Genomic DNA, 56,253 nt, shown 5'->3' with positions numbered 1-56,253 from the left:
AACGTAGGTTGACCGTCATGAGACGAGCCAAGGCGGCGGTGGCAGTAATCCTGTTCGCTGTTCTCGCCGGGGCCGGTTGCGGTAGTCCCGCGCCGACGACGACAACTTCGACAAAGTCGACAGCCGCCCTCCCGCAGAACTTCGGCGACGTCCTCACGGCGGAGGTCGTGGCCGATATCGATCCGCTGCTCGCTCCGATCGCTTCCGCCCAGCGCTTCGCGTATGTGTCGCGGTCGGGAATCAACGACGGCACCACTCACGTCGGCGGCATGCTGTTTGTTCCGAACGGCCAACTCCCCGACGGCGGCTGGCCGGTGGTGGCGTTCGGCCACACCGTGACCGGGACCCTTCCCGGCTGCGGCCCTTCGCTGGCACCGACCCAGGTGAACTCGGCTGCGACCGTGCAACAGTTGCTGCAGGCCGGTTACGCGGTGGTCATGTCCGACTACCAGGGGCTGGCGAATGTTGACGAGGCCCGCGACGCCAATTTCCCCAGCTACCACCCCTTTCTGGATTCCACGACGGCCGGCTACAACCTGATCGACTCGGTGCGCGCGGCCCGCACCCTCACCAAGGCGTCGGATCATTGGTTCGCATTCGGAATCGGCCAAGGTGGCCAGGCGGCGTGGGCCGCCAACGAACTCGACGAGAATCACGGCCAGGGGCTTACGTTGCTCGGCACGGTCGCAGTCTCCCCTGCCGCCGACATCAACGGTCTCGCTGACGGCGCGGAGACAGGCACCCTGAACCCCGAGCAGCGACTCGATTTGCAGGCGTTCCTCGCTGCGTTGAAGAGCACCTACGGCACCGATTTCAAGCTCGACGACTTCCGTAGCGGAGCGGCTCAGCAGCAATGGGATGCCCTGCTGCAGTGTCAGGGCCAGACACCCGAACAACGCGTCGCGCTGGGTGATCGAATCGGGCCCGACGATCTTCGCCCCCACAATCCCATAGCTGCCGCTGAGCTTCGCGGTTATCTGCAGAAGGCCAGTCTCCCGCAAGGGCCGACCAGTGCCCCGATGCTGGTGATCTATGGCGCCAACGATCCACTCATTCCGCCGGCCTGGACCGAGCAGGCACTGGACCGCGCCTGCAAGATGGGTGACGTCATCCAAATCCGGCGGTTACCCGACGATGCCACCGACCCACTCGACATGACCGAGGCCCTGGACTGGATGAGCCAACGCGCGAATGCCGTGCCCGCTCCAAATGATTGCCCGGGCGGTACGCCGTGAGCCTGACGCACGGCTGGGTGCCGATCACGGTGCAAATTCTCGCCGCCTGCGTGTTACTGGCGGCGATCGGCTGGCGCACTCGGCGGTGGCGTCTCGTATGGGTGCCAGTCGCCGCGGTGATCGGTGCAGCGCTAACAGCGCTGACCTACTGGTACATCCACGACCAGGGGTGGTCGCAGGATCGCGCGCCGGTCATTGTGTGGTTGTGGATTGCTTTGACGGGCGTGGCGGCTGTCGTCGCGATCGTTGGTTGGCGAGACATCGGCTGGTGGCAGCGCGTCGCATCGCTGCTTGCCGTACCGCTATGCCTTCTCTGCGCGGCTCTGGCGGTGAATATCTGGGTGGCCTACGTCCCCACGGTGCAATCGGCATGGGATCGGGTCCGCGGAGTCGAGCCGGAGCGCTGGGTGGATCAATCGACGCTGGCGGATATGCAACGCCGCGGCGAAAGGCCAACGCAAGGGGTCGTCGTGCGGATAACGACTCCCGACACGGCGTCGGGATTTCTGCACCGGCCGGAGTTGGTATATCTGCCGCCAGTTTGGTTCACGACGAATCCACCGCCGAAGCTGCCCGCGGTGATGATGTTCAACGGTGAGTTCGGATATCCCTTCGACTGGCTTTTGTCGGCCAACGCGCTCGACGTACTTGACAAGTTCACCGCGGCACACAACGGCAATGCTCCGGTGATGGTGTTCCCCGACACCGGCGGCAAGTTCAGCAATGACACCGAATGCGTCAATGGCCCCCGCGGTAATGCCGCCGACCACCTCATCAAAGATGTTGTGCCCTTTGTGATTGCGAACTTCGGTGTGAGTTCCGATCCAGCCAACTGGGGTCTCGGCGGCTGGTCTGCCGGTGGTACCTGCGCAGTGATGCTGGGCGTGCTGCACCCCGAGCTGTTCAGCGCGATCCTCGACATCGACGGCCAGCTCGGCCCGAATGCGGGTTCGCGCAAGCAGACCCTGGCCCGGCTGTTCGGAGGCGACGAGGCCGCCTGGGCGGCGTTTGACCCGAAAACCATCATCACGCGGCACGGTCGCTACTCCGGGATGGCCGCGTGGTTGGCCGTTTCGACGGACACGCCAACGGTGTACCGCGACGGCAACGAAACCCTCGATCCAGCAGTGCTGTCCGGTTGGGACGCGAACTCCGAGGACCATGTGGTCATCGCCAACTCGTTGTGCTCTTTGATGGGCAGCCAGGGTATTGAGTGTGCGGTCGTCGGCACCCCCTCATCACACGATTTCGCCGGCGCGGCCAAGATTTTCGCCGCGGCGCTGCCATGGCTGTCCGGATGGCTCGGCACGCCGGGTGTGCCTGCGATTCCGCTGCCGGGTTCGCCTAACAGCTAGGCATGCCTCCCATCTGGTGAAATGTCGCCCCGATCCGCGAATGCCAGCATGGAGCGCGGCGCGCCTGCGACGATTACCTGGTGACGGTGAAACTTCGCGTCGTGACAGCGAGACCCCACCATGGGCACTGAATCCCTCGTACAGCCCGCTGCCTTTGACCCCTCCAAGCGTGCGTTGCTTTCGGTAGCCGTCATGGCGGCGTTGATCGTCCGTGTCGCCGCTGTGCTCCTCAAGGGTGACGTCTCGATGGGGGCAAATCTTTGGGAATACGGCCAACAGGCCGCTTGCGCTCTACAACACGGCGGCGATCTTTGCCTGTTTTACCCAGGGTCTTCTCAATCGCAAAGTGGCGCTAGTTATCCGTCGGCTTATATGCCGCCTGTGCTGAGTTATCTCTGGCTCGGCTTATTCGAACTCTTCGGAAATGGAACAGTCGCTCGCGCAAGTTGGCTGGTCATCAACATTGCTGCCGCGCTTGGTTGTGTCGCATTGGTATTCCACCTCAGCCTCAAGCTGTGGCCTTCGAAATGGGCGGCATTCGCGGCGGCGATGATCCTTGCGGTTTACCCGACGTTTGTGATGGTGACAGCCACCTATCACCAGACGAACTGGGCGGTGCTGCTCCTTCTGGTCGTGACAGCGGTCGCTGTCAAGCTGACGACGACGCCGCGCCTGTGGTTCTACGGAGCAATTGGCGGATTGGCGTGCGGTCTGGCCGCTCTCAACCGTTCGGAGATGCTTGCAATCGGGCCTCTGCTGCTCGCATTGGGGGCGGCGTGGCGACGAAAGCCGACAATCGTTCTGAAGGTCGGCGTGGCCGGCGCCTTGGCGATGATCTTGTTAGTCATGCCATGGACGGTGCGCAATTATCAGCAGTTCGGGCAGTTCATTCCGACTGCGCAGAGTTCTGGCTACAACCTCTGGAAGGGATACAACACCTACACCAATGGCTCCGGGAACCTGTCGGAAGACATGGACAACCCCGAAGGTCAGCGCCTGAGCGCCAGCCAAGGGTCGGTCCGCCACGATGACCGATACGAGACGCACGTTCAGGACACCTATGCGAAAGCATTCGAGAGCGATCTCAAGAACGCATCGATAGGACGCCTTGCAACGCTGACCGCCAACAAGGTGCTCTTGCTTTGGGCTTTCGACTGGACAGACCGGGAGATCACTCTCCGACCCGCATACCTTCTGCCGTGGCTCGTTGTGAATATTCTCGCTGGTATCGGGTTCGTCATCGCCTTTCGACGACGCCGCTCGATTTGCACGGCAGCAGCCTGCATCTACGCGGCAGCGCTCGGATTGTTAACCATCGCGTACGCCGTCACCGCCGTGCATGCGCGATATCGAATGCACATCGAACCGTTTGTCTTCATTCTGGCCGGCATCGGAGCCGAGGGCCTCTGGATCTGGCTCATGGCAAAGAACCAGGGTCGTCTTCTCGCTAAAACGCCGCCGAACGGACGGGCTCCAGACGATACGCTCGTGTGACTATGACTGCTTATTCGGATCGCGACGACGACAAGCTTTCAGTGGGTGCGGCCCAGATATCGCAGATGGCGCAGGATCTGCAAGATCGAGGCGTTACGACGCTCCGCGGAGCAATCTCACCCGGTTGGATCGCCACCGCCCGCGAAGAGATCGAGGCATACATCGAACGTCACGGGCCCGGGGATCACGATCTGTTTGATCTCGACGCCTGGGAATGCCCGACGGCCCGCAGCCTTGCCGAGAACCCCGACATGGAATCACTGCTCGCAACGCTGGCGAATACGTCCTCATCCGGGCCTGCGGGGCAAGGAACCTATGATCGTCGCGTACTCCGGATACACGATGGTTCCACCGGGGTCATCCCCTACCTTTGGCACTTCGATGCCAACACGATCACGGCATTGATCCCGATAATCGTGCCGGGTGACGACAGCGGGCACTTCGCGGCCCTTCCGCCGATGCGTCCCAATCGCCGCTCCGTGCTTTCGACTGTTCAGGAAAGAATTCAATTCGGTAAGGATCCGTATCCCGCGGCTACCAAACATTTCGAGAAGGCTCGCGATAAATACACATATCCGTTGGTCCCCGGCGAGGCGCTCATCATGTGGGGGCATCGAACGATGCACTGCGCGCTCCCCTGGCCCGTCGGTGTGTGGCGGGCGAACATCGTCCTCCACTACGGACTTCCACCACGCTCAGAAAGCAAGCCGCTTCGTGCTGCGTTCGCGTTGCGAGACGCGTTGAAAGGGCGGGCGTAATCACCTCGCGCCTAGGTCAGCCGGCCCTCCAGGTCCGGCAGGGAATCGCGCGCCTCCCATGTCCGCTGCAGCGTGGAGTCGAGCTCGTTCTGCGGATTCCAACCGAAAGCGTCTCTGATACGGGAGATGTCGGCGCCGAGGAAGGGCCGATCCACTGCCCTCATCCGCTTCGGATCTTGCCGGACTTCGAACTCCAACCCCAGCACGGACCGCATGCGCCCCAGGATGTCGTCTACCGAATACTGTTGTCCGCTAGCGAGATTCACCGTCTCGCAGTCGGCATCCGCGGGGTTCTTGTTCAGCGCGGCGACAGCGAATCCTCTGGCCGCGTCCAGCACATCGATGTAATCTCGCTTCGGCCAGATGTTACCGAGGTCGATCGACGTGGCGCCGCCGCGCAGTTGGGCGACGATTGCGGGTAGCAGGTGAGGGTTGGTCTCACCGGGGCCAATCACGTTGAAGAGCCGAATGATAGCGGCCGATACTCCACGGTCAGCAGCGAAGGCGCGGACGTAGGTTTCACCCTGCAGTTTGGTGATGCCGTAGATATCGGCGGGTTCGAGCGCCGACTCGAGCTCGCGGTGCGGCGCCTCGTCCGGCCTGTATACCGCACCGCTGCTGGCGAAAACAAAACGTGTACCGGGCGCCAGTGCCGCCAGCAGATTCACCGTACCAGTGACGTTCGTGGCAACCGCATTTGCCGGATCGGCGTCGCATTCCGGGATGTAATGGATGGCCGCCAAGTGCACGACGGTGTCGGGCCGGAAATCTTCCATGACCGCACGGACGGCGGCGGCGTCACGGATGTCGACACGACAGAAGCCGGAGCCGTCGGCCTCGCTCAAATCCTCGAGCCAGCTTGGCATGCCGTAGCGCAACATGTCGGCCACCAGGACTTCGTGATTCTCACGGAGTAGCAGCACCAATTCCTTGCCGACAAAACCCGCACCACCGGTTACCACGATGCGCATGTGTATACCTACCTCGATGGCTGGACGGCTATTGCTTGGCGAGAACCTCGTGGGCGTGCTCTTCGAGCGACCTGGCGATATCCCCCCAGTCGAGCGTCTGCGCCGCGGTCAGCCCCGCTCGCGAAAAGGCTTCCCAGCCGGCATCCGCTGCCAGCATTGCTTCGGCGAATTCGGTCGGCTCGGTACCGCAGACCACGCCAACGCCGTACTGAAGCACCACGTCCTTTGCGCCGTTCTCGGCGAAGGTGGGCGTCACAACAGGCAGGCCGCTGGCCATCGCTTCGGTGATCACCCGCGGAAATCCCTCCCGTGTACTCGGCATCCCGAGAATTGCTGCGCGCGAGAGGAGTTCGATCTTAAGTTCCTCGGTGACGAACCCAAGAAACTTGATCCGATCGGCGACAGTGGACCGCATTGCGTACTCTTCGACCTCGACTCTTGCATCGCCGTCGCCAGCGATCACAAGATCGCCTGCAAAGCCCCGCTCGGCGGCGAGCGCGAACCCGTCGATGAGCAGGGGCAGATTCTTGTGCTGCGACAGTCGTCCGACGTAGAGCGCGCCTGACCGGTTCGCCCGCTCACTGGGCTGGTAGCGGGCGACGTCGATACCACTGGGCAGAACCGAGAACTCTCGCCCGGATTCGATCCTCATCGCGTCCGCGACAGCATCGCTGACGGCGAAGTTCGAAGCCACTAGGCGGGGCAGAAAGGCCTGCGCCAGCCGCAGCGGCCGCCCCCGACGCACTTCACACCAATGAATCCCGCCCCGTCTGCGCGCCCGCATGGTCAGCGCCGGAATATGCAGCAGCGGCCATTGATTCATAAGATAGAAGTCATATTCCTGCGTCTTCGCCAACTTTCGAACCCAGGCGCTGAATCGCAGGATATCGGACCAGTTTCGCCGAAGGGCAGGAATCAAGGGCTTCTTGTAGCCGCCGCTACCCCGGCTTCGATGAACGCGTACACCGTTGATCACTTCTTCGGCGACGAGGCCGGGCTGGTGAGCAATGCAATATACGTCCACCGAGTGGCCTCGACGAACCATGGCCGCACCCAGCTCCCCGAAGAAGACTTCCTGGCCTCCGATGTTGGGATAGTAGAGCTCAGTCAGGAACGCGAAACGCAGCGGCGCCGCATCGCCTTCGACGTCTGATTCTGAATCGCCCCCGCCCATCCCGGCGCATGTTATCAGTCACGCGCAGCTAGACCGGATAACTTGCGGTCGGGTCGACCGGTACCTCGATGGTGGTGGCCAGCCCGCGATGATCGGAGCCGGGCAGTTCCACGGTGCCCGCCGATGATGCGGTGCAGTTGTAGACGAGCACGTGGTCGATACCGATCATCGGCCCGAGCCAGGGTTTGTTCGGGTAGGTGCGAGTCAGCCCAGCCCCTGCCAGCTCACCCGCGTCGCGGTAGCCCGCGTCGAGCAGCTTCCGGAACGGCTGCATGTCGATGGTGGAGTTCAGGTCGCCTGCCACGATCACCGCACCCGCGCCGGCGTCGCGGGACACCTCACGCAAGGTGGCCGGGAAGCGGGCCAGGTCGTCGCGGAAGAGGTGTAGCGGCTGCACCCACGGGGCGGCGAGGTGCACCGCCAGCACGGTCGTCGGAAATCTCACCGAAGGGACCTGGATCCGGGTCATCAGCATCGGCATCTGGTAGCCGTCGATGCGCGCGGTCTCGACGATTGGATACCGGCTCCACACCCCGATCCCCGACGCCCCGTCCTCGGCGTTGACCATGTGGTGCGGGAACGTCTCCTCCAGGCCGGCCGAGGACAGCCCGGCGGCGGCGTCCGGCGTCAACTCCTGGATCACCAGCACATCGGCCGTCGTGCGCGCCAATTCGGTGACCGCACCCGAATCTGCCTGTCCGAAGCCGAGATTGGCGGTGACCACCCTGACGGCGACACTCGGCACATCCGTGCCCTCGGGCCCGATGAAGCGGGGCAGCTGGACGGCGATCATCACCACGCACAGCACCGCAGCGACGATCGTCAGCACCCAGCGCTGTGCCAGGCCGAACAGGGCCATCGCTGCCACGCCCGCAACCGTCAGGTACGGCGACGCCGCGGCCGCCACGACGACGAGCTCATTGCTGACCGGCAGATAGCGCGATATCAGTCCGGCTGCGCCGACCGCGAACGCGAGCACGCCGAGGACGGTGACGAACAGTCGAATCATGTTGTGCTGGTTATGCTTCGGTGCGCGACCTCAGCCGAGTCGGCGCAACCGTGGCTCGAGGTCCTTGCCGAACAGCTCGAGGAACCGGCGCTGATCGTGGCGAGGGTCGTGGAACACGAGGTGGTTCAGTCCCCACTTCACGTACTGGCCAACCATTTCGACGGCTTCGTCGGGATCCGAAGCGACGATCCAGCGCTTGGCGACCTGCTCGATGGGCAGCTCGTCGGCAGCCTTCTCCATCTCGATGGGGTCGTTGATGCTGTGCTTCTGCTCCGCGGTCAACGACAGCGGGGCCCAGAACCGGGTGTTCTCCAGCGCCAGCTTCGGGTCGGGATCGTAGGAGATCTTGATCTCGATCATCCGGTCGATGCTGTCGGGGTCGCGGTCGGCGGCCGCTGCGCCCTCCTTCACCGCGGGGATCAGCTTGTCCTTGTACAGCTCCTCACCCTTACCGGACGTACAGATGAAACCGTCGCCCGCGCGACCCGCGTACTTCGCCACCTGCGGTCCGCCCGCGGCGATGTATATCGGAATGCCGCCCTCGGGAACGTCGTATATCGAGGCGCCTTTGGTGTTGTAGTACTCGCCCTCGAAGTCGACGCGGTCGCCGAGCCACAGTTCGCGCATCAGCTTGATGGATTCGCGCAGGCGGGCGTAACGCTCTTTGAACTCGGGCCACTCGCCCTCGTATCCGGTCGCGATCTCGTTGAGTGCCTCGCCGGTGCCTACCCCGAGGAAGATCCGGTCGGGATACAGGCATCCCATGGTCGCGAAGGCCTGGGCGATGACGGCCGGGTTGTAGCGGAAGGTGGGGGTCAGCACCGACGTCCCGAGGACAAGCCGCTTGGTGCGCTCGCCCACCGCAGTCATCCAGGCCAGTGAGAACGGCGCGTGGCCGCCTTCGTGGCGCCACGGCTGGAAGTGGTCGCTGACGGTCGCACTGTCCATGCCGTGCGCTTCAGCGGCGACACCTAGCTCGACGAGTTCTCGTGGGTCGAATTGCTCCGCCGACGCCTTGTATCCGAGTTTCAGTTCAGGCACGTTTCATTTCTACTCTCCTGCTTAGACTCGCGTCATGGCAGTAGCCCTGGACGCCATCACAGACAGCGTGCACTTCGCCTACACCGACCTGGTCAATTGGACTCTGGTCACCGACGGTGACGGGGTGATCCTGATCGACGCCGGCTTCCCGGGAAGCCGTGACGATGTGCTGGAGTCCATGCGCCGGCTCGGGTTCGGCGTCGACGACCTGCGGGCGATCCTGCTGACACATGCGCACATCGACCACTTCGGGTCTGCCATCTGGTTCGCGAAAACCCATGGCACGCCAGTGTATTGCCACGCCCACGAGGTCGGCCACTCCAAACGGGAGTACCTGGAGCAGGCGTCGCCTGTCGACATCGCCAAGCACATCTGGCAGCCGCGCTACCTCGCGTGGACGGTGGCGATCGGCCGCAAGGGTGCGCTGACCCACGAGGGCATCCCGAGCACTCTGGCGCTGACCGAAGACGTCGCCGCCGGCCTTCCCGGCGCACCGGTCGCGATCCCCACCCCGGGACACACCGGCGGCCACTGCTCTTTCGTCGTGGACGGCGTCCTGGTCAGCGGTGACGCCCTGGTCACCGGCCACCCGCTGGCACCGCGTCCCGGGCCGCAGCTGCTGCCGATGTTGTTCAACCACGACGAGGACGGGTGCGTGCGCAGCCTGGGGGCGCTGGCGCTGCTGGACACCGAGGTCCTGCTTCCGGGACACGGCCCGGTGTGGCGGGGTTCGATCCGGGACGCCGCCGAAGAGGCTCAAGCCAAAGTGGCGTAGCCGAGCAGGAACAACGCCGTAAGGCAGAGTCCGCAGGCCACCACGACGGTGGGCATCAGGATCATGGTGTCGAGTTCGTCGTCGTTGAGCACTTCATCCTCGAACCGGCCGAACAGCAGCCGCGCGATACCGGTTCTGGTGAAGGTGCGCACCATCGCCCGCACAGATTTGGTGTGACGCCTGCGGCCGAAGAACACCCGCGATGCCAGCCCGACGACAGCGGTCAGCACAGCGGCAGCGAGGAGCAACCACCCAACCGTCGGCTGTGACAAGGACATTTCCACCCCCGGTGTCGCTACGACACCTGCGGGCCAGCCTATAGGCCGAGATGATCGCGCAGCGTGTGCCCGGAATATCCGGTGCGGAACGTACCGCGCTCCTGAAGCAACGGCACCACGGTCTCGACGAATTCGTCGAGACCGCGCGGCGTGAGGTGGGGCACCAGAATGAACCCGTCGCAGGCGTCCGACTGCACATGCAGGTCGATCTCGTCGGCGATCTGCGCAGCGGTGCCGACGAACTGTTGACGGCTGGTGACGGCGATGACCAGTTCGCGAATGGACAGGTTGTCGGCCTCGGCGCGCTCGCGCCATGCAGCGGCCACCGCCTTGGGATCACCGTGGCGCACCCGGCCCTGGGAGACGGTGGGGTCGTCGGCGGGCTCGACATCGGGGAGCGGGCCGTCGGGGTCGTAGCCGGACAGGTCGCGTTGCCACACCTGCTCGAGCATCGCGATCGCCGTCTGGGGGCTCACCTGCTGTCTCCGGATATGGCGGGCCGCGTCCTTCGCCTCATCGGGTGTGTCACCGAGGACGAACGTGGCCGCCGGAAACACTTTGAGCTCATTGAGATCTCGCCCGTACGACGCTGCGCGCGCCTTGACGTCGGCGTAGTAGGCCTGCCCCGCTTCCAGAGACGAGTGCATGGTGAACGCGGCGTCGGCGTATTTGGCCAGGAACGCACGGCCATCGGCGGAGTCACCCGCCTGCAGCAGAACGGGATGCCCCTGTGGTGCGCGCGGCACGGTACTCACGCCGCGGACGTCGAACTGCGGACCGCGATGCTCGATGACACGAATACGGTTGGGGTCGACGTAGATTCCGTTCTCGTGGTCGGCGACGACGGCGTCGGGTGCCCAGCTGTCCCAGAACTCACGCGCGACGGTGACGAACTCCTCGGCCCGCTTGTAGCGCTCGGAGTGGTCGAGAAACCCGCCCCTGCGGAAGTTCTCACCGGTGAACGCGTCCGACGAAGTGACCATGTTCCAGCCGGCGCGGCCGTCGGACAGGTGGTCCAGGGAGGCGAATTGCCGTGCCACCTCGAATGGTTCGTTGAAGGTGGTGTTGATGGTCCCGGTCAGGCCGAGCCTGTCGGTGACCGCGGCGAGGGCGGCGAGCACGGTGAACGTGTCGGGTCGACCGACCACATCGAGGTCGTGAATGCGTCCGCGGTGTTCCCGCAGCCGCAGACCCTCGGCGAGGAAGAAGAAATCGAAAAAGCCCCGCTCTGCGGTGCGGGCCAGGTGCACGAAGGAGTCGAAGTCGATCTGGCTGCCGGATTCCGGACTCGACCAGACCGTGGTGTTGTTGACGCCCGGAAAGTGTGCGGCCAGGTGGATCTGCTTGCGATCCCTACCCTCTCGCCTGGTCACAGTCCCCACCTCTTCGCGAGTAATTCGTGGCTGCGCAGCCGATCGGAGTGGTCGTGCGTGACGGAGGTGACGACCAGTTCGTCGGCCCCTGTGACGCGTTGCAACGTCTCGAGTTTGTCGGCGACCTCGTCGGCATCCCCGACGAATTGGGTTGCGGTGCGGTCCTTCACGACCTCCAACTGTTCGTCGGTCAGCGGTTCCACCGCGTCGGGATCCGGATACGGAACAGCGCCGTCGCCCGCACGAATCGAGTGCACCCAGTGTCCGTAACTCGACGCCAGATGATGTGCCGAGTCGGTGTCATCGGCGACCACGACGTCGGCCGACACCACCACATACGGCTCGGACAACGCCGCCGACGGCTGGAATGCGTCGCGGTAGGCGTCGACCGCGTCCAGCGCCGTGGCCGGGGTGATGTGGTAGCTCGCGACGAACGGAAGCCCCTGCGCGCCTGCGACTTGTGCGCTCTGCCCCTTGCTGCTGCCGAACACCCACGGGATCAGTGCTGCCCCCTCACCGGGTGTGACGTGTGCGTCCACATCCCCGATGCGATATCTGCCGTCGATCATCGCCAGGATGTCCCCGACCTGGTCGCCGAAATCCGGTGCGACGGCCTCGGGCTGCTGCAGCACGGACTGCTTCGCGCGCAACCGCGGGTTGCGCATCAGCGCGCTGATGTCGAATGGCGGTGGTATGACGACACCGCCGACGTCGCGCCATTCTTGCGGGGGCTTGGGTTTGTTGGCGGACTCCCGTTGCGACTCCCTGCGCCGCTGCCCGGACCGGCCGACACCGAGGTCGATGCGACGAGGGTGAAACGCATCGAGGATGCCGAAGCTCTCGACGACCGCGACGGCGGTCGTCTGGCCCAGTTGCACCGCAGCGGCTCCGACTCGAATTGTGTCGGTGGCGGCGGCGATCTGACCGATGAGAACGGCGGGCTGTGCGGATGTGACCGCGACGAAGTGATGTTCGGCGACCCAATAGCGCTTGTAGCCCCACAGCTCGGCGTGCTGGGCCAGGTCGACAGAATTGCGCAATGCCGTTGCGGCATCGGCACCTTCGCTGATCGGCGCCAGGTCGAGGATCGACAACGGGACCGTCATGGCTCCTCCGCCTTCACATATCGGTTCTCGGCTACCGGCAGACCGAGCCGCTCGCGCAGTGTGTCACCGTCGTCGTATGCGCTGCGGAATCGTCCGGCGCGCTGCAGAATCGGCACCACCTCGTCGACGATGACGGGAAGGTCCAGGGCGTTGACGGAGGGGCGCAGCCGGATGCCGTCGACACCCGCCTGCCACCACCTGACGATCACATCCGCCAGTTCGGCGGGTGTTCCATCGAAGACCAGCGCGTCCGATCGAGGGTCGGTGATTCCAGAGAACGAGACGAACAGGTCGGCATAGACCTTGAGCTTGCTACCGCCGGCTTGCGTGGCCTCTTCGGTGATGGATCGGAGCGAACTGTCGTCCTTCGGGGTGATGAAGACCAGATCGGCGCTGCGCGCGGCGAATTCGTAGGCGGGTTGTGCGTGCGCGAGCGCGGCCACGACAGGCTGGCCCTGCGGCGGGCGCGGGGTTATCGACGGGCCCTTGACCGAGAAGTACTTGCCGACGAAGTCGATGTAGTGCAGTTTGTCGCGGTCGATGAACCGTCCGGACTCGACGTCGCGGATGACTGCGTCGTCCTCCCAGCTGTCCCACAATCGCCGCGCGACCTCGACGGCATCGGACGCTTCGTCGAACAGGTCGACACTGCCGACGTCGCGGCGGCCGAACAGCTCTGCCTCGTGCGCTGTACTGCTGACCCGTACCTGCCAGCCCGCCCGTCCGTGGGAGACGAAGTCAAGTGTGGCAATGGCTTTGGAGACGTGGAATGGTTCGGTGTGGGTTACGGTCGCGACTGGTATTAGTCCGATGTGCTCAGTCACCGGCGCCACCCTTGACGCGATGAGGACGGCGTCGGGTCGCCCCGCAAGCCAGCGCGGCTCGATCTCGGCGCGGCGGCGCCGCTGCGGGGTGAGGGCGTCGTCCAACGTCACGAAGTCGAGCAGGCCGCGCTCGGCGGTGGCGGCCAGGCCGGACCAGTAGCGGCCACTGGTGACAGGCTCGCCGCCCGAGGTGTGACGCCAGGCCTCCGGGTGCCATCCGTAGCCGTCCAGTGCGACGCCGAGATGAAGATGTCCCGTCATCGCAATTCCTTCTCGAAGGCGACCGGATAGGCCTCGCCGACGGTGGGCAGCGGCCCGTCGAGCCGTGTGTACCCGGATGACAGATAGAGCGCCTCGGCTTCGGGCTGACGGTTTCCGGTAGTCAGGTAGACGCGGCGATACCCCCGAGACGCGATCTCGCGCTCGAGTTCGGCCACCACGGCCTTGGCGTAGCCCCGCTGCCGGTAGCGGCTGTCGGTCCACACGCGCTTGAGCTCGGCCCTGGTGTCGTCGAACCGCCGGAACGCACCTCCGGTGACGGGTTGACCGTCGAGAAGTCCGATCAGCAGTGCACCGTCCGGCGGTGTGAAGTCCTCGGCGGGATACTCCTCGAGCAGCCATTGCATGACCCGCTGCTCGGTGCCGCCGTACCGGCCGGAGTACTCGACAGCCAACTCGGCCAGCAGCGGTGCGGCCAGCGGGTCATGCTGCCTCACCGCCACGAAGCGGAGTTCATCGAGCGTCGACACGGTCATCACTTAACTGTCTAACGCTGTGCGCGTGTGTGCATTCCGGACCAGGGGATTCGCTCACGCTGATCTGAACTGAGCGCATGTCGGCCTATTCTTTCGCCATGCCATCGAGCGTGTCGGGGAAGGTCGCATCGTCACTGGCGGCGCATCCGGAATCGGCGCCGCGCTCACCGGCGAGCTGGTGCGTGGGGGCGCGGTGGTCTGGATCGCCGACCGCCAGATCGGCCGGGCACAGGAGTTGGCACAGCGACTGAGCGGCGGCGGCGCCAAGGTGCATGCGATCGAACTCGACGTCCGCGACCATCCGTCGTTCGAGCGCGCCGTGGCCGAGGCGGTGCAGGAATCCGGGCGGATCGACTACCTGTTCAACAACGCAGGCATCGGGGTCTCCGGCGAGATCGACTCGTACAGCCTCGACGACTGGAACGACGTCTTCGACGTGAACCTGCGCGGCGTGGTGCACGGAATTCAGGCGGTCTACCCGATCATGATCCGTCAGGGCTCCGGACACATCGTGAACACGGCCTCGATGGCCGGGCTGACCACCACCGTCGGCCAGGCGAGCTACACGGCCACCAAGCACGCCGTCGTCGCGATCTCGCGGACATTGCGGGTGGAGGCCGAGCGGCACGGAGTACGCGCGTCGGCGCTGTGCCCCGGCGTGATCCGGACGCCGATCCTTTCCGGAGGCGAGTACAGACGGATCAACCAGCCGGGAATCAGCGATGAGGACTTTCTCAAGTCCTGGGAGCGGTTGCGGCCGATGGATGCCGACAAATTCGCCGAACGTGTCCTTCGGGCTGTGCTGCGCAATGACGCGATGATTGTGGTGCCCGGCTGGTGGAAGGTGTGGTGGTACATGGAACGGCTGTCGCCCGCCTTGTCGCTGCGCATGTCAAAGCGATTGCTCAAGGAACTGCGGGCGATGCTGTCGCCCTCTTCCAATTAGAAGGGCGGTGGCGAGTTGTTTTGTTCGCGTTCGGCTTTGATGTGTGCGGCGCGGTCTTGTGCGCGGGTGCGTTTGCGTTGGGGCATCATCAGGCCCCGGTCGGTGCTGAACGTCCCCGGCTGCGCTGGTGGTGGTAGTTCCCCGGTGTCGGTATCCCAGTCGGGGAAGTAACTTCGACACCCCGGATGCGTCGTATACGTGCGACCGGTCGGCGAGGTCCACACCGCCGCACCATCAGACCGCAGTTTCAGCTCCCAGTCCCCGGCCCAGAATGTCTTGAGCAGATGGTGTTTTCGGCACAGACATGCCAGGTTCGATGGATGCGTGGCCCCGAGCGGATAGGGGATCACATGGTCGATATCGCAGACCTCCGCAGGAGCCGTGCACCCAGGGAAGCGGCACGTCAGATCCCGCGCCCGCACAAAGCGAACCAGCTTCGCCGACGGCCGGTACCGCGACTCCGCCTCGCAGTCCTGCCCCGGCGCGCTGAGCGGTTGAAGCTTTGCGCCGTCGCGGAGCAACTCGGCCAGCAATGGCGTGGGCATTGCCTCAGTACCCGACAGGATCGCCGTGCCAAAGGAGGGAGCAACGCCCTGCAGCCCCTCGAGAGTGGCTTGGTCGGTGTACACCGTGACGACCACCGAGGACTTCGGCGCCGGCTGCTCAGCCCGGGCCCGGCAGTTCGGTGACTCACACGTACACGGCACATGATCGTTACCGTTGGCCAACGCCCCCAACGCATCCGCGCGTCGCTCGTTGGCCGAGCGGGGATCGTTCTCGCACACCGTGGCCACCATCGCGGCCACCTTCTTCTTCAGCACCGCGGCGTCGGCGGCATTGAGCCGGCCCCACACCGCCGTCGTACCGGCCTCATCCTCGATGTCGCCGACAACGAAGTCGCGGGTACGCGCCACGGCCTTGCTCGCCATGACCGCAGCCGCGTCGAATTCCAACACCAATGCATCCACCGCAGATGTCAGTTTGTCCTCCGCGAGCGGACCCCACCTCGTAGCCCGCTTGGCAACCTCGCAATTAACGCGGGCCCACACCGCCTCGTCAGTGATCAGCTGCGTACGCCAGGTAATCGCACCCACCACCCGCGTACTCACCTCACCGCGCCAGAACAATTCAGCCACCGCAGGAAGGTGATCGCGCAATGCCACCGCGATACGCATCTGACCCGAGGCCTTACGCCCACTGATGTTCATCGCCGCGGCCACCTCCGCGGCCGCGCAATCCCACCAATCGCACGCCCACCGCGCACATTCGTCGTCATCGAGGACGCGCCGGCGCTTGAGTTCAGCGATCGCAGCCAACCGACGCGCCCCGGCCACAGCCTCGGCCCGCGCACCCTCCTCGATCGCCGCGACAACCGCGGCGGTGTCGACCTCCGCGAACTCCGAATCGAACATACGTTCGACACTACATTCGCCCACCGACAAGAAACCTGCGTCCGACAACGCAGCTTCACGCCCAAACTTGACAGGTGTAAAGTTCGGCCGCATGGACAACATCCGGGGTAAGACCATCGCCATCACCGGCGCTGCCCGCGGGATCGGGTACGCCACCGCCAAGGCACTCCTGGCGCGCGGGGCACGAGTGGTCATCGGTGACCGCGACGTGGCCCTGCAGGAGTCGGCCGTCGTGCAACTGACCAAGCTCGGCCAGGTCTCGGGTTATCCGCTCGACGTCACCGACCGCGAATCGTTCGCGACGTTCCTCGACAAGGCACGCACCGACGGCGGCGGCCACATCGACGTGCTGATCAACAACGCAGGCGTGATGCCGATCGGCCCGTTCCTCGACCAGTCCGAACAGTCGATCCGCAGCTCGATCGAGGTGAACCTGTACGGCGTGATCGCGGGATGCCAGCTGGTGTTGCCCGACATGATCGCCCGCAGAAGCGGCCACATCATCAACATCGCCTCGTTGTCCGGGTTGATCCCCGTGCCGGGGCAGGTCGTCTACGTCGGCGCCAAGTTCGGCGTCGTCGGCTTGTCGGCCGCACTGGCCGACGAGGTCGCGCCGAACGGCGTCGACGTCTCGGTGATCATGCCGCCGTTCACCAACACAGAGCTCATCTCCGGCACCGCGGGCAGCGGAGCGATCAAGCCCGTCGAGCCCGAGGACATCGCCAAAGCTGTCATCAAGACGCTGGAGAAGCCGAAAACCCATGTGGCCGTGCCTCCGCCGCTGCGGTTCACCGCGCAGGCCGCGCAGATGCTCGGACCCCGCGGCCGTCGCTGGCTAAACCGCAAGCTCGGGCTGGACCGCGTGTTCCTGGACTTCGACACCACCGCGCGGCAGACCTACGAACAGCGCGCGCAAGCCGCGCAGGGTGTCGTCGAGGGCCCGGGGAAGAGCTAGCCGAACGCCGGGATCTGGTCACCTATGCGGTAACCCTCGATCACGTCGATGTTCTCGAACAGCTCCTCGAGACCGAACTGGTAATCGTCGGAGGTCCCCACGAACACGACGTGGACCACATCGGCGTCCTCGGAGGTCATCGCGATCGTCGTCACCGGCACCACTTCACCGTCGTCGGGCACCTCGGCGGTCGACGGGATGAAGTACCACAGCGCGGACTCGTCGTCGGAGAGTTCTTCATCGAACGCCCAGCCGCGCTTGGTGATTCGCTCATCGAGTCCCTCGAGCACCGCGGCCATCTCGATGTCTTCCGACATGCCATCGAGCACCGCGTCCGGAATCCAGCGCGAATTCTGGACCGACTGCCGCTTCTTGCGGCGGGCCTGCTTCGCCTGGGACTTGCGCGACACCGTACGAGGTACCTAAGCCAGCGCCTGGTCGAGATCGCCGATCAGATCCTCGGTTCCCTCCAGCCCCACCGAGATTCGCACCACACCGTCACCGAGCCCGATCGCGGCGCGACCCTCCGGACCCATCGCGCGGTGCGTTGTGGTGGCCGGATGGGTGATCAACGACTTGGAGTCGCCGAGGTTGTTGGAGATGTCGACGATGCGCAGCTTGTCGAGCATCTCGAATGCGCGTTCCTTCGTGCCACCCTTGAGTTCGAAGGTGACAACCGTTCCGCCCCCGGTCATCTGGCGCTTCGCCAGGTCGTACTGCGGATGCGATTCCAGGAACGGATAGCGCACCCAACTCACGGAGGGATGGTTCTCGAGAAACTCGGCGACGCGGTGCGCCGACGCGTTCTGGTACTCCACTCGAACAGCCAGCGTCTCCAGACCCTTGAGCAGCGTCCACGCATTGAACGGGCTCAGCGCGGGACCCGTGTGCCGCATCAGCTTCTGCACCGGCTCGTCGATGTACTGCTTGTCACCGAGGATCGCTCCGCCGAGCACCCGGCCCTGCCCGTCGATGTGCTTGGTGCCTGAATACACCACGACGTCGGCGCCGAGCGGCATGCCCTGCTGCAGGATCGGTGTGGCGAATACGTTGTCCAGCACCACTTTCGCGCCGGCGGCGTGGGAGAGCTCGCATACCGCGGCGATGTCCACCAACTGCTGCATCGGATTCGACGGCGTCTCGAAGAACACCGCCTGAGTCGGCACGGACAACGCCTGCTCCCACTGCGACAGATCGTCACCGTCGACGAACACCGTCTCCACACCCCAGCGCGGCAGGATCTCGTTGCACACCACGAAGCACGACCCGAAAAGGCTACGGGCCGCGACCAATCGGTCACCTGCACCGAGTAGCGCGCCCAGCGAGGTGAACACCGCCGCCATCCCCGTCGCCGTCGCGAAACATGCAGGCGCGCCCTCGATCAGGCGGAGTCGCTCCTCGAACATGGAGATGGTCGGGTTTCCGTAGCGCGAGTACACGTAGCGGTCGATCTCGCCGGTGAACGCCTTTTCCGCCTCGGACGCCGAGGAGTAGACGTACCCCGACGTGAGGTACATCGCCTCCGCGGTCTCCTCGAACCCCGACCGCAACAGGCCCCCGCGCACACCGATGGTCGCCTGGCTCACGCCCTCGGGAAGTTCGGCTGGCTTGCGGACGGACGGCACGTCAGAGCTCATGACTGCCTCCACGGCAGGCCGACGGCCTTCCAGCCGGTGCCGCCACGGTGTTTGTGCTCGTCAAGATTGCCTTCGAACCCGTCGAGCACGTTGTACGACGGTGCGATACCGGCCTCGGTCGCGGCCTCGGCCGCACCGATGGAGCGGTTGCCGGAGCGGCACAGGAACACCACCGGCCGGTCACCCGGCGTGACACCCGCAGACTTGAGATCATCGACGAAATCGTCGTTGTGCTTGCCGTCCGAACTGTTCCACTCGACGTAGACGACCTCGCGATCGAGGCTCGACAGATCGGCCACACCGACGAACCGCCATTCGGCGTCGGTGCGACAGTCGACCAGCACGGCCTCGGGGTCATCGGTCAGCAGCTTCCATGCCTCCTCAGGCGTGATGTCTCCGGCATAGCTCACGGACGTGAGTCTCCCACAGCTAGCTGGGGCTAGATGAACAGACCTTCCAGGCTCCGTCCTCGAGAACGAAGGCCGTTTCGACATCGGTTTTGACATCCGGCGTCTTGTCGAATTGGTAGGTCACCTTCGCCGTGGCGCGATTGCCGTCGACCACGACATCGTTCACGTCGTCGATGAGTCGCCGCCCCTGCTTTTCCTTCGACTCGCGTTGACCGGCAAGGACTTCGGCCTCGGTCCCCTGCTCCGCGTGACAGGTGTTGCTTCGGAAGTCGGCGTAGTTCTCCTTCTGCAGCGCATCGTTCTGCGCCACTGCGGCCCGCACGACCTGCTGCTGAGGGGTCAGCTCGTCATCGGAGAAATAGTTCACCAACGCAATTGCGATCACCACAAGCGAAATGATTGCCAGGGCGGCCACAAACGGCGCCGCGGTGGGCCGGTCGCGGCTTGATTCGGATTCGGTCACGGCTGCCAGAGTTTGCGCAGCGCCGTCGAAACGCGACGGGCCCGGTCCCTGGCGATGATCGGATCGGGGGCCGTCGCGATCGCCACTCCGAGCCGGCGGTGGCCCTCGGTCTCGTCCGGCCTGCCGAACAGGCGGACGTCGCTTTCCGCGACGGCGAGCGCCTCGGCGAGCACCGCATGCAGGTCGGCGCCGTCACTGTCGGTGGCATCGGCACCGGCGTAGCTGACTTCGGCGGCGGCCGGCGACACCATGATCGTGTCCACCGACAGCCCGAGGATCGCGCGGGCGTGCAGCTCGAACTGCGAGAGTCGTTGCGAGCGCAGCGTCACAAGACCGCTGTCGTACGGCCGCGGTCGCACGTTGTCGAAGTAGACCTCGTCACCGCGCACCAGCACTTCGACGCCGAATACTCCTCGCCCGCCCAGCGAGTTGACGATCCGCGCGCCGATGGACTTCGCGGCGTCCAGGGCTGCGGGCGACAACTGCTGGGGCTGCCAGGATTCGAGTGCGTCGCCGCCAAGCTGCCGGTGGCCGATCGGCTCGCAGAAGTGCACGACGGGCCCGGTTGGTCCGACCGTGCGGATGGTGAGCAGCGTCACCTCGAAGTCGACCTCGACGACCGCCTCGGCCATCACCCGGTTGTTCGGAATGCGGCCCGCGGCGATCGCTCGGTGCCAGGCCGGCTCCACGTCTTCGGCTCGCACCAGCACCGACTCACCCTCACCGGGCGCCGCCGCGATCGGCTTCACCACCAGTGGGAAGCCGGCGTGCAACGCGACGGCGGAGAGCTCCTCGGCAGAGCCCGCGAACCAGAACGGCGCGGTGGGCAGGCCCAGCTCGTCGGCGGCCAGCCGCCGCAGGCCTTCGCGATCGAGCGACAGCCGGGTGCTGCGCGGGGTCGGGAACACCTCGACGTCGCCGCGCTCTGCGACCGCGATCAGCGCATCCGCGGCGATCAGGTTTGCCTCGGCCACTACGTACCGGGGATGTTCCTTCTCGATGACGGCGGCCAATGCCTCGCCGTCGTTCATCTTGACCACGGCGGACCGGTCAGCGACACCGTGCGCCGGGGCGTCGGCGTAGCGGTCCACCGCGATCACCGCGGCGCCGAGCCGCTGGAACGCCAGCGTCAGCTCTCGGCTCAACTCGCCGGAACCGAGCAGCATCACCGTGGGGTGGGTACTGACTTCGGGCCGCGCTTGCGGTCCCGTCTCGGGCTCGTCTGCGTCGGTCTGCGGTTCGTCGGTCGTTTCACTCATCGAGCGTCCAGCCTGCCAGATGTCAGCCCACGCGGGCGTCGATGTAACACCAGCGCCAGCTCTCGCCCGGTTCGATGGACCGCATCACCGGATGGCCGGTCTGCGCGAAGTGCGCGTTGGCGTGCTGGTGCGGGCTTGAATCGCAGCATCCGACGTACCCACATGTGAGGCACATGCGCAGATGCGCCCAGGCATCCTTACCGTCCTCTTTGCAGTCCTCGCAGTGTCCCGGCGTGTGCGGATCCGGCTCGCGGGCATCGACCGCGGCTTCCAGGTGTTCGCACGTACTGGGGACCGTCGAGGATTGCGCAACGCGCTCGCGTGATCTCCTCAGCATGTTGATCAACGATACGGATCACGACAAAGGAGGCCTGGCGACGTGACTGCATCTCTGCTGGCGGTTCTGGTGCTGTCGATCCTGTTGGCCGCTGTGGCCCGCCGCTTCGACGTCTCCGCACCGCTGGCTCTCGTCATCGCCGGCCTGGCCGCGAGCACCCTTCCCGGGCTGCACGACGTCGTCCTCGAGCCTGAACTCGTCCTGTACGTGATCTTGCCGCCCCTGCTGTGGTCTGCGGGCACCGAGAGCAGCTACGTCGCGCTGCGCAAGAACCTTCGTCCCATCAGCCTGCTGGCCGTCGGCCTTCCGCTCGCCACGACGTTCGCGGTCGGGTTCGTCGCGTACAAGACGGTTCCCGAGCTCACCGCGGCGGCCGCGCTGACCCTCGGAGCGATCGTGGCTCCGCCCGATGCGGTCTCCGCGACCGCGATCGGCAGGAGACTGGGTCTGCCGCGGCGCACGATGACCCTGCTCGGCGGCGAGAGCCTGCTGAACGATGCGACGGCGCTGACCGCGTACAAGGTGGCGCTCGGCCTTGCGATCGGCACCGCGGCGTCGTGGGGCACGGCTATCGGCACCTTCGCGCTGGCCGCGGCCGGGGGTGTGGCCGTCGGCATCGGGTTCGGCGCCCTGATCTCATACATCCGGTCCCGCCTCGACGATCCGGTGGTCGAGAGCGCAATCGGATTGATCGCCCCGTTCGTCATCTACTTCGTCGCGGAACTGATCCACGGCTCCGGAGTGATCGCGGTGGTGGTCGCGGCGCTGATCCTGGGCCAGCGCTCGGCACACGCCGGCTACGCGACCCGCCTTCAGGACTTCGCGCTGTGGCAAGCCGTCGTGCTGATCCTGGAGTCGTTCGCGTTCCTGCTGATCGGGCTGCAACTTCCGGAGGTGATCAGCGAGCTGGAGGGAATCCGGGCGTCGGTGCTGATCTGGTCGTCGGTCGCGGTGTTCGCCACCGTGATCTTCGTCCGGATCGGGTGGGTGTTCATGTTCGCCTACCTGCCGCCCCTGTTCTCCCGGCGCATCCGCGAACGCGAACCGACGCCGCCGCCGTCGCAGGTGTTCGTCGTGGCATGGGCGGGGATGCGCGGGGTGGTGTCGCTGGCCGCGGCGGCGGGCGTCCCGCTCGTGACGCTGTCCGGCGATCCGTTCCCGGGACGGCCGCACATCGTGTTCCTCACGTTCGTGGTCGTGGTCGGCACACTGCTGCTGCACGGGCTGACACTGCCGTGGGTCATCCGGCTGCTGGGCGTGCAAGGCGACGACCCCCAACAGGATCAGCTCGCGGCGGTGCAGGCCCAGGACCGCGCGGCGCGCGCCGCCGCCGACCGCCTTGACGAACTCCTCGCCGACTCGGAGGCCACCAACGACGTACCGGAGCGCGCGGCCGAAATACTGCGGCACTGGAACACGCGGCGCCTCAACAGCGCATGGGAGCGCCTCGGGCGCGGTGACGAGGAGCTCGGCGAGAGCCCGACGACCGCATTTCGTCGGCTACGGCTGGAAATGCTTGCCGCCGAACGTAAGACGTTCATCGAAGAGCGCGATGCGGGACGCATCAACGACGAAGTGTTGCGCTCGATGCTGCACGGGCTCGACCTCGAGGAGGCGACGCTCAACCGGTCGTAGCGTCGAGTTGAGCGCGAAACGCGTGCATCGCGTCGATGAGCGCGGTGAAGGTTCGGTGCGCGGCGCGCAGTTCGGATTCCGACAGCCCCGCGAGCGCGATGCGGGTCTGTTCGGCCAGCGGCGTGAAAAAGCCGCGTGCGACGTCCATTCCGTTGTCGGCGACGCGCAGGATGACCTTGCGCCGGTCGGCGGGATCCGACTCCCGAAGCAGGTGGTCGGACGCGATCATCCGCTCGACGAGGTAGGTGATCGCCGCGCCCGACATGCCCATCCGTCTGCGCAGTTCGCCCGCGGTCAACGGCGTTCCGGCGGACTCGGCCACCATGATGTGCAACAAGGCACGAAAGTCGTTGGCGGAGACATCGTGTCGACCCGCGAAGTGCCTGCCGATCTGATCGGACTCCGCGTTCATCGCCCGCACGTCGGCCGCGATCATCGACTCCAGCGCGTCGCGGTCGTCGGTCACGGGGAGAAGCATATGCCGCGAACATTCATTTGATTAAAAGTTAAGTATCTGAAATATTGGATGGATGTCGCGCCGCTTGTCATGGGTCCTGGCATTGGTGGTGGTCGCCGTTTCCGGTGCGCTGATGGTGCTCCTCGGCGGCGACGACTCGAGCCAGCGATCCCCCGTTCCGGTGCCCGACACCGCCGAATCCGCGCGCGCCGACGCGATGCGCGCCCAGTTCCCCGGCGGTGACCAGGTCCCGGCGATCATCGTCATCACCCGCGACGACGGCGCACGTCTGGATCCCGCCGATCTCGCCGCCGTCGAGCAGAAATGGCGCGCCCAGGTCTCGGAAGACGGTGAAGCCGCGCTGACCGTCGTGCCGTTGAACGCCGACCTCACCGGGTTCGCCCTCGGCGACGCGGTCGAGGCTGTTCGGCACACGGCTGCCGACGGGTTGCCCGACGATCTGCGGACCGAGGTCACCGGAGGGCCGGCATTCGGCGCCGACATCGCAAACTCGTTCTCGGGAGCCAACTTCACGCTGCTCGCCGTCACGGCGGCCGTCGTGGCGCTGTTGCTGATCGTCACCTATCGGTCGCCGGTGCTCTGGCTGGTACCGCTGCTGGTGATCGGCTTCGCCGACCGTGTTGCCGCCGTTGTGGGTACCGCCGTGGCCGGTGCGCTCGGGATGAATCCCGACGGTTCGACGTCGGGTATCACCAGTGTCCTGGTGTTCGGCGCGGGAACCAATTACGCGTTGCTGCTCATCTCTCGATACCGGGAGGAGTTGGGCCGCAACGAGGATCACCATGCTGCGCTGGACGTCGCGGTGCGGCGGGCGAGACCCGCGATCCTCGCGAGCAACGCGACGGTGGTGCTGGCCCTGTTGACGCTGCTCTTCGCATCGTCGCCGAGCGTGCGCAGTCTTGGCGTGCAGGCCGCTGCGGGCCTGGCGGTGGCGGCGGTGTTCGTCCTGCTGGTGTTGCCACCGTTGCTCGCCGTGTTCGGAAAGCGCTTGTTCTGGCCGTTCATCCCGCAGATCGGCGCGAAACCCCTTACCGACACCGGTGTTTGGCACCGCATCGCCGAGGGGGTGGCACGACGGCCGGGCCGCGTCGCGATCGTGGCCATCGCCGGTCTGGCGCTGCTGTGCACGGGCCTGCTGACCACACCCATCGGCCTGTCGCAGACCGAGCAGTTCCGGGTGCAGGCCGAATCCGTCAGCGGCTATGAGACCTTGGCTGCGCATTTCCCCAGCGGCCTGACGGATCCCACCCGCGTGATCGGAGTGACGGACCGCGCCGCCGACATTCAGCAGGCGATCACCGACACCAGGGGTGTGCTGTCGGCTACACCGTCGGGTGAAAGCCCCGGCGGCCTGTCGCAATGGTCGGTCGTCTTGGACGCCGCCCCCGCCTCGGAGGGGGCGTTCGAAACCATTGACGCCCTGCGGGTTTCGGTCCATTCGGTCGACCCTGACGCACTGGTCGGCGGGTCCGACGCGACGGCGCGCGACGCGAGCGCGGCCGCCGAACACGACCGGCTCGTCGTGATCCCCGCGATTCTGGTCGTGGTGCTCGCGGTCCTCTACGTGCTGCTGCGCTCAGCGCTCGCGCCGCTGATCCTGGTGGCGGTGACGGTGCTCAGCGCACTCGCGGCACTGGGGTTGGGCGGCTGGGCCAGCGTGCACCTGTTCGGCTTCCCGGCGTTGGACAACACCGCACCGCTTTTCGCGATCCTGTTCCTGGTCGCGCTCGGGGTGGACTACACGATCTTCCTGGTCACCCGCGCACGCGAGGAGACATCTAGCCACGGCACCCGTGACGGCATCGTCCGCGCGGTGTCGGCCACCGGCGCCGTCATCACCAGTGCGGGCATCGTGCTGGCCGCGGTGTTCTGCGTACTCGGCGTGCTTCCGCTGATCGTCCTCACGCAGGTGGGCATCATCGTCGGCCTCGGCATCCTGCTCGACACCTTCGTGGTGCGGACGGTGATCATCCCCGCGCTGTTCACCTTGATCGGATCGGTGATCTGGTGGCCCGCCCTCAGAAACGGTGACTACCGTTCGGAGGGTGAGCGAACAGCAGGTCGACACCGTGCTCGGGAAGGTGCGGATCCGCACTGAGGGCTCCGGCGAGGCCATGATGTTCTGGCCGAGCCTGTTGATGACCGGCGATATGTGGGACGCCGCGGCGCGGCACTTCAGTGCGCAGCGGCATGTCATCGTCGTCGATCCCCCGGGCCACGGCGGTAGCGAAAAGCTCACGGCGCCCTTCACGTTCGACGACTGCACACGGGTGATCGTCGGCATCCTCGACAGCCTCGGCCTGCAGCGCACTCATTTCATCGGCAACTCGTGGGGCGGAATGATCGGCGGCACGTTCGCCGCGACCTATCCCGACCGCATCGGGCATGCCGTGCTGATGAACTGCACCGGATCGGCCGCCGGCGCTCGCCAGAAGCTGGAGTACGGGTTCCTGCTGCGCATCGCGAAGCTCCTCGGCGGGGTGCGGCCCCCGCTTACCCGGTCGGTGCTGAATGCGTTCCTCGGCCCGACGACGTTTGCGAACCGCCCCGACGTCGTCGCCTTCGTGCGCGACACCGTGCAGGCGGTCGACATCAGGTCCGGATCCTGGGCGGTGCGCAGTGTGGTGCCTGCCCGGCCCGACCAGCGTTCGCTGCTCGCGAAAATCTCGACACCGGTGCTGGTCGTCGCCGGCGCCGAGGATGCGACGTTTCCGCTGCAGGAAACGTCCGCGATGGCCGAGGCCATCCCGAATGCGCAGCTGGCCGTGCTGGACGGGGTTGCACACCTTGCCGGGCTGGAGAACCCGCCTCTGGTCAACAAGCTGATCGAAGAGTTCGTTTTTCGCGAGTAGCGTCGAACGATGACCGGCACCTCCGGAACCCAGGCCCCGCAGCTGCCGCTGCACATGCGGCGCAATGCGTTCGACCCGACCCCGGAGCTACGTGAGATCCGTGAGACCGCCGGGGTCCGCACCGCCACCAACTCCTTCGGTATGACCGTCTATCTCGTGACCCGATACGAGGACGTCAAAGCCGTGCTGTCCGATCACGAACGGTTCTCCAACGCACGCCCGCCGGGGTTCGTCATGCCCGGGGCGCCGACGCTGTCCGACGAAGAGCTGGCGAGTTCGCGGGCGGGCAATCTGCTCGGACTCGATCCGCCGGAGCATCAGCGGTTGCGCCGGATGCTCACACCCGAATTCACGATCCGGCGGATGAAACGGCTGGAACCGCGCATCGTCGAGATCGTCGATCAGCACCTCGATGCGATGGAAAGTGCCGGGCCGCCTGTCGATTTGGTGGAGAGCTTCGCGCTGCCGATCCCGTCGCTGGTGATCTGCGAGTTGCTCGGGGTGCCCTACGACGACCGCGACGACTTCCAGAAGCGCAGCGCTCGCCAGCTCGATCTGTCCATCCCGATCGCCGACCGCCTGGACCTCCAGCGGCAGGGCCGTGCCTACATGCAGACGCTGGTCGAACGTGCGCGCAGACAGCCGGGTGAGGACATTCTCGGGATGCTGGTCCGCGAGCACGGCGCCGAGTGCACCGACGACGAACTCATCGGCGTCGCCGGCCTGCTGCTGCTCGCCGGGCACGAGACCACGTCGAACATGCTGGGCCTCGGCACCCTGGCCCTCCTGCGGCACCCCGACCAACTGGCTGCGGTCCGCGACGATCCGGACGCCGCGGCTCCGGCCATCGAGGAGCTGCTGCGCTGGCTCTCGATCGTGCACAGCGCCATCCCGCGGGTCACCACCACCGAGGTAGAAGTCGCAGGCGTACCGATTCCGGCGGGTCAACTCGTGTTCGTGTCGCTGCCGTCGGGCAATCGGGATCCGGGCTTCATCGACTCGCCCGAACTGCTCGATATCCGCCGCGGCGCGCCGGGGCATCTGGCGTTCGGCCACGGAGTGCACCACTGCCTAGGCGCACCGCTGGCGCGGATGGAGATGCGGATCGCGTTCCCCGCACTGCTGCGACGCTTCCCCACCCTGGCGCTGGCCGAGGACTTCGACGATGTGCAGTTCAGGTCCTTCCACTTCATCTACGGTCTGCGTTCACTGGCGGTGACCTGGTGAAGGCGGAAGCGGATCGCGAGGTCTGTATTCAGGCGGGCAACTGTGTGATGGCGGCCGACGCCGTCTTCGATCAGGACGACGACGGCATCGTGGTGGTTCTCGTCGACGAGATTCCCGCCGAGGAGTTGGACCATGCGCGTGAGGCCGTGAAGCTTTGTCCCTCACAGGCTTTGCGGTTGGCTGACTAGCGGCGACCGCGGTCCAGATCGATGACCCCCGCCCGCGTCAGCAACAGCAAACTGACCACAAGAACCCACACGGGGAAGGCGATCGTCAACCACATGCTGATGTCGGCAGACAAGATAAGTCCAACGGCGACAAAGTAAGTCACGCCGACCAGCCACTTCGGCATCAGGCCGGTTTTCAGCCAGATGGTGGCCAACGAGATCATGAAGACCGCCGCCATTCGCAGGGCGTACGTCTTGCTCAATGCCATCAGCAGCGCCTGCCCGAACACGGCGCCGTCGGGTCCGCTATGGGTGAGCGCCACACCCACCGCTGACGATACGAAAATCATTGCCAGGAAAAGCAATCCGCTTCCGATGAACACCGACGAGAAGAACTTGTCCTCGAAACCGCCGAAGCCGTCGCGGACGACGCCGATGAACCACAGGAAGGCGATGCCCGCGAAGGGCATCAGAACGGCTGATGTCCTGATGCCGTGGCCGCCGTCGGCCCACTGCGAGCCGGGTTCGGCACCCTCGGGTAGGGACATGCGGATCATCACGAGTGCGGTGCCGAACAGCAGCGCGAACAACACGCCCGCGAACGCTGCCGCCCGCGGAGTCGACAAACTGTGCACGCGGTCAATCGGTTGGGAGGTCACGCCGTCATCGTGACACTTCTAGGGCTGGCCGGGGAGCAATCGGATCATCAGGCCGTGCGCCTCCGCCAGGAGCTTCTCGTCCTGGTCGCGTAACTCGGCATTGACGAAGGCCTTGCGTCCCTCGACATCCCGCACCCATCCGCGCATCTTCAGCGGTGTGTCGATCGGCGTCACGTTGCGGTAGTCGACGTGCAGAAAGCCGGTGCGGCTGATCGGCCTGCCGGACGCGTGGATCACCATGCCGAACATCGAATCGAACATCAACGGCAGCACTCCGCCGTGGACGGCGTAGTTGCCGCCAACGTGATAGCGGCTGAAGTGGACGGTCAGTTCGACACCGTCGGATTCAAATTTGGTGACGCGGTAGGGCGGCATCAGCAGGCTGCCCGAGCCGGGCAGCGTCGGGACACGGTTGGCCGGGCCGACCCCCTCCGGCGCTTCGAACGGGTCGAGCAGCTTCACCAGTTCCTCGGCACGGTCGGCAGCCTGTTCCCAGGTGCCGGTGTCCGGGTCGGCCGATACCGCCAGGTCCTGTGCGCGCCGCATCGCGGCGAGAAACCGGCCGAATCCCGGCCCGGGCTCGGCTGCCTCGAAGTTGGGGAAACCGCCATGCTTGTCGTAGTCGGGGTCGACCAACCTGGGATCGTCGGTGCTCATGGGCGTCGGTTCTTCGCGCAGGCGCTCATCACGTGGCCAGGATGTCCCGCCGCACGATGGTCTGCTCGCGTCCCGGGCCCACGCCGATGCACGAAACATGTGCGCCGGCAAGATCTTCAAGCCGCAACACGTAATCGCGGGCCTTGGCGGGCAGGTCGTCGAATTCACGCGCCTCGGAGATGTCCTCCCACCAGCCGGGCAGTTCCTCGTAGACCGGCTCGGCGCGGTGCAGGTCGGACTGGGTCATCGGCATGTCATCGATGCGCTTGCCGTCGATGGTATAGCCGACGCAGACCGGAACGGTCTCCAGACTGGACAGCACATCGAGTTTGGTGAGGAAGTAGTCGGTGATGCCGTTGACGCGGGTCGCGTAGCGCGCGATGACGGCATCGAACCATCCGCAGCGACGCCGCCTGCCCGTCGTGACGCCAACCTCGCCGCCCGTCTTGGACAGGTACTCCCCGAATTCGTCGAACAACTCGGTGGGGAACGGGCCCGAACCGACACGGGTGGTGTACGCCTTGAGGATGCCGAGCACCGTGGTGATCCGGGTGGGCCCGATACCCGAACCGACCGCAGCACCACCGGCCGTCGGATTCGACGACGTCACAAAGGGATACGTGCCGTGGTCAACGTCGAGAAGTGTGCCCTGAGAACCTTCCAGCAGGACCGTCTCGCCCCTCTCTAGCGCGGTGTTGAGAAGGTAACGGGCGTCGGCGATGCGGTGCTTGAACCCCTCGGCTTGCGCCAGGAGATTCTCCACGATCTCGGCCTGATCGAGGGCCTTGCGATTGTAGATCTTGACCAATACCTGGTTCTTCAATTCCAGTGCGGCCTCGACCTTTTGGGCCAGCAGACCCTCGTCGAGCACGTCGGCGACGCGGATTCCCACGCGGGCGATCTTGTCCTGGTAACACGGACCGATGCCGCGTCCGGTGGTGCCGATCTTCTTGCTGCCCGCGTATCGCTCGACGACCTTGTCCATCGCCACGTGATACGGCATCAGCAGATGCGCGTCGGCGGAGATCAGCAGCCGCTCGGTGTCCACCCCACGGTCCTCGAGACCTTTGAGCTCGGTGAGCAACACCCCCGGATCCACGACCACGCCATTGCCGATGACGTTCGTGACGCCGGGCGTGAGGATGCCCGACGGGATCAGGTGAAGGGCGAAGTTCTCGCCCGAGGGAAGCACCACGGTATGGCCGGCGTTGTTGCCGCCCTGGTAGCGCACGACCCACTGCACTCGGCCACCGAGTAGATCGGTGGCCTTTCCTTTGCCCTCGTCACCCCATTGAGCACCGATCAGCACGATTGCCGGCATGGCATATTCTCCCGCTTTATCTGGCCCAAAGTTCAGCCCAGCCGGTGACACACCCTATCCCAGCCGACCCCGAGGAGCCGCTTTGACCGCAGCTGACGTTGTGGTGTTGCTGAGCGAAGGCAGGAAGATGCCGCGATCACTGCGGGGACTCACCGTGATCACCGCGGACTCGGTCACCGAATGCCGGCGCGTTGCGGTGGTGGGTTCGCACGCCGATCTGGCCGCCGTGCTGACCAGATTGCTGCGCGCCGACCGGCTGGACGTGGAGGTCGCCCACGTGCGGTGGCCGTGGCACGCGCGGCGCGCCCGCACCGGCGTCGCGACCCGGATTCCGCTGATCAGGGACGACACCGGGGCCGTGATCACGAGCGCCGCGTACTGGGTGGGCGAGGCCGGGCTGGAGAAGGGCTCCCCGCCGGCCAAACTGGCCGGCGAAGCCACCGTCGACGACACCGTGCTGTTCCACGGCGAGGTGACCGCCGTGCGGATAGAGCCCATACCGACGCAGCCTGGTCTGCGCGCCAGCGTGCAGACCAGGCATATGCGGCCGGGCCGGTGGGTGACAGGGCGGGCTGCGCAACTCGGTACGCCGGGGGCGTTCGTGGTGCGTGACGGGGTCCTCGCTGCGCGCCCAGTCCGCCGGTCGACGTTCTATCGGCACACGGAGGGTTGGCTGTCGGTTCGGTAGCGTCAAACCGTGAACGTCCGTCCGCTGCACCCGCAGGCCTCGGTGCGCCCCAGCCCAGTCTTCCTGGCGATCGTCGCGCTGACCGCCGCAGGCGGCGCGCTGGCCTGGATATCGGCCAACGAGTTCCGCGCGCCACTGTCGTACGCGGGCGTGTTCATCTTCGTCATCGCGGGCTGGATCGTGTCCCTGAGCCTGCACGAGTTCGGGCACGCGTTCACCGCCTGGAGGTATGGCGACCACGACGTCGCGGTGCGCGGCTATCTGACGCTCAACCCGTTCAAGTACGCCAGCCCGCTGATGTCGATCGGACTGCCGGTTCTGATCACGCTGTTCGGCGGCATCGGCCTGCCGGGCGGCGCGGTGTGGGTGCGCACCTCGTTCATGACCGTGCGGCAGAAGTCGGTCGTCAGCCTCGCAGGACCCCTGATGAACGTGCTGCTCGCGGTGCTTCTGCTGGTGCTGGCCCGGCTGTTCTTCGACCCGGCGCACCTGGTGTTCTGGGCCGCGGTCGCGTTCCTCGGATTCCTGCAGATCACCGGCGCGGTGCTCAACCTGCTGCCGATTCCGGGCCTCGACGGCTACGGCGCACTGGAACCGCACCTGAGCCCCGAAACCCAGCGCGCACTCGAGCCGGCCAAACCGTGGGCCTTCTTCGTCTTCCTGCTGTTGTTGATCGCGACGCCGCTGAACCAGTACTTCTTTGCGATGGTCGGCTGGTTCTTCGACCTGTCAGGGGTGAACAGCGAGTTGATCAGCATCGGCTTCAGCCTCACGCGCTTCTGGTCAGCCTGGTTCTGAGCGAGCCTCTTGCAACATATGCGTGTTTACGCATAGATTGCCCGTATGGGTGCTGGGCACGACCACGGCTCCGGGGACACCCGTGTCAGCCGGATGCTGATCGCCGCGGCGATCCTGACGACGTTCTTCGTCATCGAGCTGGTCACCGCGCTGTGGATCAACTCGATCGCGCTGCTCGCCGACGCGGGCCACATGCTGACCGACCTCGTCGCGATGTTCATGGGGCTGACGGCGGTTCTGCTCGCCAAACACGGCAGCTCGTCACCGGCGCGCACCTACGGCTGGCATCGGGCCGAGGTGTTCACCGCCGTCGCCAATGCGGTGCTGCTGCTCGGGGTGGCGGTCTTCATCCTCTACGAGGCCTTCGAGCGGCTCGGCGACGCGCCCGAGATTCCCGGCGTGCCGATGATCGTCGTGGCGCTGGCCGGCCTGGTCGCCAACGCCGTCGTCGTGCTGCTGTTGCGGTCGCACTCCGAGAGCAGCCTCGCCGTCAAGGGTGCGTACATGGAGGTCGTCGCCGACACGGTCGGCAGCATCGGGGTGCTGATCGCGGGCATCGTGACCGTGACGACGCGGTGGCCCTATGCCGACGTGGTGGTCGCCGTGTTCGTCGCGCTGTGGGTGTTGCCACGTGCCGTCGCGCTGGCCCGTGCGGCGTTGCGGATCCTGTCCGAGACGTCACCCGCTCATATCGACGTCGACGAACTGCGCAAGGCGCTGTGCGCCGTGGACGGCGTGACCGAAGTCCACGACCTGCACGTGTGGACGTTGGTGCCGGGCAAGGACATGGTGACGGCGCACCTGACCAGCGCACGGGACGCGGCACTGGTGCTCGACGACGCGCGCGCCGTGCTCACGTCGCGCGGGCTCGACCACGCCACCGTCCAGGTGGAACCTCCGGAAGGCGCCGCCGACTGCAAATGCGAGGCCGAGTCGTGAAGCGCAGTCAGGCCAGCCCGAGCGCCGGGCGGGCCGCGGGGTCGCAGTCGTCGAGCAGATCCACGCAGCGCTGATATTCGTCCGTTTCGCCGATCTGATCCGCGGCCCGCGCCAAGACGGCGACGCAGCGCAGAAACCCGCGGTTGGGTTCGTGCGCGTAGGGGACCGGACCGAAGCCCTTCCAACCGTTGCGGCGCAGCTGATCGAGTCCGCGGTGGTAGCCCGTCCGTGCATACGCATAAGCCGTGATGGCCTTGTCCTCGGCCAGTGCCTCTTCGGCGAGCGTGGCCCACGCGACCGATGCCGACGGATGCGCTGCGGCCACGATGGCTGGGTTTTCGCCGGCGGCCAGTTCGCCCTCCGCCACGGGGTCGCCGGGAAGCAGTACCGGATCCGGTCCGAGAAGATCACCCATCCGCGTCATGGCCCCATTGTGCCGTGCGGCTCTCGGCGTTAGTCGCGCCGGATGGTTAAGCTTTGCGGCCGAAGCGTTGTAACGGAGGACCCCAACAGCCATGTCGAATCAAGAAGAGCCTGATCAGCCGGATGAGGTCGCCGCTGAGGCGACCGAAGCCGCAGACGGCGCGGCGGCTACTGAGGTGATGGCGTCTTCGGATCCGGAGCACGAGCCGGCGACAGAGATCATGTCGACAGAGTCGGTGGAAGAACCCGAACGCCGGTACACCGCCCCCTCCGCGTACGACGCGGGGGTGACGACGAGGATCGACACGCCGTCCGAGCCGGCGACCGAGGTCATGGCCACGGCGGCCGCCCCGGCTGTCAAACCTGTTTCGCCACAGGTCATCCCGCCGCGCGGTGATGCACCTAAACCCCCGTCGAAACGACGCAGCTGGGGTTGGGTGATCGCGTTGCTGCTGGTGATCGCGGCGCTGGTCGCGGTCGCGGTGCTTGGCACCCTGCTACTGACCCGCGACTCGGAGCCGACGGTGTCGCAGGAGGACCGTGTCCGCTCGACCATCGAGAACTACGACGCCGCGATCGCCAAAGGCGACCTGGCCACATTGCGTGGCATCACCTGCGGCAAGGCGCGAGACGACTACGTCACGTACAACGATCGCGTGTGGACCGATACGCATGCGCGGATCGCGGCGGCCAAGCGCTACCCGGTGATCGCCAGCATCGACCAGGTGGTCGTCAACGGGGACCACGCCGAGGCCAACGTGACGACCTTCATGGCATATGCGCCGCAGACCCGATCGACGCGCAGCCTTGACCTCGAATTCCGCGACGAACAGTGGAAGATCTGTCAGGCACCGACCAGCTAGCCGGCAGTCACCGATCGCCCGGCGCAGTGCAGGTCCCGGCACGCCTCGATGACGCGTTCGGTCATCGACGCCTCGGCCTTCTTCAGATAGCTGCGCGGGTCGTAGACCTTCTTGTTGCCGACCTCGCCGTCGATCTTGAGCACGCCGTCGTAGTTGGCGAACATATGCCCCGCGAGCGGGCGGGTGAACGCGTACTGCGTGTCGGTGTCGACGTTCATCTTCACCACGCCGTAACGCAGCGAGTCCTCGATCTCGGACTTCAGCGAGCCGGAACCACCGTGGAAGACGAAGTCGAAAGGCTTTGCATCACTGGATAATCCGAGCTTGGCGGCCGCGACTTTCTGCCCCTCGTCCAGCACTTCGGGCCGCAACTTGACGTTGCCCGGCTTGTAGACGCCGTGCACGTTGCCGAACGTCGCGGCCAGCAGGTACTTACCGTGCTCCCCCGCCCCGAGCGCCTCGATCGTCTTCTCGAAATCCTCGGAGGTGGTGTAGAGCTTGTCGTTGATCTCGTGGGCCACCCCGTCTTCCTCACCGCCGACCACACCGATCTCGATCTCGAGGATGATCTTGGCGGCCGCTGCCTCCTTGAGGAGCTCGCGGGCGATTTCGAGGTTCTCGTCGATCGGCACCGCGGAGCCGTCCCACATATGCGACTGGAACAGCGGGTTGCGCCCGTCGGCGACCCGCTGCTGCGAGATTGCGAGCAGCGGCCTGACGTAGGTGTCCAGCTTGTCCTTGGGACAGTGGTCGGTGTGCAGGGCAACGGTGATCGGGTACTTCTCGGCGATGACGTGGGTGAACTCGGCGAGCGCCACCGCTCCGGTCACCATCTCCTTGATTCCGAGACCGGAGGCGAACTCGGCGCCACCCGTGGAGAACTGGATGATGCCGTCGCTACCTGCGTCGGCGAAACCCTTGATGGCCGCGTTGACGGACTCCGACCCCACGCAGTTGATGGCGGGAAACGCGAATGAATGTTCCTTGGCCCGGCTCAGCATCTCCGCGTAAACCTCAGGCGTTGCGACGGGCATAGGAGTTCCTCTCAGCGGTGCGGGTGTTCTGCGATTGTCTCAGGTACGCCGCGGCATCACACGGTCAAGACGCCGCGGTAACGCGCCCGTCCCTGCTCCATGGAGGCATACGCCTCGGCGGCCTCGGCCAGTGGGCGCTCCTCGAGCCAGGCGCGCACTCCGGTCTGCACGGCGAAATGCATCGTCTCCTCGACGTCGCGCGACGTGCCCGACGGGTGTCCGGTGACCCGGCGTCCGGGGGTGATGAGGTCGAGCGGGCTGATCGGCAGCGGGTCGGATGTCACCCCGACGACCAGAAGCTCGCCCTCGGGACCGAGACCGCCAATGGTCTGACCGATCGCCGCGGAGTTCGCAGCGGTGGCGAGCACGACGGTCGCCCCGCCGAGATCCTGTAGCGCGTCTGCGACGTCATCGGCCGTCGAGTCGATGTAGTGGTGCGCGCCAAGCGTTTTCGCATCCTCGGCCTTGGCCGCGCCGCGGGCGATCGCCACCGTCTCGAAGCCCATCGCCTTGGCCCATTGGACGCCGAGATGGCCGAGTCCACCGATGCCGAGAACAGCGACGAGATCACCGGCAACGGCGTCCGACCGCCGAAGCGCGTTGTAGGTGGTCACACCCGCACATCCCATCGGTGCCGCCTCGGCGAACGAGAGGGCGTCCGGGATTCGGGCCAGCGCGGTCGTCGGCGCGACGAGCGATTCCGCGTAGCCGCCGGGGTACGCCAGGCTGGGCACCTGGAAGTTGACGCACTGCATGAACTTGGCCTTGCGACAGGGCACGCACTTGTTGCAGTTGCCGCCGAACCAACCCACCGCGACCCGGTCGCCGACCGCGAAGCCGTCGACACCCTCGCCCAATTCGACGATGGTGCCCGCCGCTTCGTGACCCGGCGTCAGCGGCCACGTCATGCCGGGAAAGCCGCCGTTCACGATTCCCTGGTCGGTTCCGCACACACCGCAGGCCGAGACGGCGATGCGGACGTGATCGCGCGGCGGTGAGGTCGTCTCGACCTCGGTGACGGTGAGCGCTGCGCCTGCGGAGGCGACCTGAACAGCCTTGTGGGTAGCCATACGCAGACCCTATCGACAGCAAATGGGGTCCGCCGGATATCGACCGGTATCTTGGGGCCTTGTGACGACCTCGGCCCTGGCCACTGCCAATCAGCTGGCGCTCATGCCGGACTTCCTCGATCCGATGACGTTGCTCGGGTACTTCGGCACCTGGGCCCTGGTCGGCCTTCTCGTGGTGATCTTCATCGAATCGGGCGTGCTGTTCCCGGTCTTACCGGGCGACTCGCTGCTGTTCGTGGCGGGCATGCTCGCCGCGGGCACCCATGCGCTGGCAGCCGAAGGTGGCGAGACGGTCAACTTCGCGCTCTGGCAGCTGCTGTTGTTCATCCCGATCGCCGCGATACTCGGCGGACAGGTCGGCTACTGGATCGGGCGCAATGTCGGGACGGCGATGTTCAAACCGGACGCCAAGCTCCTCAAGCAGCGTTACCTCGACGAGGCGCACGCCTTCTTCGATCAGCGCGGACCGTTCGCGATCGTCGTTGCGCGGTTCGTGCCGATCGTGCGGACGCTGGCGCCGCTCACCGCCGGCGCCGCGCGGATGAGCTACCCGGTGTTCACGTTCTTCAACGTCCTCGGCGCCGTTGTGTGGGGTGTCGGACTGACGCTGCTGGGATATTGGCTCGGCCAGTTCGAGGTCATCCAGAAGCTGCTCGAACCGATTTTCGTCGCGATCGTCGTGGTGTCCGTGCTGCCGATGGTGATCGAGTGGTACCGGCGCCGGAAGGCCGCCAAGCGGGAGGCAGGCGAAAACGCCTGACCAATCACCCGTGACGAGTGTGCGACTGTTCATCGACCCTCCTCGAGGGCGCGGATGAGGCTGGCCGAATCCCACGGGCCCTTGTGCCGTTTGCCGTTGATGAAGAACGTGGGTGTCGAGTTCAGGTCCATCGCCTCGGCGTCCTGGGCGTCGTCCTGCACGCGATGCAGCACCTTCGTCGGATGTACCCGGACGTCCTCGTCGAACCTTTCGAGATCCAGCCCGACCGTGTTGGCGTAGCGGTAGATGTCGGACCATTCCAGATCGTCCTGGTGCGCGAACAACTCCGCACCCATCTCGAAGTACTTGCCCTGAAGGCCGGCCGCTTCGGCGGCACGCGCCGCGTCGAAGGCGCGCGGATGCACCCGCTCCAGCGGCAGGTGGCGCCATACATAGCAGAGGTTGTCGTCGCCGAAATGCGCACGCACTTCGTCGATTCCACCGGTGGCGCGGCTGCAGAAGGGACACTCGTAGTCCCCGTACTCGATGAGCGTGAGTGCAGCGTCGGGATTTCCCCTGATGTGGTCGCGTCCGCGGTCGATGGGCCGGATGAGTTTGAGACCGATCGGTTCGGGCGGGCTGACCAGATCGGTGATGTGAAAGATCGCCCAGCCTGCGACGAAGGCGATGATCGACGCAGCGATCACACCGATGCGTGCCTGATCCTGCCGGGCCGGTTCGCTGATCGCGATGTCGACGATGAAAAGCGATATGGTGAAGCCGATTCCGGACAGCGCGGCACCACCCGCGACCCGTCTCAGCCGAAGCCCCGGCGCCAGCTGTCCGATTCCGGTGCGATTCATGAACCATGTGGCACCGGTGATCCCGATGAACTTGCCGACCACGAGCCCGGCGACGATGCCCCATGTCAACGGTGAGCGCGCCGCGGCGGCCAGGCTCGTGGCGTCGAGCCGCACCCCTGCGTTGACCAATGCGAACAACGGCAGCACCAGGAACGACACGTACGGCCCGACATCGGTCTGCAGACGCTCATTGATGGAAATGGATTGGCGCAGACGGCGGGTGGCCGTGCGCGCATACTCTGAGTTCGGTGACTGCCGGAACGCCCTCATCACCTCGACGGCGTCTTCGACCTGCCTACGCTCGGGCGCGAACACCGGGATCAGCAGCGCGAGCGTGACACCGGCGAGCGTTGGATGGATGCCGGCCAGATAGAGCGCGATCCACAGCGCGAAGCCCAGCGCCGCGTACGCGGGCCCGCGGGCGAGCGGCAGGAATCGCACAAGTGCGATCGCGACGAGCAGCAGCGCCGACACCGCCAGCGGCACCAACTGGATCGCGTCGGAGTAGAAAGCCGCGATCACGATCAGCGCGCCGACATCGTCGACGACGGCCAGCGTGAGCAGGAAGATCCGCAGGCGCCCAGGGAATTTCGGCTTGATGATGGCGAGCGCACCGACCAGAAACGCGGTGTCGGTGGAGATCACCACACCCCATGCCTGGACGTTCTCGCCCGACGGGTTGAGCAACAGGAAGATGACGGCGGGCAGCGCCAGTCCCGCGATCGCCGCGACGACGGGTACCGCAGCTCTGGACCGATCCGTGAGTTCCCCGATCTTGAACTCGCGGGTCACCTCGAGCCCGACGATGAAGAAGAAGAACGTCATCAAGCCGTCGTTGATCAGGTGCTTGACGGACATCTCGAAATGTCGGTCGCCGAACCCGACACCCACGTGGGTGTTCAGCAGGCTCCAATAAGCTTCCGCCCAGGGCGAATTCGCCCAGGCGATGGCGATGAGCGTGAACAACAGCAGCAACGCCGCCGCCGCATTTTCCCCAGGCTTGAACCGGGGCGGACCCGAGCGAACGATTCGGGGTGTCGCCGCGGATGTCACGTGTCGGATACCGCGTGCGCTGCTTCCATCAGCATCCAGCCCGACAGCTGAACGGACAGGTCGCGTTCGGGAATTTCGGAAGCATTGACCGCGCCCTCGACGAACTCGGCTTCCTTGCCTGCCAAGCTGGGGATCTCGGCGGTGCGGTCCCAGAACGCGGCGAACAGAGGCAGGTCCTCCACGGTCTGCCGGTTCTCCCACGCCGCCTCCGCGGAGGACAGCACCAGCTTGCGGGCGGTGTCTCGAGCCGTGTCGTCGTCGGCGTGGTCGCCCGGCAACGATGTCGCCACCAACGCGAGATAGCGCGCCAGGATCCCGTTGAACAGACCGCCGTCGCCGCCGCCCGCGCCCTTGATGATGCCGTCGTCGGCCATGTTGTCGCGCACCGCGGCGACGAGTCGATGCACCCGCTTCGCGTGGTTATCATCGTCGGTGCGTACGGCGAGTTCGGTTTCCAGGCCGAGAACCACGCCCTGACAGTAGGTGTACTGCGCGCGCACCATCGAGCCGGCCTTGACCCCGTCGAACACGAGGTGAGTCTCGGGGTCGATCAGCGTTTCATCGAGCCAGTCGGACATCTGCTGGGCCCGCCGCAGTCGGTCGTGGCGTGCCAGGAAGATCGCCGCCGGACCATTGGCGGGGGCGTTGAAGAACTGATCCTGCTTACGCCACGGGATCCCGCCGCCGTCCTCGGGCACCCACGCGTTGAGGAACTGTTCGGACAATTTGTCCAGCGCCTTGGGCCGCCCGATGCCCGTCAGTCGGCCTGCGCGTTCCAGCGCGATCGCCAGCCAGGCCATGTCGTCGTAATAGTCGTTGGTCCAACGGAGGTTGTTGCGCAGCCGGTGGCCGCGAATCTGCCGGGCGATCTTCTGCTCCCGGTCAGGCTTCGGGTCCCGGACCTGAGCATCGACGAGGCAGTCCAGCAGGTGCGCCTGCCACCAGTAGTGCCAGGTGCCGAACATCCGGTACTTGCGTGCCGCAGGCCAGGCGACGACGCCCAATTGTGTTCCCGGCACGGCCCAGAGCTTTTTCAGATGCCGCTTGGTGATCGCGGCCTCGGCACTGCCGGCGCGATTGGCCCATAGCTGATCCATGCCTAGATCCTGCCCTACCAGGCCGCCGAGATGTCCGCATGTCGAGCGATCCAGGCATGCATCGCGATGCCCGCGGCGACACTGGCATTGATGCTTCGGGTCGAGCCGAACTGGGCGATCGACACCGTGACAGCGGCACCGGCCCTTGCCTCCTCGGTGATGCCCGGCCCCTCCTGGCCGAAGATCAAGAGGCACTCCCGCGGCAGAGCGGTCGATTCCAGGCGCGCGGCACCCGGCACGTTGTCGACGGCGACGACGCTCAGCCCCGCGGCCGCCGCGAAGGCGAGCAGTTCGGCGGTGGTGTCGTGATGGCGCAGTCGTTGATACCGGTCGGTCACCATCGCCCCGCGACGGTTCCAGCGGCGCCGCCCAACGATGTGGACGGTGTCCACGGCGAACGCGTTGGCTGTGCGGACCACCGCGCCGATGTTCGCGTCGTTGCCGAAATTCTCGATCGCGATGTGCAGCGGATGTCTGCGCTCGTCGATATCGGCGACGATGGCCTCGCGCGTCCAATAGCGGTATGCGTCAACGACATTGCGGGTGTCACCGTCGCGCAGCAGCGCCGGATCGTAGCGTGGGTCCTCGGGCGGCGAGCCGGGCCAGGGACCGACGCCGGGACTTTCGCCCCATTCGGTGGGTCCCACATCACTCATGTGTGGTCCACAACGCCGCGTGCGTCCCGACCAGCGACAGCGTCGGATAGAGCAGCGCGGTGTTGATATCGCCCTGGGTACACAGCGTCACGGCAATCTGGACCGCCTCGCGCGAGCGCTCGGGCAGCACGAGCACCGACGCACCGTAGACATCGCAGGCATGGCTCAGCCCGGGTACGGGCAGCGTCGGAGCCATCAACACCATGGTCGGTCCGCCGCGCTTGCGCGATATGTCACGGTATTGCGTTGCCAGACCGTCGATCTGGAGCCCGAGGAGCATGTATCCACCGCCGGTGAACGCATCGGGATCGCCCAGCGCGGTGGGGTCGAGCATGGAGCCGTCCTCGCGGAACGCGTCGACGCTGGTGGTCTTGAGCGTGAGGCTGCTGCCGTCGTCCTTGGTCGATGGCAGTCCGACGGGGAACGCCGCGGGATAGGCGGTGGTGGTGCCCGCCATCCGGTCTCCGGTCGAATAGACGTAGACCCCGCGCACCTGGGATTGGTCACGCTGCGGTCCGAGACACACCGTGCCGGTCATCCTGTCGGGTTTCGACGTCGACAGCGGCTGCACGTCCAGGGCGCTCACATCACGGCAACTGCCGATCGCGGGCGCCTCGAGCGGATGCGCCAACGCACCGTAGAGCCCGAAGCGCAGGTCCTTCGGGTCGGCATGTGGACCGTCGCCCGAGGGCGCCGCGTCGACATCGATCAGCACGTTGTCGCCCTCGAAGCGCATGTTCGACACGGACATGTTCCAGCCCAGAAACGCCAGTGATTCGCCGACCGCGGCGGTCTGAGCGTCGTAGGCGTCGACGGTGGCCTCGTCGCCGGAACAGGACGAGACCACCAGGATGACCGCGGTCAGGGCCGCGAAGACCGAACGGACGGACACGGAGCGGGGGCTAAGTTCTGTCTCGGCCGCGGCCCACGACTTTCGTCACGGCCCGCACCAGGTTTCGTGGCACCATGCGGCCGCCGGTGGTGAGCGCCTTGTACTGCAGACCGGGCACGATCACCACCTTGCCCTTCGCGACATCGGCCATCGTCTCGCGAACCACGTCGTCCACCTCCAGCCACAGGAACGACGGGGTGTTCGCCATGTCGATGCCTGCCCTTTCGTGAAACTCGGTATGCACGAAGCCGGGGCACAACGCGTGCACGCCGACCCCGGTACCGCCGAGGCCGTTGGCCAGGCCTTCTGAGAACGCGACCACCCACGCCTTGGACGCCGAGTACGTCGACCCTCGCCCAGGCAGCAGCCCGGCGACGCTGGCGACGTTGAGCACCGTGCCTTCACCGGCCGCAAGCATCGCCGGCATCGCCGCATGCGTCAGCTGCATGACCGCCGTGACGTTGATGTCGAGCTGGGACTGCAGCATCGCGAGGTCTGCCGTCCAGAACTCGCCGGATGTGCCGATGCCGGCGTTGTTGACCAGCACCCGCACACCGGCGGCGAGCCGGTCGGCGACTTTCGCGCGGTCGGATGCCTCTGCGAGATCCGCGACCAGCACCTCGACGTTCGCGCCTACCTCGTCGTGCAACTCGGCGGCGAGGCGCTCCAGCCGCTGGACATCGCGCGCCACGAGCACGAGGTCGTAGCCGTCGACGGCGTATCTACGGGCGAAACCCGCCCCCAGCCCTGAGGTCGGTCCGGTGATCAATGCGACAGGGCGTGACATGCCCTAGAGCCTAGAGACTGCTCACCGCTGATAGTGCGGAGACTGCCGTCCATTTCGCGACTGCGGTGGCTGCGGCGGCGCCGCGGGACGGCGAACCGACTCGGCGGGACGCGCGGAGGCCTGGGTATACCGGGCCTGCGGTGCCTCGGCCCTGCCTGCAGGCACCTCGGAACGTGACGGCCCCGGCTTGATCGGACGGCTCGGCGATCCGCTGCGACGGGCGACGGACGGGGCGGCGTCGGTGGTCTGCGAGGTGGGTGGCAGCACACGCAGCAGGTCGTTGAACTGACGCACGGTGCGCAGGCCCTCGTCCCATTGCGCCCGCGTACTGGTGACCGGCATCGACACCAGCGTCCAGTGCTGCTCGTTCCACATGATCTCGGCGCAGTCCGGCGCGGTATGGGCGAACGTCACCATCCGGCGGTCGCAGGCGCGACGCGCCGCGTCGAGGTTGGTGGAGTAGACCATGCGCGGTCCGATCGCACCGAGCAGCCAGATGTCGTTCTCCCGCGGCTCTTTGATTCCCTTGAGCCGCAGATCGACCACGACGTTGGTGCCGACCTTGCGATGCAGGGCGATGACGGTGGCCACATCCTCGAGATCGAAGATGAACACCGCCTCGCCGCGAATCTGTCCGAGCACGACATTCTTGGCGTTGATGTCGCCGACCGTCGACATCACGCCGCGCTTCCAGCGCTTGAGGATGTCGCTCGACTCGTGCTCGTAGTCGAAGCCGTGCGACTTCGCCCAGGACTTGCGGCGGCGACCCAGTCCGCGTCGACGGTCGACGTCGACATATAGAAGTACCGCCGCACCCACGAAACAGAGCGCGGACAGCGTGAACCAGAGCGGGACCATTACGCCTAGCCTACTTCCAGGTGGTGCCCAATTCCGAACTCGAGCAGATCACAGCACCGTCACATACCGTCTAGCCAGCGAGAAAGGCCGCGGCGGCCAGCTCGAGGATTTCCGCACGGTCCGCGGCCACGATGAAGCCGGCCCCGATCGCGCGATCCAGCGCCGCGGTGAAGTGTTCGAGGTAGTCGGCCTCGCCGCCCGGGTAGAGCCTGTTCACGGTGTCCTTGTCGAACACCTCCCCCGAGCCGAACAGGAACGACATGGGGCTCTCGTCGGGCGCGGAGCCCGATGTCCGCGCGATCGGGACGTCGACCCAGGGGGTGCGCACTCCTCCGCCGGCGAGTCCGTGCTCGTCGAGCACCAGCGCAGGGGCGTCCCCTTCGGTCAGCGTGATGGGGCGCGCGGTGGGTGCTGGTTCGCCGGTGCGGACCCAGCTGTTCAGGCCCGCGACGGCGCTCTGCAGCACGTAATGATGCTGGGGGGCGAAGTTGATGCAGTACGAAAGGCTCGTTCCCATGAGGTCGCTGGTCGGCGCGTACGCCGCCACGATGTCATCGAGCGATGCGGCTCCGTTGTCGATGAAGCCGACACGAATCGTGTAGTTGTCGGCGTGGGCCGTCCCGGGAATCTCCCACACCCGCAGCCGGTCGTTGTCCGGCCTGCGGGCGTGGTGATAGCCGATTAGATGTCCGTCGAGCAGGTCGGTTTCGGTGATGACCGACAGCACCGGTACCCGCGGGGCGTCCAGGAACGGTGCTGGACGCGACTCTTCGAGTGCGCTGGTGCCCGCGAGGGGCGCACCGGCACCGAACCGCGAGTGCACGAGGAAGCCGTCGAAGACCGCGGCGTCGGCATCCACCTCGTTGACATAGGTGGTCAGGAACATCGCGGACTGCGACTCTCCGACCGCGAGAATGTGTTTCGGATTCAGACCGTCGACCGCACCGTCTCGGATCAGCCGACCGACCTGTGAGTAGATGTCGTAGGAGAACTGGTCTCCGGGATGGCTCAATGACGAATAGCGTTCGGGATTCTGGGCTTTCAGTGACATGTTGGCGCCGACCAGGCTGTCCCCGCCCTCGATGCCGACCTGTTGCGCCGACACCGCGACGTACACGTAGCCCGCTCGGGCGATCTCGCGATGTGCCATGAACCAGACTGCCGGAGCATCGATGCCCCCGCTGACGTTGAGCCATTCGACGATGACGGTGCCGTTGAACTCACCGGTCGGGCAGCACACCACGATGCGGGTCGTGTAGTCCGCATGGTCGTCGGTGGCGTAGGACCTGGCAGTGCCCGAGACGAAGAACTCCTCGGCGCCGTAACCCAGCGTGGCCAGGTCGTAGGCGCCGAGGAGCAGATTCGGATTACCGGCAACGGGTGATATCACGTCACCATCTTGCCGAAATCACATCAGCCGAGCACCAGTGCGTCGCCGTTGGCGCTCACGTTGACCGGCACGACGTCGCCGTCGTGCACCTCGCCGGCCAGCAGCAGCTTGGCGAGCTGGTCGCCGATGGCCTGCTGGATCAGCCTCCGCAGCGGGCGGGCGCCGTAGAGCGGGTCGAACCCGCGCTCGGCCAGCCACTGCTTGGCGGGCAGCGACACCTCGAGGGTGAGCCTGCGCTGCTGCAGTCGCTTGGCCAGCTGTTGCAGTTGGATGTCGACGATCTGAACGAGCTCACTCTCGTCGAGCGGATCGAAGACGATGACGTCGTCGAGCCGGTTGATGAACTCGGGTTTGAACGCCGAGCGCACCGCCGCCATCACCTGCTCCTCGGTGCCACCGGCGCCGAGGTTGCTCGTCAGGATCAGGATCGTGTTGCGGAAGTCGACCGTACGGCCCTGGCCGTCGGTCAGCCTGCCCTCGTCGAGGACAGCAAGCAACACGTCGAACACATCCGGGTGCGCCTTCTCGATCTCGTCGAACAGGATCACCGAGTACGGGCGCCTGCGGACCGCTTCGGTCAACTGACCGCCTTGGTCGTAACCGACGTAGCCGGGAGGCGCACCGACGAGGCGGGCCACCGAGTGCTTCTCGCCGTACTCGCTCATGTCGATGCGGATCATTGCCCGTTCGTCGTCGAAGAGAAACTCCGCCAACGCCTTTGCGAGCTCGGTCTTACCCACACCGGTGGGTCCGAGGAACATGAACGACCCCGTCGGCCGGTTCGGGTCGGCGACGCCTGCACGGCTTCTGCGAACCGCATCAGACACTGCCTGCACGGCCTTGCGCTGGCCGACGACGCGCTTGCCGAGTTCGTCTTCCATGCGAAGCAGCTTGGCCGTCTCGCCCTCGAGCATCCGGCCCGCCGGAATGCCGGTCCACGCCGACACGACATCAGCGATGTCGTCGGGCCCTACCTCCTCCTTGAGCATCACGTCTTCATGCGCCTGTGCGCTCGGGATGGCCGCGTCGAGCTTCTTCTCGAGCTCCGGGATGCGTCCGTAACGGAGCTCAGAAGCCTTGGCGAGGTCGCCGTCGCGTTCGGCTCGGTCGGCCTCGCCACGGAGCGTATCGAGCTGCTCCTTGAGCTCACGAACGATGTCGATCGCGTTCTTCTCGTTCTGCCACCGGGTGGTCAGCTCCGCCAGCTTCTCTTTGTGGTCGGCGAGTTCGGCGCGCAGCTTGACCAACCGGTCCTTGCTGGCGTCGTCCTCCTCTTTGGTCAGCGCCATCTCTTCGATCTCGAGGCGACGCACGAGTCGCTCGACCTCATCGATCTCGACGGGCCGCGAGTCGATCTCCATCCGCAGCCGGGACGCGGCCTCATCGACCAGGTCGATGGCCTTATCCGGCAGGAAGCGGGCGGTGATGTAGCGGTCCGACAGCGTGGCCGCGGATACCAGCGCGGAGTCGGTGATCCGCACACCGTGGTGCACCTCGTAGCGGTCCTTCAATCCGCGCAGGATGCCGACGGTGTCCTCCACCGACGGCTCGCCGACCAGCACCTGCTGGAATCGCCGCTCGAGCGCGGCGTCCTTCTCGATGTACTTGCGGTACTCGTCGAGGGTGGTGGCGCCGACCAGACGCAGCTCACCGCGGGCCAGCATCGGCTTGATCATGTTGCCCGCGTCCATCGCGCCCTCGCCGGACGCGCCTGCGCCGACGATGGTGTGCAACTCGTCGATGAACGTGATGATCTGTCCGGCCGAGTTCTTGATGTCGTCGAGCACGGCCTTGAGCCGCTCCTCGAACTCACCGCGATACTTCGCGCCCGCGACCATCGAGCCCAGGTCGAGCGAGACGACGGTCTTGTCGCGCAGGCTCTCCGGAACGTCGCCGGCGATGATGCGCTGGGCCAGGCCCTCGACGATCGCCGTCTTACCGACGCCGGGCTCGCCGATCAGCACCGGGTTGTTCTTGGTGCGACGGCTCAGGACCTGGATGACGCGACGAATCTCGTTGTCGCGCCCGATAACCGGGTCGAGCTTGCCTTCCCTGGCGCGGGCGGTCAGATCGGTGGAGTACTTCTCCAACGCCTGATAGGTGGCCTCGGGATCGGCGCTGGTGACCCGCGCGCTGCCGCGCACGTTGGTGAACGCTTCGCGCAGCGCCTGCGGTGAGGCGCCGTGGTTCGTGAGCAGCTTGGCGGTGTCCGAGTCACCGGTGGCCAGGCCGACGAGCAGGTGCTCGGTGGAGACGTATTCGTCGTCCATCTCCGTCGCCAGGTGGGTGGCCGTGGTGATCGCAGCGATGGACTGGGGAGCCAGTTGTGGCTGCGAGGCCGAGCCGGATGCGCTGGGCAACCGGTCGAGCAGGCGCTGCGTCTCGGCGCGGATTGTCGCGGGTTCGACGCCGACGGCCTCCAGCAAGGGGGCGGCAATGCCATCGTTCTGAGTGAGCAGCGCCATCAACAAATGGGCGGGCGTGATCTGAGGGTTGCCCGCGGCGGTAGCCGCTTGCAGCGCCGAAGTCAGGGCCGCCTGGGTTTTGGTCGTCGGATTAAACGAGTCCACGACACCTCCCTTTCTTGTACAGAGGGCCGCGCGAACGGCCCTTGAGATGCTTGTCCTGTTGTTCAACGCCGTCAATGTTGAGTCTGTTCCGCTCAACTTTAACTATTTTCGGCAACACGCCGTCGGGGCGTACCCGTCGGCACGCCCGGCATCGGCCACGCTGGACAAATGCGTCTGATCCTCGGTCTCATCGTTGCGCTGTGCTGATGGTCCTCTCAGCCGGGATGCGCCGCGCGGACGGTTTCGAAGCGGGGTGGTACGCGAGCAGGAAGACCGACGGACCGACAACCATCACCGTCATGTCGGTGGCCGTCGCAGGCAATCCCCCGTCTCGAGCAATTGCCAACGTCAGATTCGCCGCGGCCAATCACGCCGACCCCAAGGTTCTGGACGTCGACTTCGTCCGCGAGAGCGCCCAGTGGAAAGCCTGCCGCTATAGCGCGAGCCCGACCGCTTAGCCCTACGCTCAGGTAGCCGTCGTCGCTCGTCCCCGAGGGGGAACAGATTTGGACCTGAACACCGTCACGGAGGTGGTCCGGCAGCCGCTCGATCCGCCAGGGGCCCAATGGCGCACCGGTGACGCCTTTCTCGCGGGTGGCACGTGGCTGTTCTCCGACCCACAAGTTGCGTTGCGACGGCTCATCGACCTGATGCCGCTTGGCTGGGACGCGCTGACGGCCAGTGATGCCGGGCTCGAGATCGGGGCGATGAGCACGATCCGCGACCTCTATGCATTCCGGGCGCCCGGCGACTGGTCGGCCGCTCCGCTGTTCACCACCAGCTGCGAAGCGTTCCTCGCCTCGTTCAAGGTGTGGAACAGCGCGACGGTCGGGGGCAACATCTGCATGTCCCTGCCCGCCGGTCCGATGATCACGATGACCGTCGCACTCGAGGCCAGCTACACCCTGCGCGCACCCGATGGGTCCGAGCGCATCGTCGACGCCGCCAACTTCGTCACCGGTAACAACGCCAACATCCTTGCGCCGGGTGAAGTGCTGAGGAAGATCGACGTTCCCGCGAGCGCACTGCGCAAGCGGCATACGCACAGGCGCTTCACGCTGACCCACCTCGGCCGGTCGACGATCTTCATCATCGCGACTCAACAACAGGAGGCCGATGACCTGCTGCTGACGATCACCGCCGCCACCACCCACCCTGTCCGCCTGGCGTTCGATTCGATGCCGGACGCCGACGCTCTGGCACGCCGTATCGACGAACTGCCAGAAGCACTCTGGTTCGACGACCCCAACGGAAGTCCGGACCATCGGCACCACCTCGCCAGGCACTTCGCCGAGGAGATTCGCGCCGAGTTCTGCTCAGGTGGTCGGTCATGACCTACACCGTCAACGGCACGGCATTCGACGAGGAGCCCAGGCCGGGGCAGTGTCTGCGCACGTTCGTCCGCTCCCTGGGTTGCCACGGTGTCAAAAAGGGTTGCGACGCAGGCGATTGCGGGGCATGCACCGTCTGGCTCGACGGCAACCCGGTGCACAGCTGCATCACCCCGGCGTTCCGCGCCGAGGGGCGCGACGTCACCACCATCGAGGGACTCGGCACCCCGGACAACCTGCATCCGATACAGCAGCAGTTCCTGGACGCCCCCGGATTCCAATGCGGTTTCTGCACAGCGGGAATGATCATGACGTCGGCCACCTTCACCGACACCCAGAAGCTGGATCTGCCGCGCGCTCTGAAAGGAAACCTCTGCCGCTGCACCGGCTATCGCGCCATCGAAGACGCGGTCAACGGCGTGAAAAGCGTCCAGGACGCACCACCCGGTCAGGCCGTGGGCGCCAGCGTCGTGGCACCGTCGGCCGCCGGAGTGGTGACTGGCACGGCGGAGTTCACCATGGACACCGAGATGCCGGGGATGCTGCATCTCAAGGTGCTGCATTCCCCGCATGCCCACGCACGGGTCATCTCCATAGACACGTCCGCCGCCCTCGACGTCCCGGGCGTGCACCGCGTCTACACATGGCAGGACGTGCCCCGGAAGCGTTACAGCACAGCGATTCACACCGACCATCTGGTGGATCCCGACGACACCTACATGCTCGACAACGTCATGCGGTTCGTGGGCCAGCGAGTCGTGGCCGTTGTCGCCGACTCGGTCGGCGCCGCCGAAGAGGGTTGCCGCAGGGTCGCCGTGGAATACGAGACGCTGCCCGCGGTCTTCGACCCGGAGGAGGCGATGGCCGACGGCGCACCTCAGTTGCACAGCTACGACGACCCGTTCGCCCACGACAAGGCGCGCAACATCCTGCTCGAACTACACGGCGAGGTCGGCGACGTCGCCGCCGGATTCGTCGAAGCCGACGTGATCCACGAGGCCACCTACTTCACGCCACGCGTCCAGCACGCGCACCTCGAAACACACGGTTCGATCGCGTGGGTAGAGGACGGCCGGCTGCACGTGCGGACCAGCTCGCAGTCGCCGTCGGTCGCGAAACTCAAACTCTCCCACCTGTTCGACCTTCGGCCCGACCAGCTCCGCGTGTTCTGCATGAGGGTCGGCGGCGGGTTCGGCGGTAAGCAGGAGGTGATCTCCGAGGATCTGGTGTCCCTGGCGGCGCTGGACACCGGTCAGCCCGTCTGCTGGGAGTACACCCGCGAGGAGGAGTTCACGACGGCGTCACCGCGCCATCCGATGAAGATCACCGTGAAGCTCGGCGCGAAGGCCGACGGAACACTGACCGCATTCCAGTTCCGCAACGTGTCCAACACCGGCGCATACGGCAACCACGGCGGCGAGACGTTGTTCGCGGGCGGCGCCGCTCTCATGCAATACCGTTGCCCCAACAAAAAGTTCGACGGCTACTCCGTCTACACGAACACCGTGCCCAGCGGTGCGCTGCGCGGCTACGGCATGACCCAGCCGTCGTTCGCGGTGGAGTCTGCGATGACCGAGTTGGCGCTCGCACTCGATATCGATCCGCTGGAGTTGCGTCGCCGCAACGTCGTTCAGCCCGGTGACGCACTGGTGGCCATCGGCGAGCACCCCGAGGATGTGTCATTCACCGAGGACGGCCTGGCCGCATGCATCGACCTCGTCGACGATGCGATGCGCGGCAGGCCCGCCGACCCGGACCTGGGCCCGGAGTGGCTTTTCGGCACCGGGACCGCCAGTTCCATTCACGAAACCGCCCCGCCGACCGACCACGTCTCGGAGGCGTGGGCCACCCTGCGCGACGACGGCGTCTACGAGATCGCAGTGGGCACCGTCGAATTCGGCGAGGGCACCTCGACAGCACATGTGCAGATCGCGGCGAGCGTGCTCGGCACCACTCCGTCGCGGGTGCACCTCGTGCAATCCGACACGGACAGGAACGGTTTCGACACCGGAGCGTTCGCGAGCGCGGGTCTGTTCGTCTCAGGTAACGCCGTGCAGTACGCCTCGACCGCGCTCCGGGACAGCATTCTGCACTTCGCCGCGCGTCACTCCGGTGTCGACGTCAGCGAGTGTTCGATGGACGACGACGGGGTGACGTGTGCTGATGTCCGGTTGACGCTGGCGCAGCTGCTCGAGGCCGCCAGAGAACGCGGCACGCGGCTCACCGTGTCGCGCAAGGCTTACGGTTCGCCGCGCAGCGTCACGTCCAACGTCCACGGCTTCCGCATCGCGGTGCACCGGATCACCGGCGAGTTCCGCATTCTGTACAGCGTGCACGCGGCCGATCCCGGTGTCGTGATCAACCCTCAGCAAGTCCGCGGCCAGATCGAGGGCGGTGTGGCGCAGGCCATCGGCTTTGCGCTGACCGAAAACTTCCATGTCGACGACGACGGGGTGATGATCAACCCCAACCTGCGGAACTATCGCATCCCCACCTATGCAGACATCCCGCGCACCGAGGTCCTGCTCGTCGAAACCCACGACTCGGTGGGCCCGATGAAGTCGAAGGGTATCGGCGAATCCAACGTCAACCCGGTGGCGCCTGCGCTCGCCAACGCGCTGCAGGACGCCACGGGGGTCCGGTATCGAGATCTGCCGTTCACCCCCGAGCGAATCTATCGCCGCCTCAACGAGCACAATCTCACTCCCGCAACCTGATTGGCAGGACATGGATACGACAGGCGTCACCGGTACCGGGGTAACGGTCATCATCGGCCAGCGCATCCGGCCGGGCCAAGACCACGCGTTCGCGGTGTGGGAGTCGACCGTGAACCGGGAAGCCGCCAAGTATCCAGGCTTCATCGCAGTCGAGGTCAGTCCGCCCACCGCTGTGCAACCCGAGTGGATAATCGTCTACCGGTTCGACTCGATCGCGAACGTGCAGGCGTGGCTCAACAGCGCCACCCGTCAGCAGCTGCTGGTCGAGGCCGAGCAATACTTCGACGGACCCGGCACTCAGCAGGTCATCGGCGGCGGCCGGCAGTCGGACTCGTTGGTCACCGTCGTGGTCACCCATCGAGTCGATCCGGCTTCCATCGACGAGTTTCTCTCCTGGCAAGACCGGCTTCGACTGGCGGAGAGCTCTTTCCCCGGGTTCCGCGGGACCGAGCTGTTCCGTCCAGTCGAGGGCATCCAGGAAGAATGGACCGCGCTGTATCGCTACAACACCGCCGACGATCTCGATCGCTGGCTGCTTTCGGAAGAACGCAAGAAGCTTCTCGCCGAAGGGGAGAAGTTCAAGGACTACCAATCCAGGACGATCGACAACTCGTTCGGCAGCTGGTTCGCCTTCGATGACAAGGGCGCCGAAGTCCCGCCTCCGTCGAACTTCAAGAGCTCGCTTGCGGTGTGGGTCGGCGTCTATCCCACTGTCGTGTTGATCTCTCTCGCGCTGTGGCCGTTGAAGTTGCCGCTGTGGCTCAACCTGATGATCGGAAACCTGTTGTCCAGCTTGGCGCTCGGCTACTTCGTGATGCCGCACTTCGTCAACCCGCTGCTGAAGAACTGGCTGCGGCCGCCCGCCGATGTCTCCGTGACCAAGACCAACTGGCGTGGATTCGGCCTCATCCTCGTCGTGATGGCGATCTTGGGTACGTTCTTCTACATCGTGACGAAGGTGCTCTTGCACATGCCCTAGCGGCCGCCGAGCGGTATCGGGCCTGCCGGCATCTTGGGGAGCGTCGCCGTCAGCTTGGGCGCCACCGTCTTCGCGTCCGGCGTGGAGCGTTCGAAGGTGTACTTGCGGACCTCCTGGCCATTGGGAGTGGTCCCCGCCACGAGTAGATCGGCTCCGTAGACGGTGCTGGTCGTCGCAATGGTTGCGCCAGGGGTCGCCCCACCGAACGGTACGAACGAAGCGATCTCGCCGTACTCGACGTTCTCGGCATGGTGGTTGGGACTCTCCAGGTACATCTTGGGCTGTCCTTCGAGCTTTGAGCCCGATGACCAGACGCGCACCGTGCCCTTGCCACCGAGCTGGCTGGTGACGATGCTCATCGCGCCGCCCTCACCACCTGCGACCCAACCCGTGGACAATGCGACGCCGTCCTTGTAGTTCTCGTCGTACGCCATGAACTGCGAGGTCATTCTCGGGTCGCTCGGCTTACCCGAATGTTCTTGCGTCGCGGTGCCATTGGCCTGTGCCCGCGCCGTCGGCGTGTAGAGGTCCCACCGGAACGACTTGACCAGTGGCGGGTCACCGGGACCGGGCGCTGTCACAATGCTCTGTCGTCCCGATCCGAATTCGACCATCCCCGTGGTCATGGTGACCCCCGTTTGAGATCCGGGGTAGGGCGTGAACGTGGAGAACACGTCGGGCGCCTTGCCCGCCTCGGACGGCAGAGTCGAGGAGTACACCTTCACCTCAGATTCCGTTCCCGGACCCGTCCCGACGATGATGTTGTCGGCCATCGCATTTCCGTCGATGTCAGCGCCCGCGACTGTCACGCCGCCGGTGAAGCCGGAGTCGAACGGCTCGAAGCGAATGATCTCCGATTTGAACAGCCCGAGGTTGGTGTCGTTACCGTCGTATGCGACGACCTCTGGAGCCACCCCCTTGCCGGTGCCGACGAGCAGATCGAGAATCATGTCACCGTTCACGTCAGCCATCGCGACTGACGGTGTGCCCTCGTAGTCCGGGAATGGGATAACGGTCTGTAATACCTTGTCGCCGTTGCCATCCCGGATCTCGACCGAGGCCGGCTTCCCATTGGATCCCGGTATCGCCACGGCGTACGTCGACACTTCGGGAATGACGTTGATGGTGGCCATCAGCCCGTTGTCCTCGTGGTTGAGGCGGTGGCAGTGGATCACGTAGGTGCCCGCGAACTCGAGGAACTCCTGGCGAAGGGTCAGAGTCGCCGGTGTGCTCACGACGTGCATGTCGTTGAATATCGGTGCGGGCACATTGACGTTGTCGAGTCCCCACGGTTCCACACCCGTCTTACCGCGGTGCGGATCGTCGATCGACATCACCTGAAAGTCGTTGACGTGGATGTGCATCGGATGCGCATCGTTGTTCATGTTGATGATCTTCCACTCCTCAACGGAGTTGAGCCGTGGCTGGATCAGCGTGGTGTTCGGGAACCCGCTGGGCTCGAACATGTAGATGACGGCCTTGGGGTCGTCATTGCTGGCGAGGCCACCGCCGATGGTGTCGGTGATCGTCATCTCCCGGGTGACGGCTGGCGTCATCACCGACGTGTCGACGAACGACGTGTACGCGTCGAGGTTCTGGCCAGGTTCGAAGGCCGTGGTCTGACCCTGTCCGCTGGTGTCCTGCGTGGCACGGATCAGCGTCTGCGTGGGGAACACAAAGAACCCGTCGGCGAAGCTGAGGAACTTCGGATCCACCGTGAGAGTGCCGAGCACAGCGGGCGTATTCTTGGTGCCGTTGTTCGTATACAGCACACCGGGATTCACGATCGGCTTGGCGTTTGGATCCGGCGGGAACTCCAGGACCAGGTCGCCTTCCTTCGGCATCGTCACCGCGATCGCGTAGCGCGATCCTGGTGGGACGCTCAGCGTCGTTCCGTCACCGAAGACCGGGCGACCGACCTGAGTGTAGGGATTGCCGTCCTGCCCGACGATGGCGAATTTCGGATGGTTACCGGTAGCAGTCTCCGTCAATCTCACTGTCATGTAGGCGATGTCGCTGATGTTGGCCACCACCCAGATCTCCGTCTGGCCCGGTTTCAGTTTCAGCTCCGGCTGGAACTGGCCGTTCACCGTGAACTGCACATCGCGCTGATTCTCCGGCAGTGACGCGTTCTCGGCGATCTTCGTCGTCGGGCTGTCGAAGCTCATCAGGTTCGACGGGATGAACTGTGTCTGACCGCGGTTGTTCTTCGGCGACAGCGGTCCAGACCACCACGGCGTCAGATACTGCGACCCCATGGCGGTATCGGCGATGTTCACCGGGGCCAGGCTTGGCTGATATGTGCCGTCGGCCAGCTCCGATCCCTCGGGCGGCTTCAGCGTGCTCGCCCACTGCGGCCAGCTGTAGTTGTTGAGCTGATGTCCCTTGCCGTTGCGGTCGAACACGTAATTGTACTGAATTGCCATGTCGCGGACGGGAATATTGTTCTGTGTGACGAGCGGAAGATTGCCGTCGGGGCGGCCGATCTCCAGCAGCCCGGCCAGCCCGGCGTAGGTCTGCTGCGACGTCATCGTGTGGCGGTGACTGTGGTACCAGTACAGGCCGTTGGGCATGTTCTTGGGCACGTCGTAGGTGTAGGTGTTGCCCATCCCTGCGGGAATCGACAACAACACATTGTCGGCATTGCCCGTCGGGCTGACGTGTAGTCCATGGGTATGCAAATTCAGCGGCGCCTCGGTGAGAGGCGGCGGGTATATCGGTACATCACCCCCCTTGGGCGTCATGGCAGGGTCGTAGAAATCCGCAATGGTCAGATTCTGAAGGTCGTTGTCGTAGTGGACGATCAGCTTCTCGCCGGGGTCCACACGCAGCGTGGGCGCGGGGTAGAGGTTGTCACCCTTCGTCGATCCGTCCGACGCGGTTCCCTTGATGAGGTCGTAGCCGAAGATGAGGAAGTTGGTGACCGGCTCCTTGACGGTGTCGAGGTTGACCGTGGCCTGGTGTGCCGACAGCCGCACCTCGAGCACCCCGTCCTTGCTGGAGAGCCGCACCGGTTCCTTGAACGGCGCGGGCTTACCGTCGGGGCCGGCATTCACACCTGCCTGCGGCGGAGGCGCCTCCTTTTCACGCGAGCAGGCCACCATCGCGGCGATCATGGAGACGACCAGAATCAGCGCCAGGATTACGCGTGACTTCCCTCGACTGAGACGCATGGCGTCCCCATTTCCCCACAATGTGGCTAAGAACCGGCGCTGGACATGCGTCACAGTACGTCGGGGGACTTGGCTGTCGTGGCACTTCTCGCCGTGTCAGATGGCGGTCTCCTGCGCGGACAGCGCCATCCACTGTCCGCTCTGCAATTCAAAGACGTCGGTGAATCGCTCGACGCCGATCACCGTCTCGCCCTGGATCAACGTGTTGAGGCCGTGGATCACCGCGGTGTTGCCTGCGATGTCGACGATCTGGTCGGACGGATTCATCGTGAAGGGCAGTGGCGCCATGCTCGCGATCTCCTCGGCACGGCTGATCAGATGGCCTTCCGAGTTGACGTGTTTGAAGGTCGGGCCCAGGATCGCCTCGACGGTCGGGCCATCGCCGTAGGTGATCGCCTTCAGCCACCGCATCTCCTGGGCGAGCACGTCGGCACACGGTCCCACCGCGAACGGCAGCGGTGCACCGGTCGCCGCATCGGAGCAGGTGTCGGCACTCGCCGACGCGGGTGCGTAGATCGCGATGGCCGATAGAGCGGACGCAAGAGCCAGCCCCGTCGTGAACGTCCGGCTTCTCCGGTGTGTCCATCGGTTCATACGATCCGTCCTCCCGGTCAATGATTGCTAGGTTGCTTGTCGAATGATGCGACGAAAGGGCGACCATTGTCGGGTAATTGGGGATCGGTGCTGATCGAGCTCATTCCGCTCGCACTGGTTGTCGCGCTGTCTCCGTTGTCGATCATCCCCGCGGTACTCGTATTGCACACCCCCCGGCCGCGACCGACCGGGCTGTCCTTCCTGGCCGGCTGGTT

55 protein-coding genes (1 of these 55 cut by a window edge) are annotated in these 56,253 nt (G+C 65.6%); 22 read left to right on the top strand and 33 right to left on the bottom strand.

Features of this window, described 5'->3' with window-relative positions:
- Positions 1 to 17: 17 nt before the first annotated feature.
- The 4 genes from AB4Z42_RS00540 (at position 18) to AB4Z42_RS00525 (ending at position 4,842) form a co-directional block, all read left to right on the top strand.
- Positions 18 to 1,235 (top strand): lipase family protein, encoded by a 1,218-nt coding sequence (locus AB4Z42_RS00540; protein WP_442007179.1) that lies wholly within the window; start codon positions 18 to 20, stop codon positions 1,233 to 1,235.
- Complete coding sequence (locus tag AB4Z42_RS00535; RefSeq protein ID WP_442007178.1) at positions 1,232 to 2,590, top strand: alpha/beta hydrolase; 1,359 nt, start codon at positions 1,232 to 1,234, stop codon at positions 2,588 to 2,590. The genes AB4Z42_RS00540 and AB4Z42_RS00535 overlap by 4 nt, the downstream gene beginning before the upstream one ends.
- A 120-nt stretch (positions 2,591 to 2,710) precedes the next feature.
- A complete protein-coding gene (locus tag AB4Z42_RS00530) occupies positions 2,711 to 4,084 on the top strand; it encodes a glycosyltransferase family 39 protein (protein ID WP_442007177.1) in 1,374 nt (457 codons plus the stop codon).
- 2 nt (positions 4,085 to 4,086) lie between these two features.
- Positions 4,087 to 4,842 (top strand): hypothetical protein, encoded by a 756-nt coding sequence (locus tag AB4Z42_RS00525; protein WP_442007176.1) that lies wholly within the window; start codon positions 4,087 to 4,089, stop codon positions 4,840 to 4,842.
- Between the two features lie 11 nt (positions 4,843 to 4,853).
- On the opposite strand, the gene AB4Z42_RS00520 is transcribed toward AB4Z42_RS00525, so the two are convergent.
- The 4 genes from AB4Z42_RS00520 to fgd are packed head-to-tail and all read right to left on the bottom strand — an operon-like array spanning position 4,854 to position 9,037.
- Positions 4,854 to 5,813 (bottom strand): NAD-dependent epimerase/dehydratase family protein, encoded by a 960-nt coding sequence (locus AB4Z42_RS00520; RefSeq protein ID WP_442007175.1) that lies wholly within the window; start codon positions 5,811 to 5,813, stop codon positions 4,854 to 4,856.
- Between the two features lie 28 nt (positions 5,814 to 5,841).
- On the bottom strand, positions 5,842 to 6,987 hold the full coding sequence (locus AB4Z42_RS00515) for a glycosyltransferase family 4 protein (RefSeq protein WP_442007174.1): 1,146 nt from the start codon (positions 6,985 to 6,987) through the stop codon (positions 5,842 to 5,844).
- 28 nt (positions 6,988 to 7,015) lie between these two features.
- Positions 7,016 to 7,996, bottom strand: a complete 981-nt coding sequence (locus tag AB4Z42_RS00510; RefSeq protein ID WP_442007173.1) for an endonuclease/exonuclease/phosphatase family protein — start codon at positions 7,994 to 7,996, stop codon at positions 7,016 to 7,018.
- A 30-nt stretch (positions 7,997 to 8,026) separates the two neighbouring features.
- Positions 8,027 to 9,037 (bottom strand): glucose-6-phosphate dehydrogenase (coenzyme-F420), encoded by a 1,011-nt coding sequence (gene fgd, locus AB4Z42_RS00505; protein WP_442007172.1) that lies wholly within the window; start codon positions 9,035 to 9,037, stop codon positions 8,027 to 8,029.
- Between the two features lie 34 nt (positions 9,038 to 9,071).
- On the opposite strand from fgd, the gene AB4Z42_RS00500 reads away from it, so the two are divergent.
- Positions 9,072 to 9,812 (top strand): MBL fold metallo-hydrolase, encoded by a 741-nt coding sequence (locus AB4Z42_RS00500; protein ID WP_442007171.1) that lies wholly within the window; start codon positions 9,072 to 9,074, stop codon positions 9,810 to 9,812.
- Here the strand turns inward: AB4Z42_RS00500 and AB4Z42_RS00495 are convergent.
- Genes AB4Z42_RS00495 through AB4Z42_RS00475 form a run of 5 tightly spaced genes read right to left on the bottom strand, consistent with a single transcriptional unit; the run spans position 9,794 to position 14,148 of the window.
- Positions 9,794 to 10,090 (bottom strand): hypothetical protein, encoded by a 297-nt coding sequence (locus tag AB4Z42_RS00495; RefSeq protein WP_442007170.1) that lies wholly within the window; start codon positions 10,088 to 10,090, stop codon positions 9,794 to 9,796. The genes AB4Z42_RS00500 and AB4Z42_RS00495 overlap by 19 nt on opposite strands.
- Positions 10,091 to 10,128: 38 nt before the next feature.
- Positions 10,129 to 11,463: an NtaA/DmoA family FMN-dependent monooxygenase gene (locus AB4Z42_RS00490; RefSeq protein WP_442007169.1), complete on the bottom strand. Its 1,335-nt coding sequence runs from the start codon at positions 11,461 to 11,463 to the stop codon at positions 10,129 to 10,131.
- Positions 11,460 to 12,569 carry an LLM class flavin-dependent oxidoreductase gene (locus tag AB4Z42_RS00485; RefSeq protein WP_442007168.1) on the bottom strand — a complete coding sequence of 370 codons (1,110 nt, stop codon included), beginning with the start codon at positions 12,567 to 12,569 and terminating at the stop codon, positions 11,460 to 11,462. The genes AB4Z42_RS00490 and AB4Z42_RS00485 overlap by 4 nt, the downstream gene beginning before the upstream one ends.
- Complete coding sequence (locus tag AB4Z42_RS00480; protein WP_442007167.1) at positions 12,566 to 13,654, bottom strand: LLM class flavin-dependent oxidoreductase; 1,089 nt, start codon at positions 13,652 to 13,654, stop codon at positions 12,566 to 12,568. Before AB4Z42_RS00480 ends, AB4Z42_RS00485 begins: the two co-directional genes overlap by 4 nt.
- Complete coding sequence (locus tag AB4Z42_RS00475; RefSeq protein ID WP_442007166.1) at positions 13,651 to 14,148, bottom strand: GNAT family N-acetyltransferase; 498 nt, start codon at positions 14,146 to 14,148, stop codon at positions 13,651 to 13,653. Before AB4Z42_RS00475 ends, AB4Z42_RS00480 begins: the two co-directional genes overlap by 4 nt.
- Before the next feature lie 103 nt (positions 14,149 to 14,251).
- Here AB4Z42_RS00475 and AB4Z42_RS00470 point away from each other — a divergent pair, with 103 nt between their 5' ends.
- On the top strand, positions 14,252 to 15,094 hold the full coding sequence (locus tag AB4Z42_RS00470) for an SDR family NAD(P)-dependent oxidoreductase (RefSeq protein ID WP_442008061.1): 843 nt from the start codon (positions 14,252 to 14,254) through the stop codon (positions 15,092 to 15,094).
- Here AB4Z42_RS00470 and AB4Z42_RS00465 read toward each other — a convergent pair.
- Entirely contained in the window at positions 15,091 to 16,506 is a 1,416-nt protein-coding gene (locus AB4Z42_RS00465) for a DUF222 domain-containing protein (protein WP_442007165.1), read from the bottom strand. The two genes, AB4Z42_RS00470 and AB4Z42_RS00465, sit on opposite strands and share 4 nt — an antisense overlap.
- 91 nt (positions 16,507 to 16,597) lie before the next feature.
- Here AB4Z42_RS00465 and AB4Z42_RS00460 point away from each other — a divergent pair, with 91 nt between their 5' ends.
- Positions 16,598 to 17,461, top strand: a complete 864-nt coding sequence (locus AB4Z42_RS00460; protein WP_442007164.1) for an SDR family oxidoreductase — start codon at positions 16,598 to 16,600, stop codon at positions 17,459 to 17,461.
- Here the strand turns inward: AB4Z42_RS00460 and AB4Z42_RS00455 are convergent.
- Genes AB4Z42_RS00455 through AB4Z42_RS00430 form a run of 6 tightly spaced genes read right to left on the bottom strand, consistent with a single transcriptional unit; the run spans position 17,458 to position 21,567 of the window.
- Positions 17,458 to 17,871 (bottom strand): hypothetical protein, encoded by a 414-nt coding sequence (locus tag AB4Z42_RS00455; RefSeq protein ID WP_442007163.1) that lies wholly within the window; start codon positions 17,869 to 17,871, stop codon positions 17,458 to 17,460. The two genes, AB4Z42_RS00460 and AB4Z42_RS00455, sit on opposite strands and share 4 nt — an antisense overlap.
- 12 nt (positions 17,872 to 17,883) lie before the next feature.
- Positions 17,884 to 19,098, bottom strand: coding sequence for an O-succinylhomoserine sulfhydrylase (locus tag AB4Z42_RS00450; RefSeq protein WP_442007162.1), 1,215 nt, complete (start codon positions 19,096 to 19,098; stop codon positions 17,884 to 17,886).
- On the bottom strand, positions 19,095 to 19,508 hold the full coding sequence (locus tag AB4Z42_RS00445; protein ID WP_442007161.1) for a rhodanese-like domain-containing protein: 414 nt from the start codon (positions 19,506 to 19,508) through the stop codon (positions 19,095 to 19,097). The genes AB4Z42_RS00450 and AB4Z42_RS00445 overlap by 4 nt, the downstream gene beginning before the upstream one ends.
- 19 nt (positions 19,509 to 19,527) lie before the next feature.
- A complete protein-coding gene (locus AB4Z42_RS00440; RefSeq protein WP_442008060.1) occupies positions 19,528 to 19,980 on the bottom strand; it encodes an Rv0361 family membrane protein in 453 nt (150 codons plus the stop codon).
- Entirely contained in the window at positions 19,968 to 21,230 is a 1,263-nt protein-coding gene (gene purT, locus AB4Z42_RS00435; protein ID WP_442007160.1) for a formate-dependent phosphoribosylglycinamide formyltransferase, read from the bottom strand. Before purT ends, AB4Z42_RS00440 begins: the two co-directional genes overlap by 13 nt.
- Before the next feature lie 22 nt (positions 21,231 to 21,252).
- Positions 21,253 to 21,567 (bottom strand): UBP-type zinc finger domain-containing protein, encoded by a 315-nt coding sequence (locus AB4Z42_RS00430; RefSeq protein WP_442007159.1) that lies wholly within the window; start codon positions 21,565 to 21,567, stop codon positions 21,253 to 21,255.
- A 42-nt stretch (positions 21,568 to 21,609) separates the two neighbouring features.
- On the opposite strand from AB4Z42_RS00430, the gene AB4Z42_RS00425 reads away from it, so the two are divergent.
- Entirely contained in the window at positions 21,610 to 23,202 is a 1,593-nt protein-coding gene (locus AB4Z42_RS00425; protein ID WP_442007158.1) for a Na+/H+ antiporter, read from the top strand.
- Here the strand turns inward: AB4Z42_RS00425 and AB4Z42_RS00420 are convergent.
- Positions 23,189 to 23,680, bottom strand: coding sequence for a MarR family winged helix-turn-helix transcriptional regulator (locus tag AB4Z42_RS00420; RefSeq protein ID WP_442007157.1), 492 nt, complete (start codon positions 23,678 to 23,680; stop codon positions 23,189 to 23,191). The genes AB4Z42_RS00425 and AB4Z42_RS00420 overlap by 14 nt on opposite strands.
- 52 nt (positions 23,681 to 23,732) lie before the next feature.
- On the opposite strand from AB4Z42_RS00420, the gene AB4Z42_RS00415 reads away from it, so the two are divergent.
- The 4 genes from AB4Z42_RS00415 to AB4Z42_RS00400 are packed head-to-tail and all read left to right on the top strand — an operon-like array spanning position 23,733 to position 27,947.
- Entirely contained in the window at positions 23,733 to 25,778 is a 2,046-nt protein-coding gene (locus AB4Z42_RS00415) for an MMPL family transporter (RefSeq protein ID WP_442007156.1), read from the top strand.
- A complete protein-coding gene (locus AB4Z42_RS00410; RefSeq protein WP_442007155.1) occupies positions 25,726 to 26,532 on the top strand; it encodes an alpha/beta fold hydrolase in 807 nt (268 codons plus the stop codon). Before AB4Z42_RS00415 ends, AB4Z42_RS00410 begins: the two co-directional genes overlap by 53 nt.
- Before the next feature lie 9 nt (positions 26,533 to 26,541).
- Entirely contained in the window at positions 26,542 to 27,759 is a 1,218-nt protein-coding gene (locus tag AB4Z42_RS00405) for a cytochrome P450 (protein WP_442007154.1), read from the top strand.
- Positions 27,756 to 27,947, top strand: a complete 192-nt coding sequence (locus tag AB4Z42_RS00400; protein WP_442007153.1) for a ferredoxin — start codon at positions 27,756 to 27,758, stop codon at positions 27,945 to 27,947. The genes AB4Z42_RS00405 and AB4Z42_RS00400 overlap by 4 nt, the downstream gene beginning before the upstream one ends.
- On the opposite strand, the gene AB4Z42_RS00395 is transcribed toward AB4Z42_RS00400, so the two are convergent.
- From AB4Z42_RS00395 to AB4Z42_RS00385, 3 genes are read right to left on the bottom strand one after another with little or no spacing between them, the layout of a single operon-like run.
- The gene (locus tag AB4Z42_RS00395) at positions 27,944 to 28,552 is read right to left on the bottom strand and encodes a hypothetical protein (protein WP_442008059.1); all 609 of its coding nucleotides are present in this window, start codon (positions 28,550 to 28,552) and stop codon (positions 27,944 to 27,946) included. The two genes, AB4Z42_RS00400 and AB4Z42_RS00395, sit on opposite strands and share 4 nt — an antisense overlap.
- Before the next feature lie 51 nt (positions 28,553 to 28,603).
- A complete protein-coding gene (locus AB4Z42_RS00390) occupies positions 28,604 to 29,242 on the bottom strand; it encodes a PaaI family thioesterase (protein ID WP_442007152.1) in 639 nt (212 codons plus the stop codon).
- Between the two features lie 28 nt (positions 29,243 to 29,270).
- Positions 29,271 to 30,563 (bottom strand): adenylosuccinate synthase, encoded by a 1,293-nt coding sequence (locus tag AB4Z42_RS00385; protein ID WP_442007151.1) that lies wholly within the window; start codon positions 30,561 to 30,563, stop codon positions 29,271 to 29,273.
- A gap of 127 nt (positions 30,564 to 30,690) precedes the next feature.
- On the opposite strand from AB4Z42_RS00385, the gene AB4Z42_RS00380 reads away from it, so the two are divergent.
- From AB4Z42_RS00380 to AB4Z42_RS00370, 3 genes are read left to right on the top strand one after another with little or no spacing between them, the layout of a single operon-like run.
- Positions 30,691 to 31,251, top strand: coding sequence for a peptidase M50 (locus tag AB4Z42_RS00380; RefSeq protein ID WP_442008058.1), 561 nt, complete (start codon positions 30,691 to 30,693; stop codon positions 31,249 to 31,251).
- A gap of 9 nt (positions 31,252 to 31,260) precedes the next feature.
- The gene (locus tag AB4Z42_RS00375) at positions 31,261 to 32,049 is read left to right on the top strand and encodes a site-2 protease family protein (RefSeq protein ID WP_442007150.1); all 789 of its coding nucleotides are present in this window, start codon (positions 31,261 to 31,263) and stop codon (positions 32,047 to 32,049) included.
- 45 nt (positions 32,050 to 32,094) lie between these two features.
- Positions 32,095 to 32,988: a cation diffusion facilitator family transporter gene (locus AB4Z42_RS00370; protein WP_442007149.1), complete on the top strand. Its 894-nt coding sequence runs from the start codon at positions 32,095 to 32,097 to the stop codon at positions 32,986 to 32,988.
- 7 nt (positions 32,989 to 32,995) lie between these two features.
- Here the strand turns inward: AB4Z42_RS00370 and AB4Z42_RS00365 are convergent, their stop codons facing one another.
- A complete protein-coding gene (locus tag AB4Z42_RS00365) occupies positions 32,996 to 33,412 on the bottom strand; it encodes a DUF3151 domain-containing protein (protein WP_442007148.1) in 417 nt (138 codons plus the stop codon).
- A 91-nt stretch (positions 33,413 to 33,503) separates the two neighbouring features.
- Between AB4Z42_RS00365 and AB4Z42_RS00360 the strand changes: the two genes are divergently transcribed.
- Positions 33,504 to 34,274, top strand: coding sequence for an Rv0361 family membrane protein (locus AB4Z42_RS00360; protein ID WP_442007147.1), 771 nt, complete (start codon positions 33,504 to 33,506; stop codon positions 34,272 to 34,274).
- Here the strand turns inward: AB4Z42_RS00360 and fbaA are convergent.
- On the bottom strand, positions 34,271 to 35,308 hold the full coding sequence (gene fbaA / locus AB4Z42_RS00355; protein ID WP_442007146.1) for a class II fructose-bisphosphate aldolase: 1,038 nt from the start codon (positions 35,306 to 35,308) through the stop codon (positions 34,271 to 34,273). The two genes, AB4Z42_RS00360 and fbaA, sit on opposite strands and share 4 nt — an antisense overlap.
- 56 nt (positions 35,309 to 35,364) lie before the next feature.
- Positions 35,365 to 36,378: an alcohol dehydrogenase catalytic domain-containing protein gene (locus tag AB4Z42_RS00350; RefSeq protein WP_442007145.1), complete on the bottom strand. Its 1,014-nt coding sequence runs from the start codon at positions 36,376 to 36,378 to the stop codon at positions 35,365 to 35,367.
- A gap of 103 nt (positions 36,379 to 36,481) precedes the next feature.
- On the opposite strand from AB4Z42_RS00350, the gene AB4Z42_RS00345 reads away from it, so the two are divergent.
- Positions 36,482 to 37,138 carry a VTT domain-containing protein gene (locus AB4Z42_RS00345; RefSeq protein WP_442008057.1) on the top strand — a complete coding sequence of 219 codons (657 nt, stop codon included), beginning with the start codon at positions 36,482 to 36,484 and terminating at the stop codon, positions 37,136 to 37,138.
- Between the two features lie 29 nt (positions 37,139 to 37,167).
- Here AB4Z42_RS00345 and nhaA read toward each other — a convergent pair whose 3' ends face one another.
- From nhaA to clpB, 8 genes are all read right to left on the bottom strand, one after another.
- Positions 37,168 to 38,994, bottom strand: coding sequence for a Na+/H+ antiporter NhaA (gene nhaA / locus AB4Z42_RS00340; protein WP_442007144.1), 1,827 nt, complete (start codon positions 38,992 to 38,994; stop codon positions 37,168 to 37,170).
- Positions 38,991 to 40,091, bottom strand: coding sequence for a glycoside hydrolase family 76 protein (locus tag AB4Z42_RS00335; RefSeq protein WP_442007143.1), 1,101 nt, complete (start codon positions 40,089 to 40,091; stop codon positions 38,991 to 38,993). Before AB4Z42_RS00335 ends, nhaA begins: the two co-directional genes overlap by 4 nt.
- 14 nt (positions 40,092 to 40,105) lie before the next feature.
- On the bottom strand, positions 40,106 to 40,747 hold the full coding sequence (locus tag AB4Z42_RS00330) for a TrmH family RNA methyltransferase (RefSeq protein WP_442007142.1): 642 nt from the start codon (positions 40,745 to 40,747) through the stop codon (positions 40,106 to 40,108).
- Positions 40,740 to 41,639: a hypothetical protein gene (locus AB4Z42_RS00325; protein ID WP_442007141.1), complete on the bottom strand. Its 900-nt coding sequence runs from the start codon at positions 41,637 to 41,639 to the stop codon at positions 40,740 to 40,742. Before AB4Z42_RS00325 ends, AB4Z42_RS00330 begins: the two co-directional genes overlap by 8 nt.
- 10 nt (positions 41,640 to 41,649) lie before the next feature.
- Positions 41,650 to 42,426, bottom strand: a complete 777-nt coding sequence (locus tag AB4Z42_RS00320) for an SDR family NAD(P)-dependent oxidoreductase (RefSeq protein ID WP_442007140.1) — start codon at positions 42,424 to 42,426, stop codon at positions 41,650 to 41,652.
- Positions 42,427 to 42,447: 21 nt separating this feature from the next.
- Positions 42,448 to 43,284, bottom strand: coding sequence for a trehalose monomycolate transport factor TtfA (gene ttfA, locus AB4Z42_RS00315; RefSeq protein ID WP_442007139.1), 837 nt, complete (start codon positions 43,282 to 43,284; stop codon positions 42,448 to 42,450).
- A 70-nt stretch (positions 43,285 to 43,354) separates the two neighbouring features.
- Positions 43,355 to 44,674 carry an alpha/beta hydrolase domain-containing protein gene (locus tag AB4Z42_RS00310; RefSeq protein WP_442007138.1) on the bottom strand — a complete coding sequence of 440 codons (1,320 nt, stop codon included), beginning with the start codon at positions 44,672 to 44,674 and terminating at the stop codon, positions 43,355 to 43,357.
- Positions 44,675 to 44,697: 23 nt separating this feature from the next.
- A complete protein-coding gene (clpB, locus tag AB4Z42_RS00305) occupies positions 44,698 to 47,244 on the bottom strand; it encodes an ATP-dependent chaperone ClpB (RefSeq protein WP_442007137.1) in 2,547 nt (848 codons plus the stop codon).
- Between the two features lie 206 nt (positions 47,245 to 47,450).
- On the opposite strand from clpB, the gene AB4Z42_RS00300 reads away from it, so the two are divergent.
- From AB4Z42_RS00300 to AB4Z42_RS00285, 4 genes are read left to right on the top strand one after another with little or no spacing between them, the layout of a single operon-like run.
- Complete coding sequence (locus tag AB4Z42_RS00300) at positions 47,451 to 47,702, top strand: hypothetical protein (protein WP_442007136.1); 252 nt, start codon at positions 47,451 to 47,453, stop codon at positions 47,700 to 47,702.
- A gap of 48 nt (positions 47,703 to 47,750) precedes the next feature.
- The gene (locus AB4Z42_RS00295; RefSeq protein WP_442007135.1) at positions 47,751 to 48,578 is read left to right on the top strand and encodes an FAD binding domain-containing protein; all 828 of its coding nucleotides are present in this window, start codon (positions 47,751 to 47,753) and stop codon (positions 48,576 to 48,578) included.
- Entirely contained in the window at positions 48,575 to 51,292 is a 2,718-nt protein-coding gene (locus AB4Z42_RS00290) for a molybdopterin-dependent oxidoreductase (RefSeq protein WP_442007134.1), read from the top strand. The genes AB4Z42_RS00295 and AB4Z42_RS00290 overlap by 4 nt, the downstream gene beginning before the upstream one ends.
- A 10-nt stretch (positions 51,293 to 51,302) precedes the next feature.
- The gene (locus AB4Z42_RS00285; protein WP_442007133.1) at positions 51,303 to 52,271 is read left to right on the top strand and encodes an antibiotic biosynthesis monooxygenase; all 969 of its coding nucleotides are present in this window, start codon (positions 51,303 to 51,305) and stop codon (positions 52,269 to 52,271) included.
- Here AB4Z42_RS00285 and AB4Z42_RS00280 read toward each other — a convergent pair.
- Both AB4Z42_RS00280 and AB4Z42_RS00275 read right to left on the bottom strand, forming a co-directional pair.
- A complete protein-coding gene (locus tag AB4Z42_RS00280; RefSeq protein ID WP_442007132.1) occupies positions 52,268 to 55,444 on the bottom strand; it encodes a multicopper oxidase family protein in 3,177 nt (1,058 codons plus the stop codon). The two genes, AB4Z42_RS00285 and AB4Z42_RS00280, sit on opposite strands and share 4 nt — an antisense overlap.
- A 96-nt stretch (positions 55,445 to 55,540) precedes the next feature.
- Entirely contained in the window at positions 55,541 to 56,038 is a 498-nt protein-coding gene (locus AB4Z42_RS00275) for a nuclear transport factor 2 family protein (protein ID WP_442007131.1), read from the bottom strand.
- Positions 56,039 to 56,104: 66 nt separating this feature from the next.
- Between AB4Z42_RS00275 and AB4Z42_RS00270 the strand changes: the two genes are divergently transcribed.
- Positions 56,105 to 56,253: the 5' portion of a GAP family protein gene (locus tag AB4Z42_RS00270; RefSeq protein ID WP_442007130.1), read on the top strand. It continues 523 nt past the right edge of the window; only the first 149 of its 672 coding nucleotides appear in the window; its start codon is at positions 56,105 to 56,107; the stop codon falls past the right edge of the window.

The organism is Mycobacterium sp. 2YAF39, assembly GCF_052114565.1.
In the GTDB taxonomy this organism is placed as follows: domain Bacteria; phylum Actinomycetota; class Actinomycetes; order Mycobacteriales; family Mycobacteriaceae; genus Mycobacterium.
The sequence above is the reverse complement of the archived record's forward strand: the minus strand, read 5'-3'. Positions and strand labels throughout refer to the sequence as shown.

Excerpts from the sequence above, each read along its gene's own strand:
- AB4Z42_RS00540 (WP_442007179.1), top strand. The coding sequence starts at position 18 with ATGAGACGAGCCAAGGCGGCGGTGGCAGTAATCCTGTTCGCTGTTCTC.
- AB4Z42_RS00530 (WP_442007177.1), top strand. The coding sequence starts at position 2,711 with ATGGGCACTGAATCCCTCGTACAGCCCGCTGCCTTTGACCCCTCCAAG.
- AB4Z42_RS00525 (WP_442007176.1), top strand. The coding sequence starts at position 4,087 with ATGACTGCTTATTCGGATCGCGACGACGACAAGCTTTCAGTGGGTGCG.
- AB4Z42_RS00520 (WP_442007175.1), bottom strand. The coding sequence starts at position 5,813 with ATGCGCATCGTGGTAACCGGTGGTGCGGGTTTTGTCGGCAAGGAATTG.
- AB4Z42_RS00515 (WP_442007174.1), bottom strand. The coding sequence starts at position 6,987 with ATGGGCGGGGGCGATTCAGAATCAGACGTCGAAGGCGATGCGGCGCCG.
- AB4Z42_RS00510 (WP_442007173.1), bottom strand. The coding sequence starts at position 7,996 with ATGATTCGACTGTTCGTCACCGTCCTCGGCGTGCTCGCGTTCGCGGTC.
- AB4Z42_RS00500 (WP_442007171.1), top strand. The coding sequence starts at position 9,072 with ATGGCAGTAGCCCTGGACGCCATCACAGACAGCGTGCACTTCGCCTAC.
- AB4Z42_RS00495 (WP_442007170.1), bottom strand. The coding sequence starts at position 10,090 with ATGTCCTTGTCACAGCCGACGGTTGGGTGGTTGCTCCTCGCTGCCGCT.
- AB4Z42_RS00485 (WP_442007168.1), bottom strand. The coding sequence starts at position 12,569 with ATGACGGTCCCGTTGTCGATCCTCGACCTGGCGCCGATCAGCGAAGGT.
- AB4Z42_RS00480 (WP_442007167.1), bottom strand. The coding sequence starts at position 13,654 with ATGACGGGACATCTTCATCTCGGCGTCGCACTGGACGGCTACGGATGG.
- AB4Z42_RS00475 (WP_442007166.1), bottom strand. The coding sequence starts at position 14,148 with ATGACCGTGTCGACGCTCGATGAACTCCGCTTCGTGGCGGTGAGGCAG.
- AB4Z42_RS00465 (WP_442007165.1), bottom strand. The coding sequence starts at position 16,506 with ATGTTCGATTCGGAGTTCGCGGAGGTCGACACCGCCGCGGTTGTCGCG.
- AB4Z42_RS00460 (WP_442007164.1), top strand. The coding sequence starts at position 16,598 with ATGGACAACATCCGGGGTAAGACCATCGCCATCACCGGCGCTGCCCGC.
- AB4Z42_RS00450 (WP_442007162.1), bottom strand. The coding sequence starts at position 19,098 with ATGAGCTCTGACGTGCCGTCCGTCCGCAAGCCAGCCGAACTTCCCGAG.
- purT (WP_442007160.1), bottom strand. The coding sequence starts at position 21,230 with ATGAGTGAAACGACCGACGAACCGCAGACCGACGCAGACGAGCCCGAG.
- AB4Z42_RS00430 (WP_442007159.1), bottom strand. The coding sequence starts at position 21,567 with ATGCTGAGGAGATCACGCGAGCGCGTTGCGCAATCCTCGACGGTCCCC.
- AB4Z42_RS00420 (WP_442007157.1), bottom strand. The coding sequence starts at position 23,680 with ATGCTTCTCCCCGTGACCGACGACCGCGACGCGCTGGAGTCGATGATC.
- AB4Z42_RS00415 (WP_442007156.1), top strand. The coding sequence starts at position 23,733 with ATGTCGCGCCGCTTGTCATGGGTCCTGGCATTGGTGGTGGTCGCCGTT.
- AB4Z42_RS00405 (WP_442007154.1), top strand. The coding sequence starts at position 26,542 with ATGACCGGCACCTCCGGAACCCAGGCCCCGCAGCTGCCGCTGCACATG.
- AB4Z42_RS00390 (WP_442007152.1), bottom strand. The coding sequence starts at position 29,242 with ATGAGCACCGACGATCCCAGGTTGGTCGACCCCGACTACGACAAGCAT.
- AB4Z42_RS00385 (WP_442007151.1), bottom strand. The coding sequence starts at position 30,563 with ATGCCGGCAATCGTGCTGATCGGTGCTCAATGGGGTGACGAGGGCAAA.
- AB4Z42_RS00380 (WP_442008058.1), top strand. The coding sequence starts at position 30,691 with ATGCCGCGATCACTGCGGGGACTCACCGTGATCACCGCGGACTCGGTC.
- AB4Z42_RS00370 (WP_442007149.1), top strand. The coding sequence starts at position 32,095 with ATGGGTGCTGGGCACGACCACGGCTCCGGGGACACCCGTGTCAGCCGG.
- AB4Z42_RS00365 (WP_442007148.1), bottom strand. The coding sequence starts at position 33,412 with ATGACGCGGATGGGTGATCTTCTCGGACCGGATCCGGTACTGCTTCCC.
- AB4Z42_RS00360 (WP_442007147.1), top strand. The coding sequence starts at position 33,504 with ATGTCGAATCAAGAAGAGCCTGATCAGCCGGATGAGGTCGCCGCTGAG.
- fbaA (WP_442007146.1), bottom strand. The coding sequence starts at position 35,308 with ATGCCCGTCGCAACGCCTGAGGTTTACGCGGAGATGCTGAGCCGGGCC.
- AB4Z42_RS00350 (WP_442007145.1), bottom strand. The coding sequence starts at position 36,378 with ATGGCTACCCACAAGGCTGTTCAGGTCGCCTCCGCAGGCGCAGCGCTC.
- AB4Z42_RS00345 (WP_442008057.1), top strand. The coding sequence starts at position 36,482 with ATGCCGGACTTCCTCGATCCGATGACGTTGCTCGGGTACTTCGGCACC.
- AB4Z42_RS00335 (WP_442007143.1), bottom strand. The coding sequence starts at position 40,091 with ATGGATCAGCTATGGGCCAATCGCGCCGGCAGTGCCGAGGCCGCGATC.
- AB4Z42_RS00330 (WP_442007142.1), bottom strand. The coding sequence starts at position 40,747 with ATGAGTGATGTGGGACCCACCGAATGGGGCGAAAGTCCCGGCGTCGGT.
- AB4Z42_RS00320 (WP_442007140.1), bottom strand. The coding sequence starts at position 42,426 with ATGTCACGCCCTGTCGCATTGATCACCGGACCGACCTCAGGGCTGGGG.
- ttfA (WP_442007139.1), bottom strand. The coding sequence starts at position 43,284 with ATGGTCCCGCTCTGGTTCACGCTGTCCGCGCTCTGTTTCGTGGGTGCG.
- AB4Z42_RS00300 (WP_442007136.1), top strand. The coding sequence starts at position 47,451 with ATGGTCCTCTCAGCCGGGATGCGCCGCGCGGACGGTTTCGAAGCGGGG.
- AB4Z42_RS00290 (WP_442007134.1), top strand. The coding sequence starts at position 48,575 with ATGACCTACACCGTCAACGGCACGGCATTCGACGAGGAGCCCAGGCCG.
- AB4Z42_RS00285 (WP_442007133.1), top strand. The coding sequence starts at position 51,303 with ATGGATACGACAGGCGTCACCGGTACCGGGGTAACGGTCATCATCGGC.
- AB4Z42_RS00280 (WP_442007132.1), bottom strand. The coding sequence starts at position 55,444 with ATGCGTCTCAGTCGAGGGAAGTCACGCGTAATCCTGGCGCTGATTCTG.
- AB4Z42_RS00275 (WP_442007131.1), bottom strand. The coding sequence starts at position 56,038 with ATGAACCGATGGACACACCGGAGAAGCCGGACGTTCACGACGGGGCTG.